The organism is Pseudomonas sp. CAU 1711, assembly GCF_039888625.1.
GTDB lineage: Bacteria > Pseudomonadota > Gammaproteobacteria > Pseudomonadales > Pseudomonadaceae > Aquipseudomonas.
On sequence record NZ_JBDQQT010000001.1, the window covers coordinates 390,890 to 441,699 of the forward strand.

Consider the following 50,810-nt stretch of genomic DNA (forward strand, 5'->3'; position numbering starts at 1 on the left):
CTCACCCCGGAGCAGGGGCAGCGCATCCTCGATCTCAAGGTGCCCGGCGTATACGGCCTGGAAGAGTTCCGCCGCTTCTATCCGGCCGGCGAGGTCACCGCCCATGTGGTCGGCTTCACCGACATCGACGACCGCGGCCGCGAGGGCGTCGAGCTGGCCTTCGAGGAATGGCTGGCCGGCGTGCCGGGCAAGCGCCAGGTGCTCAAGGATCGCCGCGGCCGCCTGATCAAGGACGTGCAGGTGGCGCAGAACGCCAAGGCCGGCAAGACCCTGGCCCTGTCCATCGACCTGCGCCTGCAGTACCTGGCCCACCGCGAGCTGCGCAACGCGCTGATCGAGCAGGGTGCCAAGGCCGGCAGCCTGGTGATGATCGACGTCAAGACCGGCGAGGTGCTGGCCATGGTCAACCAGCCTTCCTACAACCCGAACAATCGCCGCAGCTTGCAGCCGGCGGCCATGCGCAACCGCGCCATGATCGACGTGTTCGAGCCCGGCTCGACCATGAAGCCGATCTCCATGGCCGCCGCCCTGCAGAGCGGGCGCTGGAAGCCGGAGGACAAGGTCGAGGTCTGGCCGGGCTCGCTGCAGATCGGCCGCTACACCATCAAGGACGTGTCCAAGACCCAGGGCCCGGTCCTCGACCTGACCGGCATCCTGATCAACTCGTCCAACGTCGGCATGAGCAAGATCGCCTTCGATATCGGCGGCGAGTCGATCCACGAGATGATGAGCAAGCTCGGCTTCGGCCAGGACACCGGCCTCGGCTTCCCCGGCGAGCGGGTCGGCGAACTGCCCAGCTACCGCGAATGGCGCAAGGCCGAGACCGCCACCCTGTCCTACGGCTATGGCGTGTCGGTGACCGCCGTCCAGCTGGCCCATGCCTACGCCACCCTGGCCAACAACGGCCAGGTGCTGCCGCTGTCCATGACCCGCGTCGACCGCCAGCCGGTCGGCGCCCAGGTGGTGCCGGAGAACGTGGCCAAGACCCTGCAGGGCATGCTGCAGCAGGTGATCGAGGCGCCGCGCGGGGTGTTCCGCGCCCAGGTGCCGGGCTATCACGTGTCCGGCAAGAGCGGCACTGCGCGCAAGGCCAGCGTCGGCACCAAGGGCTACCGCGAGAACGCCTACCGCTCGATGTTCGCCGGCTTCGCGCCGAGCTCCAACCCGCGCATCGCCATGATGGTGGTGATCGACGAACCGAGCAAAGGCGGCTACTTCGGCGGCCTGGTCTCCGCGCCCGTTTTCAGCAAGGTGATGGCCGGCTCCCTGCGCCTGATGAACATCACTCCCGACAACCTGCCGCCGCCGGTCGATCCGGCCGTGGCGCAGCCGCAGACCGCCGCTGCCACTACCGGCCAGGGAGGGCGAATCTGATGCCCATGCCCCTCAATCAATTGTTGCCGCAGGCGAACAGCGCCGTGCTGATTCGCGAACTGACCCTGGACAGCCGCAAGGTACGCCCGGGCGACCTGTTCCTCGCCGTGCCGGGCCTGGCCCAGGACGGCCGCGCCCATATCGCCGACGCCATCGGTCGTGGCGCCGCCGCCATCGCCTTCGAGGCCGAGGGCGCCGCCGTGGTCAGCGCCAAAGGCGCCGAGCTGGTGCCGATCAGGAACCTGGTCGGCCAGCTGTCGGCCATCGCCGGGCGCTTCTACGGCGAGCCGAGTCGCGCCCTGCGCCTGGTCGGCGTCACCGGCACCAACGGCAAGACCAGTGTCAGCCAGCTGCTGGCCCAGGCCCTGGACCTGCTCGGCGAGCGCTGCGGCATCGTCGGCACCCTCGGCACCGGCTTCTACGAGGCGCTGCAGAGCGGTCGCCACACCACCCCGGACCCGGTCGCCGTGCAGGCCACCCTGGCCGACCTCAAGCAGGCCGGCGCCCGCGCCGTGGCCATGGAGGTCTCCTCCCACGGCCTGGACCAGGGCCGCGTGGCGGCGCTGGACTTCGACCTGGCGGTGTTCACCAACCTGTCGCGCGATCATCTGGACTACCACGGCAGCATGGAGGCCTACGGTGCGGCCAAGGCCAGGCTGTTCGCCTGGGCGGACCTGAAATGCCGGGTGATCAACCTGGACGACGACTTCGGCCGCCGGCTCGCCGCGCAGAAGGGCGAGTCGCGCCTGATCGGCTATAGCCTGAGCGACGCCTCGGCCTATCTGTACTGCCGCGAGGCGCAGTTCGACGACCACGGAGTGCGCGCGCGTCTGGTCACCCCGCAGGGCGAAGGCCTGCTGCGCAGCCCGCTGCTCGGCCGTTTCAACCTGAGCAACCTGCTGGCCGTGGTCGGCGCGCTGCTCGGCCTGGGCTATCCGCTGGACGAGGTGCTGCAGGCGCTGCCCAGGCTGCAGGGCCCGGTCGGGCGCATGCAGCGCTTCGGTGGCGAGCGCCTGCCGCTGGTGGTGGTCGACTATGCGCACACCCCGGATGCCCTGGAGAAGGTGCTGGAGGCCCTGCGCCCGCATGTCGGCGGCCGCCTGCTGTGCCTGTTCGGCTGCGGCGGCGACCGCGATCGCGGCAAGCGCCCGCTGATGGCGCAGGTGGCCGAGCGCCTGGCCGATGCCGTGCTGGTCACCGACGACAACCCGCGCAGCGAAGACCCGGTGCAGATCGTCGCCGACATTCGCGCCGGCTTCGCCAAGCCCGAGGCTGTCGACTTCGTGCATGGCCGTGGCGATGCCATCGCCCGGCTGATCGCCACGGCTCGGGTGGGCGATGTGGTGGTGCTGGCCGGCAAGGGCCACGAGGACTACCAGGAGATCGCCGGCGTGCGCCAGCCGTTCTCCGATCTGGAAGAAACCCAGAAGGCCCTGCAGGCCTGGGAGGTCGCCCATGCTTAAGCCGCTGCTGCTCAGCGAAGTGGCCCAGGCCCTGGAGGCCCGTGTGCTGGGCGCCGACGTGGCGTTCTCCGCCGTGTCCACCGACAGCCGCAAGATCGAGGCCGGCCAGCTGTTCATCGCCCTGGTCGGGCCGAAGTTCGACGGTCACGACTATCTGGCCGATGTCGCCGCCAAGGGGGCCGTCGCCGCCCTGGTCCAGCGCGAGGTGCCGGGTGCGCCGCTGCCGCAGCTGCTGGTGGGCGACACCCGCATCGCCTTGGGCCGGCTCGGCGCGCTCAATCGTTCTGCCTTCGACAAGCCGCTGGCCGCCGTCACCGGTTCCAGCGGCAAGACCACGGTCAAGGAGATGCTCGCCAGCATCCTGCGCGCCGGCCTGGGCGGCCCGGTGCTGGCCACCCGGGGCAACCTGAACAACGACCTCGGCGCGCCGCTGACCCTGCTGGAGCTGGCGCCCGAACATGTCGGTGCGGTGATCGAGCTGGGCGCCAACCATGTCGGCGAGATCGCCTACACGGTCGGCCTGACCCGCCCGCAGGTGGCCATCATCACCAATGCCGGTCTGGCCCACGTCGGCGAGTTCGGCGGGCCGGACAAGATAGTCGAGGCCAAGGGCGAGATTCTCGAGGGCCTGGGCGACGACGGAATCGCCGTGCTCAACCGCGACGACAAGGCCTTCGCCACCTGGCAGGCCCGCGCCAAGGGGCGCCGGGTGCTGAGCTTCGCCCTCCACGAGCAGTCCGCCGACCTGCGCGCCGCCGAACTGTGGCGCGATGCCCGCGGCTGCGCCGGTTTCGCCCTGGCCGGCGTGGCGGGGGAGGCGCGCATCCAGCTCAACCTGCTCGGCGAACACAGCGTGGCCAATGCCCTGGCCGCCGCCGCCGCGGCCCATGCCCTCGGCGTGCCGCTGGTCGGGATCAAGGCCGGGCTGGAGAGCCTGCAGCCGGTCAAGGGCCGCGCCGTAGCGAGCCTGGCGCCGAACGGCCTGCGCGTGATCGACGACAGCTACAACGCCAACCCGCTGTCCATGTGCGCGGCAGTGGATATACTCGCCGCCTTCTCCGGCCGCACCGTCCTGGTGCTGGGAGACATGGGCGAACTGGGCGAGTGGGCCGAACAGGGCCATCGCGACGTCGGCGCCCATGCCGCAGGCAAGGTCGACGCACTCTATGCCGTGGGCCCGCTGATGGCGCATGCCGTCGCGGCTTTCGGTGCCGATGGCCGTCATTTCGCCGATCAAGCCAGTCTGATCGAGGCACTTCGCCACGAATCGGGCGGCACCACCATTCTAGTTAAAGGCTCGCGCAGCGCGGCGATGGACAAGGTCGTCGACGCACTGCTGGATCGGGCATCGGGGGAGGCTCACTAATCATGCTGCTGCTGCTGGCCGAGTACCTGCAACAGTTCCACACCGGCTTCGGGGTGTTCCAGTACCTGACGTTGCGCGGGATTCTCGGCGTGCTCACCGCCCTGGCTCTGTCGCTGTGGCTCGGGCCCTGGATGATCCGCACCCTGCAGATCCGCCAGATCGGCCAGGCCGTGCGCAACGACGGTCCGCAGTCGCACCTGTCGAAGAAGGGCACGCCGACCATGGGTGGCGCGCTGATCCTCACCGCCATCGCCGTCAGCACCCTGCTCTGGGCCGACCTGTCCAACCGCTACGTGTGGACCGTGCTGGCCGTCACCCTGCTGTTCGGCGCCATCGGCTGGGTCGACGACTACCGCAAGGTGATCGAGAAGAACTCGCGCGGCCTGCCCAGCCGCTGGAAGTATTTCTGGCAGTCGGTGTTCGGCCTGGCCGCCGCCGTGTTCCTCTATATGACCGCGCAGAGCCCGGTGGAGACCACCCTGATCGTGCCGCTGCTCAAGGACGTGGCGCTGCCGCTGGGCGTCGGCTTCGTGGTGCTGACCTACTTCGTCATAGTCGGCACCAGCAACGCGGTGAACCTGACCGACGGCCTCGACGGCCTGGCCATCCTGCCCACCGTGATGGTGGCCGGCGCGCTGGCGATCTTCTGCTACCTGTCGGGCAACATTAAATTCGCCGAATACCTGCTGATCCCCTACGTGCCGGGCGCCGGCGAGCTGATCGTGTTCTGCGCCGCGCTGGTCGGCGCCGGTCTCGGCTTCCTGTGGTTCAACACCTATCCAGCTCAGGTCTTCATGGGCGACGTCGGCGCGCTGGCGCTGGGCGCCGCGCTGGGCACCATCGCCGTGATCGTGCGCCAGGAGATCGTGCTGTTCATCATGGGCGGGGTGTTCGTCATGGAGACACTGTCGGTGATGATCCAGGTCGCCAGCTTCAAGCTGACCGGCAAGCGCGTGTTCCGCATGGCGCCGATCCACCACCACTTCGAACTCAAGGGCTGGCCGGAGCCGCGCGTGATCGTGCGCTTCTGGATCATCACCGTGATCCTGGTGCTGGTCGGCCTGGCCACCCTGAAACTGAGGTAATAGAGCGTGCCTTTGATCGCTTCCGACCAGTTCCGCATCGTTGTCGGCCTCGGCAAGAGCGGCATGTCCCTGGTGCGCTTCCTGGCGCGCCAGGGCGTGCGCTTCGCCGTGGCCGATACGCGCGCGAACCCGCCGGAGCTGGCGACCCTGCGGCGCGACTATCCCGAAGTGGAAGTGCGCTGCGGCGAACTGGACGTCGACTTCCTCTGCCGCGCCACGGAGCTCTACGTGAGCCCCGGCCTGGCCCTGGCCACCCCGGCGCTGCGCGAGGTGGCCGCCCGTGGGGTGCGGATGTCCGGCGATATCGACCTGTTCAGCCGCCACGCCAAGGCGCCGATCGTCGCCATCACCGGCTCCAACGCCAAGAGCACCGTCACCACCCTGGTGGGCGAGATGGCAGCGGCGGCCGGCAGGAAGGTCGCGGTCGGCGGCAATATCGGCACCCCGGCGCTTGACCTGCTCAGCGACGACGTCGAGCTCTATGTGCTGGAGCTGTCCAGCTTCCAGCTGGAGACCACCGAGCGCCTGAGTGCCGAGGTAGCCACCTGCCTGAACATCAGCGAAGACCATATGGATCGCTACGACGGCATGGCCCAGTACCACCTGGCCAAGCACCGCATCTTCCGCGGCGCCAGGCAGGTGGTGGTCAACCGTGACGACGCCCTGTCCCGCCCGCTGATCGCCGACCAGGTGCCGTGCTGGAGCTTCGGCCTGGGCAAGCCCGACTTCAAGCGCTTCGGCCTGATCGAGGAGGGTGGGCGCAAGCACCTGGCCTTCCAGTTCGAGACCCTGATGCCCACCGCCGAGCTGAAGATTCGCGGCGCGCACAACCAGTCCAACGCCCTGGCCGCCCTGGCCCTGGGCCATGCCGTGGGCCTGCCGTTCGCCGCCATGCTCGACACCCTGCGCCAGTTCGCCGGCCTGCCGCACCGCTGCCAGTGGGTGCGCGAGCATCGCGGCGTGGGCTACTACGACGACTCCAAGGCCACCAACGTCGGCGCCGCCCTGGCCGCCATCGAAGGCCTGGGTGCCGATATCGCCGGCAAGCTGGTGCTGATCGCCGGTGGCGACGGCAAGGGTGCCGACTTCTCCGCACTCAAGGCGCCGGTGGCCAGGTTCTGTCGCGCCGTGGTGCTGCTCGGCCGCGATGCCGAGCAGCTTGCCGCCGCCCTGGGCGACGCGGCACAGCTGGTACGGGTGAAGACCCTGGACGAGGCCGTGCAGCGTGCCGCCTCCCTGGCGCAGAGCGGCGATGCCGTGCTGCTGTCGCCGGCCTGCGCCAGCCTGGACATGTTCAAGAACTTCGAAGAACGCGGGCGCCTGTTCGCCCAGGCGACGGAGGCCCTGTCATGAGCCTGCTCGCCCGACTGCTTGCCGCCCCATCGCCGCTGCGCACCCGCCGCGGCATCGACCTCGACTTCCCGCTGTTGGCCGGTTGCCTGGCCCTGCTCGGCCTGGGCCTGGTGATGATCACCTCGGCCAGTTCGGAAGTCGCCGCGGCCCTGTCGGGCAACCCGCTCTATCACATGACCCGCCACCTGATCTATCTGGCCATCGGCATCGCCGCGGCGCTGGTCACCCTGCTGATTCCCATGGCGTTCTGGCAGCGCCATGGCGCCAGCCTGCTGCTGATCGCCTTCGCCCTGCTGGTGCTGGTGCTGATCCCCGGCATCGGCCGCGAGGTCAACGGCGCCAAGCGCTGGATCGGCTTCGGCCTGTTCAACCTGCAGCCGTCCGAGCTGGCCAAGCTGTTCACCGTGCTGTTCGTCGCCGGCTATCTGGTGCGCCGCCAGGAAGAGGTGCGCGAGCAACTCTCCGGCTTCCTCAAGCCGATGCTGGTACTCGGCCCGATGGCCGCGCTGCTGCTGGCCGAGCCGGACTTCGGCGCCACAGTGGTTTTGGTCGGCTCGTGCATCGTCATGCTGTTCCTCGGCGGCATCAACCTGCTGCGCTTCATTCCTCTGGCCGCCGTGGTGCTGGCCGCCGGCGTGCTGGTGATGGTGAGCCAGGCCTACCGCCTGGAGCGCCTGACCAACTTCGTCGACCCCTGGGCCGACCAGTACGGCGCCGGTTACCAGCTGAGCCAGGCGCTGATCGCCTTCGGCCGTGGCGAGTGGCTGGGCGTGGGCCTGGGCAACAGCATCCAGAAGCAGTTCTACCTGCCGGAGGCGCACACCGACTTCGTCTTCGCCGTGCTGGCCGAGGAGCTGGGCATGGTCGGCGCCCTGATCACCGTCGGCCTGTTCGTCTTCGTCGCCGTGCGCGCCCTGTACATCGGCCTGTGGGCGGAGAAGGCCAAGCAGCTGTTCGCCGCCTACGTGGCCTATGGCATCGCCATCCAGTGGATCGGCCAGGTGCTGATCAATATCGGCGTGAACGTCGGCCTGCTGCCGACCAAGGGCCTGACCCTGCCGTTCCTCAGCTACGGCGGCAGTTCGCTGATCGTCTGCTGCATCGGCCTGGCCATGCTCCTGCGCATCGAGTGGGAGCGCCGCACCTCGCTGGGCAGCGAGGAAATCGAATTCAGCGAGTCGGACTTCTTCGACACGGAGGAGCCCCAGCATGCGCGGTAATGTCCTGATCATGGCCGGCGGAACCGGCGGCCACGTGTTCCCGGCCCTGGCCTGTGCCCGCGAGTTCCAGGCGCGCGGCTATGCCGTGCACTGGCTGGGCACCCCGCGCGGCATCGAGAACGAACTGGTGCCGGCGGCCGAGCTGCCGCTGCACCTGATCCAGGTTTCCGGCCTGCGCGGCAAGGGCAAGCTGGCCCTGCTCAAGGCACCGCTGCAGCTGGTGCGGGCGCTGTGGCAGGCGCGCCGGGTGATGCGCCAGCTGCAGCCGGTGTGCGTGCTCGGCATGGGTGGTTTTGTCACCGGCCCCGGCGGCCTGGCCGCACGCCTGAACGGTGCGCCGCTGGTGATCCACGAGCAGAACGCTGTGGCCGGCACCGCCAACCGCAGCCTGGCGCCCTTCGCCAAGCGCGTGTGCGAGGCCTTCCCCAATACCTTCGGCAAGGCCGACAAGCTGCGCACCACCGGCAACCCGGTGCGCGAGGAGCTGTTCCTCGAGACCCCGCGCGACAGCCTGGTCGGGCGCAAGCCGCGCCTGCTGGTGCTGGGCGGCAGCCTGGGCGCCGAGCCGCTGAACAAGCTGATTCCCGCCGCCCTGGCCAAGCTTCCGGCCGAGCTGCGGCCCAAGGTGTTCCACCAGGCCGGCAAGCAGCACGATCAGGTCACCGCGGAGCGTTATCGGCAAGTCGCGGTCGAAGCCGAGGTCGCGCCCTTCATCCGCGACATGGCGCAGGCCTACGCCTGGGCCGATCTGGTGATCTGCCGCGCCGGCGCGCTGACCGTCAGCGAGCTGGCCGCCGCCGGCCTGCCGTCGCTGCTCGTGCCGCTGCCGCACGCGATCGACGACCACCAGACCCGCAATGCCGAATATCTGGCGAAGGAGGGCGCCGCCATCCTTCTCCCGCAACATGCGACCGACGCGGACAAGCTCGCCGCGCAGTTGACCGAGGTTCTGATGCACCCAGACAAACTCAAGACCATGGGCCGCACCGCGCGCACCCTGGCCAAGCCCGACGCCACCCGCACGGTGGTCGATATCTGCCTGGAGGTGGCCCGTGGCTAAGTCTCCCGCCGCCGCGCGTTCGGAAATCCGCCGCATGCGTCGCATCCGCCGCATCCACTTCGTCGGCATCGGCGGCGCCGGCATGTGCGGCATCGCCGAGGTGCTACTCAACCTCGGCTACGAAGTCTCCGGCTCCGACCTCAAGGCCTCGGCCGTGACCGAGCGCCTGGAAAGCTTCGGCGCCACCATCTTCATCGGCCACCGCGCGGAAAACGCCGAGCAGGCCGACGTGCTGGTGGTGTCCAGCGCCATCAACACCGCCAACCCGGAAGTGGCCACCGCCCTGGATCGGCGCATCCCGGTGGTACCGCGCGCCGAGATGCTCGCCGAGCTGATGCGCTACCGCCACGGCGTGGCCGTGGCCGGCACCCACGGCAAGACCACCACCACCAGCCTGCTGGCCTCGGTGTTCGCCGCCGGCGGCCTGGACCCGACCTTCGTCATCGGTGGCCGCCTGAATGCCGCCGGCACCAACGCCCAGCTCGGCAGCAGCCGCTACCTGATCGCCGAGGCCGACGAGAGCGACGCCAGCTTCCTGCACCTGCAGCCGATGGTCTCGGTGGTCACCAATATCGACGCCGACCACATGAGCACCTACGGCGGCGACTTCAACGTGCTGAAGAAGACCTTCGTCGAGTTCCTCCACAACCTGCCGTTCTACGGCCTGGCCGTGCTCTGCGTGGACGATCCGGTGGTGCGCGAGCTGCTGCCGCAGGTGGCCCGCCCGACCGTGACCTACGGCTTCGCCGAGGACGCCGACGTGCGTGCCATCAACGTGCGCCAGGAAGGCATGCGCACCTTCTTCACCGCCCTGCGCCCAGGCCGCGAGCCGCTGGACGTGTCGGTCAACATGCCGGGCAACCACAATGTGCTCAACGCCCTGGCGACCATCGCCATCGCCACCGACGAGGGCATCGAGGATACCGCCATCGTTCAGGGCCTGTCGGGCTTCCAGGGCGTCGGTCGGCGCTTCCAGGTCTACGGCGAATTACCGGTCGAAGGCGGCAACGTGATGCTGGTCGACGACTACGGCCACCATCCGCGCGAAGTCGCCGCGGTGATCAAGGCCGTGCGCGGCGGCTGGCCGGAGCGCCGCCTGGTGATCCTCTACCAGCCGCACCGTTTCAGCCGTACCCGCGACCTGTACGACGACTTCGTCCAGGTGCTCGGCGACGCCAACGTGCTGCTGCTGATGGAGGTCTACCCGGCCGGCGAGGAGCCGATTCCCGGCGCCGACAGCCGCCAGCTGGCCCACAGCATCCGCCAGCGCGGCCAGCTCGACCCGATCTACGTCGAGCGTGGCGCCGACCTGGCGCCGATCATCAAGCCGTTGCTGCGGCCGAACGACATCCTGCTGTGCCAGGGCGCCGGCGACATCGGCGGCGTGGCCCCGCAACTGATCAAGCACCCGCTGTTCCAGGGGGAGACGAAATGAGCCTGCACTCCACCCTCGATCCCAAGGCCTTCGGCCGCGTCGCCGTGCTGTTCGGCGGCAAGAGCGCCGAGCGCGAGGTGTCGCTGAAATCCGGCAACGCCGTGCTGCAGGCCCTGCAGGCCGCCGGCGTGGATGCCTTCGGCATCGACGTCGGCGACGACTTCCTGCAGCGTCTGAGCGCCGAGAAGATCGATCGCGCCTTTATCGTGCTGCACGGCCGCGGCGGCGAGGACGGCTCCATGCAGGGCCTGCTCGAGTGCGCCGGCATCCCCTACACCGGCAGCGGCATCCTCGCCTCGGCGCTGGCCATGGACAAGCTGCGCACCAAGCGCGTGTGGCTGAGCCTGGGCCTGCCGACGCCCAACCACGCGGTGCTGGCCAGCGAGGCGGATTGCCGCGCCGCCGCCGCCGAACTGGGCTTCCCGCTGATCGTCAAGCCGGCCCACGAGGGCTCCAGCATCGGCATGGCCAAGGTCGCCGACGTCGACGCGCTGATTGCCGCCTGGCGCGACGCCGCCCGCTACGATGCCCAGGTGCTGGTCGAGCAGTGGATCGCCGGGCCCGAGTTCACCATCGCCATGCTGCGCGGCCAGGTGCTGCCGCCGATCGGCCTGGGTACGCCGCATACCTTCTACGACTACGACGCCAAGTACCTGGCCAGCGATACCCAGTACCGCATCCCCTGCGGCCTGTCGGCCGACAAGGAAGCCGAACTGAAGGAACTGACCGCGCGCGCCTGCGAGGCGGTCGGCACCCAGGGTTGGGCCCGTGCCGACGTGATGCAGGACGCCGACGGCAAGTTCTGGCTGCTGGAAGTGAACACCGTGCCGGGCATGACCGATCACAGCCTGGTGCCGATGGCCGCGCGCGCCGCCGGCCTGGATTTCCAACAGCTGGTGCTGGCCATCCTGGCCGACAGCGTCGAGGCGAGGGGCTGAGTCATGGTCGCCACCGTCCGTCACCATGCGCAGCCGATCGGGGGTGCCAGCCGGCGCCAGCCCATCGCTGCGCGTGGCGCCAGCCGGATGGTGGCCAAGGAACCGCTGGCCGCGCGCCTGCCCAAGCCGGATTTCGGCGGCCTGGCCAGCGGGGTCAAGCGCCTGGGCTGGCCGTTGCTGCTGCTGGCCCTGGGCGTCGGCACCTACGAGGGCGCCCAGCGCTTGCTGCCCTACGCCGACCGGCCGATCGCCAAGGTCAGCGTGCAGGGCGAGCTCAGCTACATCAGCCAGCAGGCGGTGCAGGAGCGCATCGCGCCCTATGTGTCGGCCAGCTTCTTCACCGTCGACCTGACCGGCCTGCGCACCGATCTGGAGCGGATGCCCTGGATCGCCCGCGCCGAAGTGCGGCGGGTGTGGCCGGACCAGGTGGCCATCACCCTGGAAGAGCAGCTGCCCATAGCCCGCTGGGGCGACGGCGCGCTGCTCAACAACCAGGGCCGCGCCTTCGCCCCGCGCGAGGCGGCCAATTACGAGCACCTGCCGCTGCTGTCCGGGCCGCAGCGCGCCCAGCAGCAGGTGATGCAGCAGTACCAGGTGCTCAGCCAGCTGCTACGGCCGCTGGGCTTCAGCATCGGCAGCCTGGAGCTGCGCGAGCACGGCAGCTGGTTTATCAGCACCGCCCAGGGCGTGGACATCCTCCTGGGTCGGGATCACCTGGTCGACAAGATGCGCCGCCTGGCCAGCATCCACGACAAGGTGCTCAAGCAGCAGATCGCGAATATCGCGCGCATCGACCTGCGCTACGCCAACGGCCTGGCCGTGGCCTGGCGCGAGCCGGTGGCGCCGGAGGCGGCGGGCAAAGCGCTCGCCGCCCCAGTGAATCGAGGAGAACAGTAGAGATCATGGCAAGCGTGCAGAGCGGCAAGATGATCGTCGGCCTGGACATCGGCACCTCCAAGGTGGTGGCGCTGGTGGGCGAGGTGACGGCCGACGGCGAGCTGGACATAGTCGGCATCGGCACCAGCCCGTCGCGCGGCCTGAAGAAGGGCGTGGTGGTCAATATCGAGTCCACCGTGCAGTCGATCCAGCGCGCCGTCGAGGAGGCGCAGCTGATGGCCGGCTGCCGCATCCACTCGGCCTTCGTCGGCATCGCCGGCAACCATATCCGCAGCCTGAACAGCCACGGCATAGTCGCCATCCGCGACCGCGAGGTGAGCCCGGCCGACCTCGAGCGCGTGCTCGACGCCGCCCAGGCGGTGGCCATTCCCGCCGACCAGCGGGTGCTGCACACCCTGGCGCAGGACTATGTGATCGACAATCAGGAGGGCGTGCGCGAGCCGCTCGGCATGTCCGGCGTGCGCCTGGAGGCCAAGGTGCACGTGGTCACCTGCGCCACCAACGCCGCGCAGAACGTCGAGAAGTGCGTGCGCCGCTGCGGCCTGGAAGTGGACGACATCATTCTGGAACAGCTGGCTTCCGCCTACTCGGTGCTGACCGAGGACGAGAAGGAGCTGGGCGTGTGCCTGGTCGACATCGGTGGCGGTACCACCGACATCGCCATCTTCACCGAAGGTGCGATACGTCACACGGCGGTGATTCCGATCGCCGGCGACCAGGTCACCAACGATATTGCAATGGCATTACGCACCCCGACCCAGTATGCCGAGGAAATCAAGATTCGGTATGCTTGCGCCCTCGCCAAACTGGCCGGTGCAGGGGAGACCATCAAGGTCCCCAGCGTGGGAGACCGGCCACCGCGGGAGCTGTCCCGCCAGGCTCTGGCCGAGGTTGTCGAGCCCCGTTACGACGAGCTCTTCACCCTGATTCAGGCCGAACTGCGGCGCAGTGGCTACGAGGACATGATCCCGGCCGGGATAGTCCTCACCGGCGGTACCGCCAAGATGGAAGGCGCCGTCGAACTGGCCGAGGAAATCTTCCACATGCCGGTGCGCCTGGGCGTACCCCACAGCGTCAAGGGACTGACCGACGTCGTGCGTAATCCGATTTATTCCACAGGCGTGGGCCTGCTGATGTACGGGCTGCAGAAGCAGTCCGACGGCTTCCACGCGCCTGGGATTCAGTATGGCGACGAGCCCAAGACACCGGTACTGGAGCGGCTGAAACGCTGGGTCCAGGGCAATTTCTGATGTGAAACGCGGTAGCTGTAGGCGATAACTAAAAAGGAAGGAGAGGGGAAATGTTCGAACTAGTAGATAACGCACCACAAAGTGCAGTGATCAAGGTGATCGGCGTGGGTGGCGGCGGCGGTAATGCCGTGAACCACATGATCAAGAACAACATCGAAGGCGTGGAGTTCATCTGCGCCAACACCGACGCGCAGGCGCTGAAGAACGTCGGCGCGCGCAGCGTGCTGCAACTCGGCCCGGGCGTGACCAAGGGCCTGGGTGCCGGCACCAACCCGGAGATCGGCCGTCAGGCCGCCATGGAGGATCGCGACCGCATCGCCGAAGTGCTGCAGGGCGCCGACATGGTCTTCATCACCACCGGCATGGGTGGCGGCACCGGTACCGGTGCGGCGCCGATCATCGCCGAAGTGGCCAAGGAAATGGGCATCCTCACCGTCGCGGTGGTGACCCGTCCGTTCCCCTTCGAGGGGCGCAAGCGCATGCAGGTCGCCGACGAGGGCATCCGTGCCCTGTCCGAGTGCGTCGACTCGCTGATCACCATCCCCAACGAGAAACTGCTGACCATCCTCGGCAAGGACGCCAGCCTGCTGTCCGCCTTCGCCAAGGCCGACGACGTGCTGTCCGGCGCCGTGCGCGGCATCTCCGACATCATGCAGCGTCCGGGTCTGATGAACGTCGACTTCGCCGACGTGAAAACGGTGATGGGCGAGATGGGCATGGCCATGATGGGCACCGGCGCGGCCAGCGGCCCGAACCGTGCACGCGAGGCCACCGAGGCGGCGATCCGCAACCCGCTGCTGGAAGACGTCAACCTGCAGGGCGCGCGCGGCATCCTGGTCAACATCACCGCCGGTCTGGATCTGTCTCTCGGCGAATACGCCGCGGTGGGCGAGATCATCGAGGCCTTCGCCTCCGAGCACGCCACCGTCAAGGTCGGCGCGGTGATCGATCCGGACATGCGCGACGAGCTGCACGTGACCGTGGTCGCCACCGGCCTGGGCGCGCGCATCGAGAAGCCGGTCAAGGTGATCGACAACACCATCGCGACCGCCACCGTGGCCACCCCGGCCGCCAGCGCCAGCGCGGCACCGCGTGCCGCCGAGCAGTCGAGCGTCAACTACAAGGACTACGAGCGCCCGACCGTTCAGCGCCAGAGCCTCGCCGGCAGTGCCGCCGCGGCCAAGCTGAACACGCAGGATGACCTGGACTATCTGGATATCCCGGCCTTCCTGCGGCGTCAGGCTGATTGATGTTGTCTATCAGGAGTATATCGGTGATTGGTGTTCAGCAAAGGGCGGTTCTGCTATCATCGCCGCCCATTGTTGAAAACAGTTCGCAACACGCGTGCAAGCAGCCAAAACCATGATCAGACAACGCACCCTGAAGAACATCATCCGTGCCACCGGTGTTGGCCTGCATTCTGGGGAGAAGGTTTACCTGACCCTCAAGCCGGCCCCGGTGGATACCGGTATCGTGTTCCGTCGCACCGATCTGGACCCGGTCGTGGAAATCCCCGCCCGAGCGGAGAATGTCGGTGAGACCACCATGTCGACCACCCTGGTCAATGGTGAGGTCAAGGTGGATACCGTCGAGCACCTGCTTTCGGCCATGGCAGGCCTGGGCATCGACAACGCCTACGTCGAGCTCTCGGCATCCGAAGTGCCGATCATGGACGGCAGCGCCGGTCCCTTTGTATTCCTGATTCAATCGGCGGGCCTGGAAGAGCAGGAAGCGCCGAAGAAGTTCATCCGCGTGCTGCGCGAAGTGACGGTGGAGGAGGGCGACAAGCGCGCCACCTTCCTGCCCTTCGACGGCTTCAAGGTGAGCTTCGAGATCGACTTCGATCACCCGGTGTTCCGCGGTCGTACCCAGACCGCCAGCGTCGATTTCTCCAGCACCTCCTTCGTCAAGGAAGTCAGTCGCGCGCGCACCTTCGGCTTCATGCGCGACATCGAGTTCCTGCGTTCGCAGAACCTGGCGCTCGGCGGCAGCGTGGACAATGCCATCGTGGTGGACGAGTTCCGCGTGCTCAACGAAGACGGCCTGCGTTACGAGGACGAGTTCGTCAAGCACAAGATCCTCGATGCCATTGGCGACCTCTACCTGCTGGGCAACAGCCTGATCGGCGAGTTCAAGGGCTACAAGTCCGGCCACGCGCTGAACAACCGCCTGCTGCGCACCCTGATCGAGCAGACCGATGCCTGGGAAGTGGTGATCTTCGACGACGCCAGCACCGCACCGATCTCCTATATGCGCCCGGTCGCGGCCGTGTAAGCAATACCCCCTCCCTTCTGTTGTATTCAGGCCACCTTCGGGTGGCCTGTTTTTTTCTGCTGCGCTTTTGCGGGCGCGGCAGTGCTCAGTCGCGCCTGGCATTGCGCGCCAGGCGCTCCAGGGCGGCGCGCAGCCTGGGGTCGGCGATCCCTTCGGCGGCGCTGTGGAGGCTCTCGGCGGCGGCCCCCGACAGCTCGACCCGGTTCGCCTGGTAGGCCACCTGGGGGCTCGGCGGGCGCACCTTGACCTGGATCTTCTGCAGCCCGGCGAACTCCGGCAATGCCAGCAGGGCGCGCTGCAGGCGGCGCTGCTGGTAGTGCAGGCGGGTGGCCCAGTGGCCGTTGCTGGTCAGCAGGAGCAGGCAGCCGTCGTGCCAGCTGGCCACCTGACAGTGCTCGCGCGCGGCCGGCTCCAGTTGTGCCTGCACCAAGGTCTGCAGCCTGTCCAGGCGCTGGGCGGCGCTGAACAGCGCCTGCAGCGGCTTGTGTTCGCGCAGCAGGGCGGTAGGGGACTTGGCGGCGGGCGGGCGCAGGCTCATGGCGAAAGTTTCGTGGGCTGGTGTGCCCATCTTAGCAAAGGCCCTTGCAGCTGTCGGTGGCCGTCCCCATATAGGTGGGAGGGCACGCTTGGCATATCCGGCCGGCTCGTGGGCGTTCGCCCTTTTCTCGCCGACTTTTCCGAGTAGAATGCCCCCTTTGCATGCGGCCGAGCAGGTCGCCGGGCAGTCCTCTCGGGGCGCCCTCCATCCCCTTGCGTGGAAGAATCCGTCGATATGTTTGCGCCACTGTTGAAGAAACTCTTTGGAAGCAAGAACGAGCGTGAAGTCAAACGCATGCTCAAGACAGTGGCCGCGATCAACGCCCTCGAAGAGCAGATGCTGGGGCTGTCCGACGAGCAGCTGAAGGCCAAGACCGAGGAGTTCAAGGCGCGCCTGGGCAAGGGCGAGAGCCTCGACCAGATACTCCCGGAAGCCTTCGCCGTGGCCCGCGAGGCCGGCAAGCGGGTGATGGGCATGCGCCACTTCGACGTGCAGCTGATCGGCGGCATGACCCTGCACGAGGGCAAGATCGCCGAAATGCGTACCGGCGAGGGCAAGACCCTGGTGGGCACCCTGGCGGTGTATCTCAACGCGCTGTCCGGCAAGGGCGTGCACGTGGTTACGGTGAACGACTACCTGGCCCGTCGCGACGCCAACTGGATGCGTCCCCTCTATGAGTTCCTCGGCCTGACGGTCGGCGTGGTCACCCCCTTCCAGGCGCCGGAAGAGAAGCGTGCCGCCTACGCCTGCGACATCACCTACGGCACCAACAACGAGTTCGGTTTCGATTACCTGCGCGACAACATGGCCTTCAGCCTGGAAGACAAGTTCCAGCGCGAGCTGAACTTCGCCGTGGTCGACGAAGTGGACTCCATCCTCATCGACGAGGCGCGTACCCCGCTGATCATCTCCGGCCAGGCCGAGGACAGCTCCAAGCTGTACATGCAGATCAACCAGCTGATTCCGCGCCTCAAGCAGCATATCGAGGAAGAGGAGGGCGTGGTCACCCAGGAGGGCCACTACAAGGTCGACGAGAAGAGCCGCCAGGTCGAGCTCAACGAGGCCGGCCACCAGTACGTCGAGGAAATGCTCACCGCCGCCGGCCTGCTGGCCGAGGGCGAGAGCCTGTACTCCGCGCACAACCTCAGCCTGCTGACCCACGTTTACGCCGGCCTGCGCGCGCACAAGCTGTTCCATCGCAACGTCGAATACATAGTGCAGAACGGCCAGGTCATCCTGATCGACGAGCACACCGGCCGCACCATGCCCGGCCGTCGCCTGTCCGAAGGCCTGCATCAGGCCATCGAGGCCAAGGAAGGGGTGAACATCCAGGCCGAGAGTCAGACCCTGGCCTCGACCACCTTCCAGAACTACTTCCGCCTGTACAAGAAGCTCTCCGGCATGACCGGCACCGCCGACACCGAGGCCTTCGAGTTCCGCCAGATCTACGGCCTCGACGTGGTGGTGATTCCGACCCACCGGCCGGTCGCGCGCAAGGACTACAACGACCTGGTCTACCTGACTCAGGAAGAGAAATACCAGGCGATCATCGCCGACATCAAGGAAAGCCAGGCCCAGGGCCGGCCGATCCTGGTCGGCACCGCCTCGATCGAGACCTCCGAATACGTCTCCAAGCTGCTCGAGGCGGCCGGCATCGAGCACAAGGTGCTCAACGCCAAGTACCACGAGAAGGAGGCCGAGATCATCGCCCAGGCCGGTCGCCCCGGAGCGGTCACGTTGGCCACCAATATGGCCGGTCGTGGTACCGACATCCTTCTGGGCGGCAACTGGGAGGCCGAAGTGGCCACCCTGGAAGCGCCGAGCGAGGAGCAGATCGCGCAGATCAAGGCCGACTGGCAGAAGCGCCACCAGCAGGTGATCGAGGCCGGCGGCCTGCACGTGATCGCCTCCGAACGCCACGAGTCGCGGCGCATCGACAACCAGCTGCGCGGCCGTGCCGGTCGCCAGGGCGACCCCGGCTCCAGCCGCTTCTACCTGTCGCTGGAAGACAACCTGATGCGCATCTTCGCCTCCGACCGGGTGAAGAACTTCATGAAGGCCCTGGGCATGCAGTCCGGCGAGGCCATCGAGCACCGCATGGTGACCAACGCCATCGAGAAGGCGCAGCGCAAGGTCGAGGGGCGCAACTTCGACATGCGCAAGCAGCTGCTGGAATACGACGACGTGGCCAACGAGCAGCGCAAGGTGATCTACCACATGCGCAACAGCCTGCTGGCCGCCGACAACATCGGCGAGACCATCGCCGAGTTCCGCCAGGAAGTGCTGGGCGCCACCATCGACAGCCATCTGCCGCCGCAGTCGCTGCCCGAGCAGTGGGACATCGCCGGCCTGGAGGCCGCGCTGCACAGCGACTTCGGCATCAAGCTGCCGCTGCAGCAGTGGCTGGACGAGGACGACAAGCTGTATGAGGAGACCCTGCGCGAGCGGATCCTCGCCGAGCTGGTCGCCGCCTACAACGAGAAGGAAGAGCTGGCCGGCGCCGAGGCGCTGCGCACCTTCGAGAAGCAGATGCTGCTGCGCGTGCTGGACGACCTGTGGAAGGAGCACCTGGCCACCATGGACCATCTGCGCCACGGCATCCACCTGCGCGGCTACGCACAGAAGAACCCCAAGCAGGAATACAAGCGCGAGTCCTTCGCCCTGTTCCAGGACCTGCTCGACTCGATCAGGCGCGACACCATCCGCGTGCTGTCGCATGTGCAGGTGCGTCGCGAGGACCCGGCCGAGGAGGAGGCGCGTCTGCGTCGCGAGGCCGAGGCCCTGGCCAGCCGCATGCAGTTCCAGCACGCCGAGGCCTCGGCCATGCCTGTTGCCTCCGCGGAACAGGGCGAAGAAGGGGAGCTGGCGGTGGCCACCCCGGTGCGCAGCGAGCAGAAGATCGGCCGCAACGAGCCCTGCCCCTGCGGCTCCGGCAAGAAGTACAAGCATTGCCATGGCCAGGTGAGCTGATCGGCTCACGGCCTGCTATATAGACAACGCCGCGACCGGCTCTGCCGCTCGCGGCGTTTTTCCAATCCGCCTATCAAGGAGCGTTCCCCCATGGCCGTCGGTCTCGGTCCCCTGCCCAAGCTGCACCCGGTTCCCGGTTTCCAACTCGGCATCGCCTCAGCCGGCATCAAGCGCCCGGGGCGCAAGGACGTGGTGGTGATGCGCTGCGCCGAGGGCTCGCGGGTGGCCGGCGTGACCACCACCAACGCCTTCTGCGCGGCCCCCGTGCTGGTCACCCGCGAGCGCATGGACGGCGAGGTGCGCTACCTGCTGACCAACACCGGCAACGCCAACGCCGGCACCGGCCCGGATGGCCTGGCCAATGCCCGTCGCACCTGCGCCGCCCTGGCCGCGCTGACCGGCGTGGCCGAGAGCGCGGTGCTGCCGTTCTCCACCGGGGTGATCGGCGAACCGCTGCCGGTGGCCAAGATCGAGGGCGCGCTGCAGGCCGCCCTGGACGATCTGCACGAGGATCACTGGGCCGAGGCCGCCACCGGCATCATGACCACCGACACCCTGCCCAAGGGCGCCAGCCGTCAGTTCCAGCACGACGGTGTGACCGTGACCGTCACCGGTATCAGCAAGGGCGCCGGCATGATTCGCCCGAACATGGCGACCATGCTCGGCTACATCGCCACCGATGCCAAGGTGGCGCGCGATGTGCTGCATGCCCTGGTGCGCGACGCCGCCAACAAGTCGTTCAACCGCATCACCATCGACGGCGACACCTCGACCAACGACTGCTGCATGCTGATCGCCACCGGTCAGGCGGCCCTGCCGGAAATCACCTCCGCCGACGGCGAGCTGTTCGCCAAGCTCAAGCAGGCGGTGCTGGAAGTGTTCATGGAAGTGGCCCAGGCCATCGTCCGCGACGGCGAGGGCGCGACCAAGTTCGTCACCGTCCAGGTCAACGGCGGCGGCAACCACCAGGAGTGCCTGGACGTGGCCTACGCCGTGGCCCACTCGCCGCTGATCAAGACCGCGCTGTTCGCCTCCGACCCCAACTGGGGGCGCATCCTCGCCGCCGTCGGCTATGCCGGCGTGCCGGACCTGGATGTGAGCCTGATCGACGTGTTTCTCGGCGATTCGCGTCAGGGTGAGGTGTGCATCGCCAGCCAGGGTTGCCGCGCCGCGACCTATACCGAGGACCAGGGCGCGGCGGTGATGGCCCGCGAGGAGATCGGCATCCGCATCGAGCTGGGCCGTGGCGATTGCCGCGAAACCATCTGGACCACCGACCTGTCCCACGAGTACGTGAAGATCAACGCGGAATACCGCACCTGAGCCGCGCAGCGCTCCGAGTCGTACCTGGATTCCCGGTATTCATGGGCCTATGAATACCGGGAATTTGCTATTGGCGGGTGGCGCTCTTAAGGTCGGATCACCCACTCGCTCTGGAGAGCCCCCATGTCCTTGATCCTGGTAATCGGCAACAAGAACTACTCGTCCTGGTCGTTGCGCGGCTGGCTGGCGCTGGAGCTGGCCGGGGTTCCCTATGAGGAAGTCCTGGTTTCGCTCTATGGCCCGGAGAGTCGGCAGCGTCTGTTGCAGCACTCGCCGAGCGGCAAGGTGCCGGTGCTGAAGTGTGAGGATGGGGTGATCTGGGATTCGCTGGCCATCGCCGAATACCTGGCCGAGCGCTTCCCCGAGGCCCATCTGTGGCCGCGTGGCCAGGCCGCCCGCGCCTTGGCGCGCAGCGTCTGCGCCGAGATGCACAGCGGCTTCGTCGCCCTGCGCAGCCACATGCCGATGGACCTGCGCCGCGACCAGGCCCTGGCGCGGGTGCCGGCCGAGGTCGAGGCGGATATCGCGCGCATCTGCGCCCTGTGGCAGGAGTGCCGCGAGCGCTTCGCTCAGGACGGCGACTTCCTGTTCGGCCACGCCAGCATCGCCGATGCCTTCTTCGCGCCGGTGGCGGCGCGTCTGCGCAGCTATCGGGTCGCCCTGCCGGCGGAGGCCGCCGCCTATGTCGAGACCATCTATCGCTGGCCGGCCTTCCAGCGCTGGTACCAGGCCGGCCTGCAGGAAACGGAGGTCCTTGGATGAAGCGTGTGCATGTGGCGGCCGCGGTGATTCGCGGCGCCGATGGCCGCGTGCTGATCGCCAAGCGTGCCGCGGACCGGCATCAGGGCGGGCTGTGGGAGTTCCCCGGCGGCAAGGTGGAAGCCGGCGAGCAGGTGCGCGATGCCCTGGCTCGCGAGTTGAACGAGGAATTGGGCATCCGCGTCGAGGCGGCGCGGCCGCTGATCCAGGTGCATCACGACTACCCGGACAAGCAGGTGCTGCTGGATGTCTGGGAGGTCGGCGCCTTCGCCGGCGAGCCGCACGGCGCCGAGGGCCAGCCGCTGGCCTGGGCCGGCGCGCAGGAACTGCTCGATTACGAGTTTCCCGCCGCCAATCAGCCGATAGTGGCGGCGGCGCGCCTGCCCGACAGCTACCTGATCACGCCGGACGACCTGGCGCCGGCCGAGCTGCTGCGCGGCGTGCGCACCGCCCTGGCCGGCGGCACGCGGCTGATCCAGCTGCGCGCGCCGAACATGTTCGACCCGCAGTACCGCGACCTGGCGGTGGATATCCAGGGCCTGTGCGCCGGCAAGGCGCAGCTGATGCTCAAGGGCCCGCTGGAGTGGCTGGGCGATTTCCCCGCCGCCGGCTGGCACCTGACCGCCGAGCAGCTGCGCAAGTACGCCCCCCACGGCCGCCCCTTCCCCGGCCAGCGCTGGCTGGCCGCCTCCTGCCACAGCGCCGAGGAATTGGCCCTGGCCGCGCGCATGGGCGTGGATTTCGTGACGCTGTCGCCGCTGCAGCCCACCCAGAGCCATCCCGAGGCCACACCGCTGGGCTGGGAGCGGGCCGCCGAACTGCTGCGCGGCAGCAATATTCCGGCCTTCCTGCTCGGCGGCGTCGGCCCGGACGACCGCGAGCGCGCCTGGCAGATCGGTGCCCAGGGCGTGGCCGGCATCCGCGCCTTCTGGCCGTGAAGACAGCGCGCTAGCTGCAAGCGACAAGCTTCAAGGAAAGCTCGACAGGACTGAGCCACGCACTGGCAATCTGATCATGCTTGCAGCTTGCAGCTTGCAGCTTGCAGCTTGCAGCTTGCAGCTTATGGCTTGGCCACCGCCTGCCAGAGCACCTCGCCGACCTGTGTGCGGCGGGCGATCAGGCGCGCGGCGACGAACAGCAGGTCGGACAGGCGATTGACGTAGGCCATGCCCACCGGGCGCAGCGGCTCCACCGCGTTGAGCTGCTGGCAGCGGCGCTCGGCGGTGCGCGCCAGGCTGCGGCAGACATGGGCCTGGGCGATCAAGCGGGAACCACCGGGGAGGATAAAGTTCTGCAGCGGCCCCAGTTCCTCGTTCCATAGGTCGATGGCCGCCTCCAGGCGCTGCACTTCGTGCTTCTGCAGGGCCTGGTAGTCCGGCATCGCCAGTTCGCCGCCAAGGTCGAACAGGCGGTGCTGGCAGGGCGCCAGAACCTCGATGATCTCGCTCAGGCCCGGGCTCTTCGGCGCTTCGAGGGCCAGCTCGGCCAGCAGCAGGCCGAGCTGGCTGTTGAGGCTGTCCAGTTCGCCCATGGCCTCCACCCGCGGGTGGTCCTTGGCCACCCGGCGGCCGTCGGCCAGGCCGGTCTCGCCCTTGTCGCCGGTCCTGGTGTAGATCTTGCTCAGTCGGTTGCCCATGGTTCGTTGCTGCCTTCGCTTGGGTTGGCCAGGGGCAGGCGCAGGGTGAAGCAGGTGCCCTTGCCCTGGGTGGATTGCACTTCCAGCTGGCCCTTGTGGTTGTTGGTGACGATGAAGTAAGACACGGACAGGCCCAGGCCGGTGCCCTGGCCCACCTCCTTGGTGGTGAAGAAGGGCTCGAAGATGCGCTTGCGCACCGCCTCGGGCATGCCGATGCCGTTGTCCTCCACCTGGATCTCCGCCCAGGGCGGGCTGAGGCGGGTGCGCAGGAGGATGCGCCCGGGCTCGTCCTCGTCGTCGCGCTGATGGATGGCCTGGGCGGCGTTCTTCAGCAGGTTGAGCAGCACCTGTTCCAGCTCGTTGGCGATGGCTGGCACCTGGCCCAGTCGCGGGTCGAAGTCGCGCTCGATGGCCAGGCCCTTGAAGTCGAAGCTCTCGGTCAGGTCGAAGTCGTTGCCGGCGATCTCCACGGCCTGGTCGATCAGTTGCGGTAGCCGGCAGGGGCTCAGCTGGCGGTTGCTGCGGCGGCTGAAGGCGAGCATGTGGCTGACGATCTTGGCCGCCCGCGAGCCGGCCTGGGCGATGCCGTCGAGCAGCTGGGGAATCTCGCGGGCCTGCAGATAGGCGGTGACATCGTCCAGAGCGATGCCCACCTCCACCGCCTGCTCCTGGTTCTTCACCAGTTCCGGCGACAGGCGCCGGCGGATGTTCTGCACGTTGTGCAGGATGGCGCCCAGCGGGTTGTTGATCTCGTGGGCCATGCCGGCGGCCAGGCCGCCGACCGAGAGCATCTTCTCCGACTGCACCATCATCTCCTCCAGCGACAGGCGCTGGGTGATGTCGTCGATGCGGATCACCGCGCCACGGCCGCCGACGCCCATCAGCGGATAGAAGGTCAGGGCGTAGTGGCGGATGTCCTCGCCCCTGCGCCAGGTGACCCGCTCGACCTTCTGTACCTTGTGCTTCTCCGCCGTGTGCTTGAGCTGCGGTAGGAACGGCTTGAGCGAGGGGAAGGCGAGGAACAGTGGCTGGTTCAGCGCCTCGTCCAGCGGCGTGCCGGAGAGGGCGCTGGCCTCCTGGTTCCACTGGGTGACGTAGAGCTGGTCGTCGAGGGCGATCAGCGCCGAGGGCATGGAGTCGATGATGCTGTTCAGGTAGTTCTGGAAGCCGGTGAGCTTCTTCTCGATCTTGCTGCGCACCTGCACCTCCAGCTCCAGCTTGCGGTTGGAGTGGCGAGTCTCCTCGGCCAGGCTCTGGGCCTGGGCGAAAGCGCTTTCGGCGTCGTCGCGGGCTCGCTTGAGCTGCTGCTCGCGCGCCTCCATGCGGCCGAGCATGGTGTTGAAGGCATCGGCCAGGCTGCCGATCTCGTCGCGGTTGCCACGCGCGGCGCGTAGCGAGTAGTTCTCCTCGCGGGTGACCTGGCGCGACAGCTCTTCCAGCTTGCGGATCGGCCGGGTGATCAGGCGGCGGATCTGCCGCGCGATCAGCGCCCAGAGCAGCACGCTGAAGGCCAGGATCGCCGCGCTGGCGGTGACGGTGCCGGTGTAGAAGGCGCCCGGCAGCTCGCTGGAGGCCACCAGCAGCAGCTGGCCGGGGCGCACGCCGGCATGCGGCAGGTCGATCACTAGGGTGGTGCGGAATTCGCCCTTGCGCCAGAGCTCCAGTTCGTCGCTGTGCGCCGGCAGTCGCAGCGGAGCGCCCAGCTGCAGCTCGGCCAGGCGCTTGCCGCTGCTGTCGTAGAGCGCGGCGGCGCGCAGCGGTGAATAGGGATCGAGGCGTGCCAGCAGCTCGCGGGCGGCACTCGGCGAGGCCAGGGCCGGACCGCTCAGCTCCGGGCTGGCGATCAGCCGGCCGAGGGTGTGCAGGGCCTGGGGGGCCACGCTCTGCTGGGAGATCCAGTAGGCGGCGCTGATGAAGGCCAGGTTGGCCACCAGCAGCACGGTGGCCAGCAGCACCAGCAGGGCGGCGAGCAGTTTGCGGCCGACCGGCAGGTTGTCGAGGCGCTGGCGCAGGGTGGTCAAGGCGCGGTTTCCAGTCCGGGGCGAGCGGCCAGGGTACGCCCGGCTCAGGTCTCGGGCAATCCGCGCGCGGCCAGGTACAGGCGCAGGCGCAGGTGCAGGGCCTGCAGTTGCGCTAGCTCCAGGCCCAGGGCCTGCGCCTCGCGGCAGGCGTGGCCGAGCAGGTAGGCGATCTCGGTGCGCCGGCCGTGGGCCACGTCCTGGTGCATGGAGGAGTAGTTGGCGGCGGTGCCTTCTATCACCCGCAGCACCTCCTGGTGCAGGTCGTCGGCGGCCTCGGCCTGGCCGGCCGCGCGCAGCAGCAGGGCCAGTTCCTCGCAGAGCCCGGCGACCTCCTGTGGCCAGTCGCGCAGGCCGCCGTTGCGGCAGTCGTGCAGCACGGTCAGCGGGTTGATCGCGCAGTTCAGCGCCAGCTTGCGCCAGAGCCGGCCGAGAATGGCGGCTGTCCACTGGTGGGGAATGCCGGCGGCCTGCAGCTCGGCCAGCCACTGCGGCGGCGGTGTGACGCCCTCCTGGCCCAGCCAGGTATGGCCGCGGCCGGCATACACCACACGGAAGTCGCTTTCGCGAAAGGCGCCCTCGGTGCTCGAGGCGAAGATGCAGCGTGCCCGCGGCAGGCTGGCGGCCACCGCCTGCTGGCTGCCCAGGCCGTTCTGCAGCAGGATCAGCTCGGCGTCGGGGCGTAGGCGCGGGGCCAGCTCGGCGACGGCCGCCTCGGCGTCATAGGCCTTGCAGGCCAGCAGCAGGCGCTGGATCGGCGCCTCGCCCTGCGCGGTTTCCGCGGCGATGGCGTGCAGGCTGGCGACGCCGTCCTCGACCAGGGTCAGGCCGCCGGCGGCCTGGTAGCGGGCGAGGGCGGAGCGGTCGCGCAGGATCAGCCGCACCGGCAGGCCGGCGCGGGCCAGGCGCGTCGCCCACAGACCGCCCAGGCTGCCGGCGCCGAGGATGTGCCAGGTCACGGCCGGCGGATCATTGCGGCAGCGGCAGGCGTATCGCGCTGACCCGACCGCTGGCGTAGGAGTCCGGCAGCAGGCGGCCGGCCTCGGCGAACAAATGGGCGGGCTCGATCGGCAGGGACTTGGCATCCAGGCCGACCAGGGCGATGCCGGCCTTCAGGCCGATGAAACCCTCGCTGGTCTTGAAGGCCTTGAGGTTGAGCCCTTCGTACAGGCGCTTGAAGCTGCTCGGCGAGCATTCCTGCAGGTCGTCGAGCATGGCGATCATGCCGAAGTGGGTGTCGTTCACCCGGCCCAGCACGTCCAGCGGCCGCACCAGTTGCTGCAGGCGCCGGGCCACGCCGTGCAGCACCTCGTTCCAGAAGCCGCCGCCGTACTGCTGGCGCAGCTGCTCGCCCTCCTGCAGGCCGATCAGCAGGTAGCACAGGGCGCCACCGCGCGATTCCACCTGGCGCAGGCAGTCCTGCAGCTTCTGCTGCAGGTAGCGCGGGTTGCCCAGGCCGGTCAGCGAGTCGACCAGGTTGCGTTGCTCCAGGCTGGCGACGTTCAGGGTCAGCATGCGGTTTTCGTTGAGCAGGCGTTGCAGGGTGTTGCACAGCCGGTCGGCGGCGTAGACGCGCGGCACCAGCTGCTCGTTCATCGCCGCCTTGCTGATGAAGTCGTCGACGCCGCGGTCGAAGGCCTCCACCAGCACGTTGTCGCCTTCCTTGCCGGTGAGCAGTATCACATAGGTGTAGTGCTCGGCGGTTTCGTCCAGCTGGCGCACGCGCCCGGTCAGCTCCAGGCCGTCCATTTCCGGCATCAGCCAGTCGGCCAGCAGCACGCTGGCGGGGCGCTTCTCCAGCTGGCGCAGGGCTTCGGCGGCGCTGTTGGCGAAGCGCACGTCCTGATAACCGGCCTGGCTCAGGGCGCGGCCGATCATGGCACTGGAGAACTTGGCATCGTCCACCACCAGAATGCTGAGATGGGGGTTGGGCATCGAATGGCTCGCAAGCAGGAGGAAAGGTTGCCGTCGGTGGGCCGAACGGCCTGTATCAGTCTGGTTATAATGGGCCCGTCACAAATATCGTCAAGTCAGGCGCCTTCACTCCGTGAGGAGGGTCGCGCCTTCCATCAGGAGCATGCCCATGCCTTCGTTCGACGTGGTGTCCGAACTGGACAAGCACGAACTCACCAATGCGGTCGACAACGCCATCAAGGAGCTCGACCGGCGCTTCGATCTGCGCGGCAAGTGCAGCATCGAGAGCAAGGACAAGACCCTCACCCTGACCGCCGAGGCCGAGTTCATGCTCGAGCAGGTGCTCGACATCGTTCGCGCCAGCCTGATCAAGCGCAAGATCGACTGTCAGTGCATGGAGGCCAAGGACGCCTACGCCTCCGGCAAGGTGATGAAGCAGGAGGTGACCTTCCGCGAGGGCATCGACAAGGAGTTGGCGAAGAAGATAGTCGCCCAGATCAAGGACGCCAAGCTCAAGGTGCAGGCCGCCATCCAGGGCGAGCAGGTGCGGGTCACCGGCAAGAAGCGCGACGACCTGCAGGAGGCCATCGCCCTGCTGCGCGGCAAGGACCTGGGCATGCCGCTGCAGTACACCAATTTCCGCGACTGAGGGAACCCCCGCGCTCGGGGGACGTCCCACAGCTACACCCTTCGCCGCCATGGTTCGCCATGGCGGTGGCGTTTTTGTAGTCCGAAAAAAGGAGCGACACCATGCAGCTAGAGTTCGAGCAGCTCGTCAAACTGTCCGAGACCTGGGCGCCCGTCCTGCTGGAGTACAGCGGCAAGCTGACCCTGGCCCTGCTGACCCTGACGCTGGGCTGGTGGCTGATCAACCGCATCAGTCGGCGCCTGCAGCGCCTGATGGGCGGCCGTCAGGTGGATCGTGCCCTGACCAGCTTCATCGGCAGCCTGAGCAGCATCCTGCTCAAGGTGCTGCTGCTGGTCAGCGTGGCCTCCATGGTCGGCATTTCCACCACCTCCTTCATCGCCGCCATAGGTGCCGCCGGCCTGGCCATCGGCCTGGCCCTGCAGGGCAGTCTGGCGAACTTCGCCGGCGGCGTGCTGATCCTGCTGTTCCGTCCGTTCCGCATCGGCGACTGGATCGAGGCGCAGGGCGTGTCCGGCAGCGTCGACAGCATCCAGATCTTCCACACCACGCTGAAGACGGCGGACAACAAGGTGGTGGTGGTGCCCAACGGCAGTCTGTCCAACGGCAATATCGTCAACTACTCGCGCGAGGCGGTGCGCCGGGTCGACATCAGCCTGGGCATCGATTACGCCAGCGACATCCGCCGTGCCCGCGAGGTGCTGCTGGAGATCGCCCAGGACCCGCGCGTGCGCAGCGAGCCGGCCGCGCCGCAGGTGGTGGTCACCGGTCTGGGCGACAACGCGGTGAATCTGTCGCTGCGCGTCTGGGTGGCCACGGGCGACTTCTGGCCGGTCAGCTTCGACTTCATCGAGCAGGCCAAGGAGCGGCTGGAGCGGGTCGGCATCGGCATCCCCTTCCCGCAGCGGGTGGTGCACCTGGTGCAGCAGCAGTGAGACAAGGCCGGCGCGATGCCGTAATACTGTTCACTTAGCGACATCGCGCCCGGCCGAACTTTGATTAAGTCGGCACCGCGGCTGTTGTTCTCCTTCTGGGAGAGGGTCGGGGTGAGGGCCAGGCAACGAGTAGGCGATAGTCCCTCACCCCCCAGCCCCTCTCCCGGAGGGAGAGGGGAGCGCTTTTCATGGTTTGGGCGCTTCGATCGGCTGGCCGTTGGCGCGCTCGCGATGCTCGCGACCCCACTGCAGGAGGATCAGCAACAGGGTGGGAATGCCGAGCAGGGCGGTGGCGAGGAAGAACTGGCCGTAACCGTACTTCTCCACCATGACTCCCGAGTAGCCGCCGACCAGGCGCGGCAGCAGCAGCATGATGGAGCTGAGCAGGGCGTACTGGGTGGCGGAGAACTTGAGGTTGGTCAGGCTCGACAGGTAGGCGACGAAGGCCGCCGTGGCCAGGCCCGCGCTGAGGTTGTCGAGGGTGATGGTCAGCACCAGCATCAGCATGTGCGGGTCGAGCGCCAGCAGCAGGTCGCTCACCGCCTGCTCGGCATAGGTCGCCGGCGCGCTGACCGCGCCGAAGCCGGACAGGGTGGCGAACAGCAGATTGGTGGCGGCCGAGGCGGCGCCCCCCAGCAACAGGATCGGCAGTATGCCGAAGCGGGCGATCAGCAAGCCGCCGAGGGCGGCGCCGAACAGGGTCATGAACAGGCCGAACAGCTTGCTGACACTGGCGATCTGGCTCTTGGCGAAGCCCATGTCGATGTAGAAGACGTTGGCCATCACCCCCATCACCGTGTCGGACATGCGATAGGTGGCGATCAGCCCTAGCAGCAGCAGGGCCTGCCAGCGATAGCGCAGGATGAAGTCGTTGACCGGCGTCAGCACCGGCGCCAGGCCGCGGCGGCCCATGCGCGACAGGCACAGGGCGGTGAGGATGAGGTAGAGCAGGAAGCGCAGGAAGGCGCGATCCTCGCCGATCAGCTCGACCAGGCTCATCTCGCCCTGCAGGGCCAGCAGCACGTCGCTCTTGAAGAACTGAGTGAACATGGCCGGCACCGACACCAGCAGCACGATCAGCACCAGCACCGAGGCCAACTGGCGGTACAGGCCGTAGCGCGCCGCGGCCATCTGCGTCTGCATCGGCACCGGCGGTTCGCGCATCCACAGGGTGGTGATCACCCCCGGTAGCATCAGCAAGGCGAACAGCAGGTAGGTGCTGGCCCAGGCGCCGTGCTGGTAGCCGGCCCCGGGCGTGCCGAACCAGCCGGCGAAGTACAGCGCGCCGGCGGTGGCCAGCAGCGCGGCGACCCGATAGCCGGCCATGTAGCTGGCGGCCAGGGCGGCCTGGCGGGTGTCGTCGACTATCTCCAGGCGATAGGCGTCTATCGCGATATCCTGGGTGGCCGAGGCGAAGGCCACCACCACCGCCACGGCGATCAGCAAGGACAGGTGCTGTTGCGGGTCGCACAGGGCCATGCCGATCAGGCCGCAGGCCACCAGGCCCTGGGCCAGCACCAGCCAGGAGCGACGCCGGCCGAGGCGGCCGAGCAGCGGCAGGCGCCACTGGTCGAGCATCGGCGCCCAGACCCACTTGAAGGCATAGGCCAGGCCGATCAGGCTGGCGTAGCCGATGGTCTGGTGCGCCACGCCGGCCTCGCGCAACCACACCGAGAGGGTGGAGAACACCAGCATGTACGGCAGGCCGGCGGCGAAGCCCAGCAGCAGCAGGGCCAGGGCGGCCGGGTGGGCATAGGTGGCGAGCGCGGCGCGCCAGGTTCTACGAGGCATGGGGCTGATCGGGTGCTCGGGCAAAGGGCGCACTCTAACCCTTTGCTTCCATCGGGCGCCAGCCGTGGCGGCGCATGTCGACGCGTTCGTTGCGGATGCTCAGTCCCTCGGCGCGCAGGCGCGCGCGCTGCTCGTCGCCGGACGGGCTGCCGGCCGGCAGGCTGAGGCGGCCGCCGGCGCCCAGCACGCGGTGCCAGGGCAGGCGGGTATCCTCGGGCAGCTGGCTGAGAGTGCGGCCGACCCAGCGTGCGGCGCGACCGAGGCCGGCCAGGGCGGCCAGCTCGCCGTAGCTGATCACCTTGCCCTCGGGCACCTCGGCCAGCACCTGGTAGAGCGCGGCGCGACGCGCCTGCGGGCTTGTCGTCGGCTCCAGGGCTGGGGCATGTTCTGCGGCATCGCTTTTTCGTGGTGGTCTGGCCATGTCGTTACGCGCGCTGCTTTCCCTGATGGTGCTGATTCCGGCCCTGCCGGCCCGGGCCGATACTGTGTGGCTGAACAACGGCGACCGCCTGAGCGGCGAGGTGTTGCTGCTCGATGGCGGCAAGCTGGCCCTGCGCACGCCCTATGCCGGACGAGTGCTGATCGATTGGAAGGATATCGACACGCTGGCCACGGGCAAGCCCCTGATGCTGCGCCGCAGCGGTTTGGACAGCGAAGGCGCGCGCACATTGCAGGCTGTCGGGCAGGGCATGGTGCGCCTGGTTGACGGCGGCAGCGAGACGGTGGCGCTGAGCAGCATCGAGCGCCTGGTGCCGCCGCGGCCACTGCTCAAGGATCGGGTCTGGGAGGGCAACCTGGACGCCAAGCTGGACATGCAGCGCAACCAGGACAGCAGCGACGAGTGGAAGCTCAAGGGCGATACCCGCATCGAACACGGGCGCTGGCGCCATGTGCTGCGCGGCGAACTGGAGCATGAGCAGGAGAACGGCGAGAAGACCGAGGACAACTGGTCGCTGGAGTATGATCTCGACCGTTTTCTCGACGATCACTGGTTCTGGCGCGCCGGCTACGAGCAGAGCGTGGATCAGTTCGAGGCGCTCAGTCGGCTGCGCATTATCGGCACCGGCCCCGGCTATCGCTTCTGGGACAACGAGCTGGGGCGTCTGGACCTGGTCACCCAGTTCAACCGCGTCGAGCTGGATAGCGCGCTCGGCGACGCCCGTTTCGACAGCTGGTCGCTGGAGTGGGACTACAAGCGCCTGCTCTGGGGCACTCGCCTGGAGTTCTACAGCACCGCCGAGGTTCATCTGCCGCAGGCCGCCCAGATCGACTACGTGTTCGATGGTGAGGCCGGGCTGCGTTACCGGCTCAACGACTGGGCGCGCCTGTCGCTGCTGTATGAGCTGAACCAGCTGCGCGGGTTGGGTACCACCTTATCCGACCGCCATTATCTGATCGGTCTCGGCGTCGGCTGGTAGGACGGAACTCGGTGCGGCTCGGCGGGTCTGTGGTTGCCCGGTTGTCGCGCATCCGGATAATGCGCGCTTTCTTCGCTCAGGCCCATTACTCGCTCATGTCGTTCTCTCGTTCCCTGCTCTGTGTGGCGCTCGCCGCCTGTTCCACGCCCCTGCTGGCCGACACCGTCTGGTTGAAGAATGGCGACAAGCTCAGCGGCAGCATCCTGCTGCTGAGCGGTGGCAAGCTGATGCTGCAGACCGACTATGCCGGCAGCGTCACCCTGGACGTGCGGAAGATCGCCACTTTGGAGAGCGACCAGGCGCTGCTGGTGAAGCAGGACGACTTCATCGGCGAGCACGCCAAGTCGCTCAGGCCCGCCGGTCAGGGCCTGGTCGAGCTGGTCAACGGTGAGACGCCCAGGGTGGTCGAGTTGGCCTCGATCAGCCAGATGCTGCCGCCCAAGCCGCTGGTGCAGGACCTGGTCTGGAGCGGCAATCTGGACTTCTCCGCCGATTACAAGCGCGCCGAGAACGATATCGAGAACTACGCCATCGACCTCGACACCGAGGCCCGCCACGGCGCCTGGCGCCATGGCATAGTCGCCGAGTTCGACCACGAGACCAAGAACGACGAGCGCAAGAGCGAGCGGGTCGAACTGGGCTACGATCTCGACCGCTTCCTCACCGAGCGCTTCTTCTGGCAGGGCCAGCTGAAATACAGCCACGACCGGATCGAGGAGCTGAAAATCCAGCGCACGGTCGGTACCGGACCGGGCTACCAGTTCTGGGACGACGCGCTGGGCGCCTTCTCCCTGGCGGGACTGTTCAATCGCAACGACTTCGTCTTCGCCGATGGCGGCAGCGAGCACTTCAACTCGGCGGCCATGGAGTGGGACTACCGCCGCTACCTGAGCGGCAAGACCCTGGAGCTCTACACCCAGGGCGAACTGGGCGCGCCCTTCGTCGACGAGATCGACTACATCATCGATGCCGAGGCGGGCCTGCGCTACAAGCTCAACAGCTGGGCGGCGCTGAGCCTCAAGGCCGAGTGGGACAAGGTGGCCAGCCAGCATGGCGACACCAACGAACGGCGCTATCTGATCGGCCTGGGCGTCGGCTGGTAAGCGCCTCAGTCGTATTCGGCGGGCGCGTGATCGCCCAGCAGCCGGCGCTGGCGCGGCGTGCAGGCGGCCAGCACCCGCGGCGCGAAGCGGAACTGCAGGTAGGGCGAGAACTTCTGCGCCACCATCCGCCGGCCGTAGTGGATCTGCAGCAGGTAGCGGCTGCGCTGGCTAAGGTTGCGGCTGCCGGCGTGCCATAGCTCGCTGCGGAAGAACAGCAGGTCGCCGGCCCGGCATAGCACGGGTTCGGCTTCTCGTCCGTTCCAGTCTGCCTCGCCGGGGTGCGGCGGCCGTCCGGCGCGGTGGCTGCCGGCTATCACCAGGGTCGGACAGAGGTCGGCATCGATGTCGTCCAGGTACAGCTGGGCCGTGCAGATCTGCATCGGCAGCAGGAAGGACGGATCGTTCAGCAGTGCGCTCGGCAGCCGCATTGGCAGATGGTCCAGATGCAGTTCGGCGCCGATGAAGCCGGGATGGCAGCGCCAGGCGGTCTGGCCTATCACATGGCAGTCCTCGCCAAGCGCGGCCTCCGCCAGCTCGATCACGCCCGGCAGGTCGAGGTAGGGCAGCCACAGCGGATCGCGGTTGAACACGCACTTGTAGTGGTCGACCAGGCCCGTGTAGTCCCAGTGCTGTGGGCGCAGCGCGTCGATGGCCGTGCGCAGCTCGCCGATCTGCGCCGGGCTCACGGCGCCGCGCAGCAGGGCGAAGCCATGCTGGTGCAGGGCGTCCAGACGCTCGGCGGTGGGCTTGTCCATGCGTGTGCTCCAGGGCATGTCTCTGCTGCCATGCTGGCATGGCGGGCAGACATTGAGAATCGCGGGCAAAGAAGGCCTCCGCAGGCCCTGCCTCAGGCACGGCGCGATAACCCCTGGGGCATGAGGGCGTCGGGCGGCGACGGCTACCGGGCAGGGTTATGGCGCGGTTGGCCCGGATGCGCCCTGCGGTTGCAGCAGGGCATCCCATAGCTCATCGAAACGACCGCTGGCCTTCAGCTCGGTCAGGCCTGCCTCGAAGGCGGCATGCAGCGCCTCGGCATCGGGCACCTTGCGTGAAATCAGCAGGTGGCCGGTCATCTCCACCACGGGGCGCGGGTGATAGTCCAGCAGGTGCGCCGTGCCGGGGGCAAAGCGCCTCGCCAGCAGGTCATAGGCCACCATGGGCTCCAGCAATAGGATGTCGATGCGTCCGCGCAGCAGCTTGGCAATGTTCTGCTCATCCTCTTGCACCAGCTCCACCTGCAGCAGGCCCGCATTGGCGGCCTGCCAAAATGCCGCAGAGTAGGAGTAGCCCGCCGTGGCGCCTATGCGGTAGGGCCGCAAATCCTCGAGCGTTTGCCAGTCAGGCAGGGGCTTGGACTTGTGATAGAAGAAAACGTACTGCTCATGCTTGAGTGGCGAACTGCAGAGGAAATCCCGCGCATTCTGTTCATTGCACTGCCAATACGACGAGGCCACGACACGCCCGGAACGCGCCTCCTGTTTGGCGCGCCGCCACGGCATGTAATGAAGCTCCACCGAGTAGCCTTGAGAGGCGAAGACCTCCCCTACCAACTGGTTGACCACTCCGCCGTGCGGCAAATGTGCCGAGGTAAATGGCGGAAACTCCCCGCTGCTGATGGTGACCGTCTTCTGTTCGGCTTGCCCCTGGGACAACAGCAGAATGCTTGCCAGTCCCAGCCAATGCGCGCGCATGTATTGCCTCCACTAAGCAATCCGCCGCCATTGGGTATAGCAGGGATCTCGTGTGCGGAGGCCACGCCTAGCCTGGTGGTCCGACCTCTACATTCTGGCAGGCACAAAAAAAGACCCGGCAAGAGCCGGGTCAATAACCGTGATTAGCCTGATGAGGAGATAATCTGAAGAGTCCGACTGCTGTGGCCTCCCAGCTTACCGGCTGATCTCGCGACCAGTTGTGGTAATAATAACAATTCTCATTTTTCAGTCAACGGCTGGATGAGAATTATTTTCGACTGCTTGGCAAAAGCACAAAAACGAAGCCCCGGCAGCGACCGGGGCTTCGTCGGGCGGGGCTTCGTCAGGCGGGCTGCAGCTGGCTGCGCAGCTGGGTGACTTCCTTGTTCATCAGGTCGATGCGCCGCGCCATGCTCTCGATCAGGCTGTGGGCGATGCGCGGGTTGCTCTGCATCAGGCTGAGGAACTGATCCTTGGGGATGACCATCACGGTGCAGGGCTCGCTGGCGGTCACCGTGGCGCTGCGTTTCTCGCGGGTGAACACGGCCATGGCGCCGAAGATCTCGTCCTTCTGCACGTCGCCGACCTTCTGCCCGTCGACGAAGGCCTCGGCATGGCCCTCGATGATCACGAACACGTGGTCGGCGTCGTCGCCCTGGTGAATCAGCTCCTCGCCGGCGGCGAAGTGCTGGAAGCCGGTGGCCGGGCGGATCTCCGGCTGCTTGATGCGGGCCAGGGCGTCCGACAGCAGGGCGGTGTGGCCGATCAGGTACTGGATGAACAGCTCCTGGCGCTGCTCGCTGGCGTAGATGTGCTGGAATACCTCGCTGCGCGAGTAGGGCACCAGGGTCAGTTGCTCCTCGCTGCTGTAGCGGCAGCTGGGCAGGTCGATGCCCTGGCGCAGGCCGACCAGGTCGCCCTCCTGCAGGTAGAACAGCGGGCGCTCGTCGACCAGGGCGTGCAGCAGGCCGTTCTCGATGATGTACAGCTGGTTGCCGGGCAGCAGCTTGGCGAGATCCTCGACCTGCTCCAGGCGCAGGGATGCACCACTGGGTTGCAGCCCGTCGAGCAGCTTCGCGGGCAGGCTCTGCAGGCGCTGGATCAGTTGGTCGGCGTAGGCCGGTTGCTCCCCGAGTAGGTACATGTCGGTAATTCCTTGAACTGGCTGGGCTGACGATAAGGCACGCGGCTCGTGGCAACAATAGGCGGCGGCTTGGCGCAGGTAAATCCCGCCGCGCGGAGGTTGTGAGCTAGCTCTTGTTGGCCGGTCCCAGCTCGTCGAGTTGCCCCTTGAGCCTGTCTTTCAGGCCCGGTGGCAGGTCGTTCCAGTGCACGTCCAGCAGGGCGCCTTCGATGGCGTAGAGCAGCACCTTGGAGGCTCGGAAGCCGCGGGCGCGCACCGCGCGGTAGGCATCCACCGCGCCCAGGCGGCGCAGGTCGTTGGCGCTGTGGATGCCCACCGCGTGCAGCCACTGCGCCGAGGTCTTGCCCAGGTTCTTCATGTGTTGCAGTTCATCGTTCATTGCGCCTCCCGACAGTGCTGCGCAGTAACGTGGCCGGACTGCTCGACCGGTTGCCAAGGCCTAGCTTGGGTGGCCTGCTACAAAGTGTAGCGGCCAGCGTATAAAACGCTTCTGCTGCCCGTCGCCCCACAGGGCGGCGAGTCTGGGCTGCAGCTCGTCCAGAGGGTTGCGGCCGCTGGCCTGCTGCAGCTTCTGCACCGCCGACCAGGTGCTCAGGTAGCCCAAGAGCTGCTGCAGGTCCCACTCCAGCTCGATGGCGAAGTCCGGCACGGCGATGCGCGCGAAGGGCGGACGGATGTCGGCGTAGCCGGCATCGATGCTGGCTCGCCCGCTTGGCCAGTAGCCGCCCAGGGTGTGCCAGTAGAAGTGGTCGAGCGCTTCGTCCAGCCCAGGCTCGATACGCAGCAGGCCATAGCACCAGGCGCAGAACAGGCCGCCGGGGCGCAGCAGGCGGCGGGTCTCGGCGAAGAAGGTGGGCGTGGCGAACCAGTGCAGGGCCTGGGCGACGACGATCAGGTCGAGGCTGGCCTCGCCCAGGGGCAGGGCCTCGGCGTCGGCGGCGAAGCAGTCGATGCCGGCGAGGTCGGCCGCCGCGCGCAGCTGCTCCAGGCTGCCGTCGCAGGCCAGCACCTGGTGGAAGCGCCCCAGCAGCGGGCGGCTGGCCTGGCCATTGCCGCAGGCGATGTCCAGTGCCCGTTCCTGGCCGGGACTGTTCGCGGCCAGCCAGTCGAACAGGGCGCTGGGGTATTGCGGGCGGAAGCTGGCGTAGGCGGCGGCACGGTTGCCGAACAGGCGGGCGATTTCGCGCATGGTTATCCGGGTCAGCTAGGGCGATAGCGCATGCGGGTGCCGAACTGCATCGACAGCAGAATCTCGTCGGCGCCCAGGGCGTCGGGGAAGTAGGCGCCGGAAATCTGTGCGTGGGCGATGCTGGCGCCTTCCAGCCTGGCCTCGCGCAGGTCGAGGCCGCGCAGGTCGGCGCCGCGGAAGTAGGCGTCGGTGAAGTCGATGCGCGCCGCGTCCAGCAGGCGTAGGTCGAGGCCACGCAGGTCGGCACCGCGCAGATCGATGGCACCCTCCTTGGGCTTCTGCTTGTTGAACTCGGCGACTTTTTCGTCGTGCAGCAGGCGGTACAGCGGGGTGTCGAGTTGGCGGGGCTGGCTCATGGGTGCCTCCATTCAGGGCCTGTCGCCAGTATAGACAGGCCCTGGGGCGCTTCAGAGACCGGGCAGGCGCTGGCGGATGCTTTCGACCAGGCCGTCCAGGCTGGCCGCCTGATGGGTGTCGACGCGCCGGCTGTGGGCCTGCTCGTCGGCGCTCAGCGCGTCGCGGCTGGCCTGCTGGGCCTGGATCACTTCCAGGGTGGCGTCGGAGGGGTCGCTGCCCTCGGCCTCGCGCTGTTGCAGCCAGGTGGCGATGAAGCTCTCCGGGGCCTGGCAGTCGAGGATCAGGAAGGGCGCGCCATTGTGCTCGGCGACCTGCCAGGCGGCGGCGCGCTGCTCCTGCTTGAGGTAGGTGGCGTCCAGCACCACAGGGAAGCCGGCGTGCAGGGCGCTCTCCGCCAGCTGGTGCAGGCGCTGGTAGGTGGCGGCGCTGGCCTCGGCGTTGTAGATGCCTTCGCTCAGGTTGCCCCTGGTCGCTGCCGGCTGTTCGCCGAACAGGCGCTTGCGTTCTACGTCCGAGCGCAGGCGGATGGCGCCCAGGGCCTCGACCAGGCGCAGGGCCACGTGGCTCTTGCCGACGGCTGAGACGCCGCTGGTGATGGCCAGGAAGGGCGAGGGGATGGCGCTGTAGCTTTCCGCCAGGTTGGCGTAGTTGCGGTACTGGCGCAGGGTGGCGGCCTTCTGCACGGCGTCGCTCTGGTGCGCCAGGCTGAACAGCGCGACCTTGGCCCGCACCAGGGCGCGGTAGGCCTTGTAGAAGTTGAGCAGCTCCAGCGCCGCGTAGTCGCCGCTGTGTTCCAGCCAGGCGCTGACGAAGCGCCGCGACAGGGCCTTGAGGCCGCGGTCTTCCAGGTCCATGGCGAGGAAGGCGGCGTCCGAGGCGATATCGATCAGGCGGAACGGTTCGTTGAATTCGATGCAGTCGAACAGCACCACCTGGCCGTCGAGCAGGGTGGCGTTGCCCAGGTGGATGTCGCCGTGGCACTCGCGGATCGAGCCGCTGGCGGCGCGCCGGGCCAGCAGCGGCTCCAGGCGGCTGATGGTGGCCTCGGTCCAGGCCTCCAGGGCCTCGAGCTGCTGCAGGTCGGCGGCGCTGTCGAGCAGCGGGCGGATCTGCTCGAAGTTCTGCCGCATCGGCGCGACTATGGCCTGCGCCGAGCACAGCGGATGGTTTTCGGCCACGGCCGGAGTGCGGCCGTGGAAATCGGCGATCTGCCGGGCCAGCGCGTCGATATGCGCCGTGGTCAGCTCGCCGCGCGCCTGCACGGCGCTGAGCAGCTGGCTCTGCGGGAACTGGCGCATCTTCAGCGCATACTCGATGGCCGGACCCTCACCGCCCAGCTGCGGCGCGCTTTCGCTGCCGGTGATCGGCAGCACGTCGAGGTACAGGCCCTCGGTGAGGCGCTGGTTCAGGCGCAGCTCCTCGCCGCAGAAGTGCTGGCGCCGCTCCAGGCTGGTGAAGTCGAGGAAGCCGAAGTTCATCGGCTTCTTGATCTTGTAGGCGAAGGGGCCGGTGAGCAGCACCCAGGAGATGTGCGTCTCGATCACCTGGAAGCCTTCCACCGGGTGGGGGTAGAGGGCCGGGTTCTGCAGCGCGGCAATCAGGGCTTGGCTCACGGTCTTTCCTTGCATTCTGGAGTCGGTAAGAGGCGGCATTATGGCCGCTGTGAGGCGCTCTGCAAACCGCCCGGGCGCGCCTGTTGGGGCGGCACAAAGTGCGTATAATCCCGCGCCATGACTCGATCCCGTACCCCCCGCAAAGGCGCCAAGCGCCGCGCCGGCAGCCGTTCCTGGCTGGGCTGGCTGTTCAAGCTGTCGCTGGTCGGCCTGGTGTTGCTGGCCGCGTTCGCCGTGTACCTGGATGCCGTGGTGCAGGAGAAGTTCTCCGGCAAGCGCTGGACGGTGCCGGCCAAGGTCTATGCCCGGCCGCTGGAGCTGTTCGTCGGGCAGAAGCTGAGCCGGGAGGACTTCCTCACCGAACTGGATGCCCTCGGCTACCGCCGCGAAGGCGCGGCCAACGGCCCGGGCGCGGCGGCGGTGAACGGCAATCTGGTCGATCTGCATACCCGCGGCTTCCAGTTCTACGAGGGCAGCGAGCCGGCCCAGCGGGTGCGGGTGAAGTTCTCCGGCGATTACGTGGCCGGCCTGACCCAGGGCAGCGGCGCCAACCTGGCGGTGGCGCGCCTGGAGCCGCTGCTGATCGGCGGGCTGTACCCGGCGCACAACGAGGATCGCATCCTGATCAAGCTGGATCAGGCGCCGCCCTATCTGGTCGAGACCCTGGTGGCGGTGGAGGATCGCGAGTTCTTCAACCATTTCGGCGTATCGCCCAAGGGCATCGCCCGCGCCGTGTGGATCAATGCCACCGCCGGCGAGCTGCGCCAGGGCGGCAGCACCCTGACCCAGCAGTTGGTGAAGAACTTCTACCTGACCAGCGAGCGCAGCCTCAGCCGCAAGCTCACCGAGGCCATGATGGCGGTGCTGCTGGAGCTGCACTACGACAAGAAGGAGATTCTCGAGGCCTACCTCAACGAGGTGTTCCTCGGCCAGGACGGCCAGCGCGCCGTGCATGGCTTCGGTCTGGCCAGCCAGTACTTCTTCGGCCAGCCGCTCAACGAACTCAAGCTGGATCAGGTGGCGCTGCTGGTCGGCATGGTCAAGGGGCCGACCTTCTATAACCCGCGGCGCAATCCGGAAAGGGCCCTGGAACGGCGCAATCTGGTGCTCGACCTGCTGGTGCAGCAGGGCGTGGTCAGCGCCGAGGTGGCCGAAGCGGCCAAGCGCAAGCCGCTCGGCGTGACCAAGCGCGGCAGCCTGGCCGACAGCTCCTTCCCGGCCTTCCTCGACTTGGTCAAGCGTCAGCTGCGCCAGGACTATCGCGAGGAAGACCTGACCGAGGAGGGGCTGCGCATCTTCACCAGCTTCGACCCGATCCTGCAGCTCAAGGCCGAGGCGGCCATGGTCGAGACCTTCAAGCGCCTGTCCGGGCGCCAGGGGCTGGACGAAGTCGAGACGGCCATGGTGGTGACCAACCCGGAGACCGGCGAGGTACAGGCCCTGCTGGGCAGCCGCCAGCCGCGCTTCGCCGGCTTCAACCGGGCGTTGGACGCCAACCGGCCGATCGGCTCGCTGATCAAGCCGGCGGTCTATCTCACCGCGCTGGAGCGGCCCAGCCAATACACCCTGACCAGCTGGCTGGAGGACACGCCGTTCTCGGTGAAGGGCCAGGATGGCCAGGTCTGGCGCCCGCAGAACTACGATCGCAAGGCCCACGGCACCATCTACCTCTATCAGGGCCTGGCCAACTCCTACAACCTGTCCACCGCCAAGCTCGGCCTGGAACTGGGCGTGCCCACTGTGCTCAAAACCCTTGAGCGTCTGGGCGTGCAGCGCGAGTGGCCGGCCTATCCCTCGATGCTGCTGGGCGCGGGTGCGCTCAGCCCGCTGGAAGTGGCCGGCATGTACCAGACCCTGGCCAATGGCGGTTTCAATACCCCGCTACGCGGCATCCGCAGCGTGCTGGGGGCGGACGGGGAGCCGCTGGGACGCTACCCCTTCCAGATCCAGCAGCGCTTCGATCCGGGGGCCATCTACCTGGTGCAGAATGCCATGCAGCGGGTGATGCGCGAGGGCACCGGGCGCTCGGTGTACAGCCAGCTGCCGTCCAATCTGACCCTGGCCGGCAAGACCGGGACCAGCAACGACTCGCGTGACAGCTGGTTCGCCGGCTTCAGCCAGGATTTGCTGGCGGTGGTATGGATGGGCCGCGACGATAACGGCAAGACGCCGCTGACCGGCGCCACCGGCGCCCTGCAGTTGTGGACCGGCTTCATGAAGAAGGCCGATCCGCTGCCGCTGAACATGCCGATGCCGGACAACGTCACCGCCGCCTGGATAGATGCTGGCAGCGGTCAGGGCTCGGCCGCAGGCTGTCCAAATGCGGTGCAGATGCCCTATATCCGCGGCAGCGAGCCCGCTCCGGGGCAGGCCTGCGGGATGCTGGAGGCACCGGTGGAGAACGTGATGGACTGGGTGCGCGGTTGGCTCAACTGAATCGGTTCGAGAGAGGCAGTGAATGACTAAGTGGTGGGTGTGTGTGGCGCTGGGTTCCATGGTCCTGTCCGGCTGTGCCAGCGTGCCGCGGGGCGCGATTCCGGTGGTGGACTCCAGCGGCCGGCTGATCGACGACGAGCAGGGCGCCTACGGCGCGCGGGCGGCGCAGCCGCAGGCGCCGAGCCAGGCCCAGAGCCTGCCGCAGGACTCGGGCGTGGTGGTCATGGTGCCGAGCGGGGTGTCCTCCGCGCCGCTGGAAACCTATCCCGACGGCAGCAACGCCGCGCCGCTCAGCTACGAGCCGGCGCCCATGAGCTCGGCGCCTCAGGCGCCCCTGGCCGGCTACCAGCCGAGCATGCCGAGCGGTATTCCCAGTGGCGGTGCCCTGGCCGCCGACGAGCAGCTGGACGGCCCGGTGCTGGCGCTGCTGACCACCGCCCAGCAGCAGCAGGGCGGCGGCGACCTGAATGGCGCGGCCTCCAGCCTGGAGCGGGCACAGCGTATCGCTCCGCGCGAGCCGCAGGTGCTCTATCGGCTGGCCGAGGTGCGCCTGGCCCAGGGCGATGCGGCCCAGGCCGAGCAGTTGGCACGGCGTGGTCTGACCTACGCCGGCGGGCGCCCGGCCCTGCAGGCCAGCCTGTGGAACCTGATCGCCCAGGCGCGCGAGCGGCAGGGCGATCCGGCGGGCGCGGCGCAGGCGCGTGAACGGGCACGGGTGAGCCTGTGATGGATGCGCGAGTGCCGGCCATTGCCGAGCAACTGCTGCTGATTGAGCGCGAGCTGCGCCTGCTGGGCTGGTGGTCGGAGCAGGCGCCTTCGGCCGAGGCGCTGGCCAGTCGCGAGCCCTTCTGCGTCGATACCCTGGCTTTCGAGCAGTGGCTGCAGTGGGTGTTTCTGCCGCGGGTGAAGGCGTTGCTGGAATCGTCCGCGCTGCTGCCGCTGGCATCCGGCATCCGCGAGATGGCGGAGGAGAGCTATCGTGGGCAGGAGCCCGGGGTGGCGGCGCTGCTGGCGGCGCTGGGGGAGTTCGATCGGTTGATCGCGGGCGCCGAATAGGCGCCCGTGTCTCTTATCGGCAGTTATCGGCTATGGCCTTCTCGCTCTCGGCGATACGGGCCTGACGCTCTTCCTCGGTCAGGCGGCGTCTCTCGCCTTTCTCTTCGACCCGCACCCTGGGGTTGTTCTTCAGCTGGGCCAGGTTCTCACGCACCGTTTCGCAGTACTTCTTGAGTTCGGCTTCCTGCTTGGCGACATCCTGCCTGACCTTCTGGTCGAGCTTCTCCTGCTCGCTATCGCCTCCCAGATTCTCGGTTGGCGGCTTGGGCGCAGGAGTCAGTTTGGGCTGGGTGATATTGGGGTTCACCTCGGCGGCCTCCTGCCCCTCCGGCGGTTGCGAGCCGAAGTGCACATTGCCCTGGGCGTCCACCCATTTGTAGATCTGTCCGGCTGTGGCTCCGGTGCTCAGGGCGAGCAGCACACTGCACGCGAGAATCATGCGACGCATGTCGTTTCCTTTTGTCGGCAGTAAAAACCTGCCGGTTACTATAACCAAAACCCGCGAATCTTCATCCTGCGCCAGATCACAAGCCGTCGCGGAATTAACTGTGACGGATGACTTGACTTGGCGTTCAGTAATCCGAACAATCGACGCTTCCTGCTGTAGTGGGGTCCGCCGCAAGCGTCCCCCAGCTCAGTGGAAAAAGGCGCTACCCGTGCCGACCCCCGTTACACCCGCAACGCGTTACCTCGCGCTGGGAAGGAAGGGCTCCGCAAGATTGGGCACTTCCGCTACTCGTCAAGCAGACCCCTGCACTGCCCGCGACCACAGTCGCGCTCGTCTGCCGGCCAGTAAGACCTACTCAAAGGACCACTCGTTGTCGGGTGGTGATCTGGCGTTCTAGAGGTGAACAACGTGGAGCTTTTATCCGGCGCTGAAATGGTCGTCCGCTCGTTGCGTGACGAAGGCGTTAAGTACATCTACGGGTACCCGGGCGGTGCCCTCCTGCACATCTACGATGCCCTGTTCAAAGAGCCGGAAGTGACCCATATCCTGGTTCGCCACGAGCAGGCTGCCACTCACATGGCCGACGGCTATGCCCGCGCCACCGGCAAGGCCGGCGTGGTGCTGGTGACTTCCGGCCCGGGGGCGACCAATGCCATCACCGGCATTGCCACCGCCTACATGGATTCCATTCCGATGGTGGTGCTGTCCGGCCAGGTGCCGAGCCGCATGGTCGGCACCGATGCCTTCCAGGAGACCGACATGGTCGGCATCTCCCGCCCCATCGTGAAGCACAGCTTCATCATCAAGCATCCCTCGGAGATCCCCGAGGTGATGAAGAAGGCGTTCTACATCGCCCAGTCCGGTCGTCCCGGGCCCGTGGTCGTGGATATTCCCAAGGACATGACCAGCCCGGCCGAGAAGTACGAGTACAGCTACCCGAAGAAGGCCAAGCTGCGCTCCTACAATCCGGCGACCCGCGGTCACTCCGGACAGATCCGCAAGGCCGTGGAGATGCTCCTCGCCGCCAAGCGACCGATCCTCTATTCCGGCGGCGGCGTGATCATGGGCGGCGCCTCGGCGCAGCTCACCGAACTGGCCAAGCTGCTCAACCTGCCGGTGACCAACACCCTGATGGGTCTCGGCGCCTTCCCGGGTAGCGACCGCCAGTTCGTCGGCATGCTCGGCATGCACGGCAGCTACACCGCCAACCTGGCGATGCACCACTCCGACGTGATCCTGGCCGTCGGCGCGCGTTTCGACGACCGGGTGATCAATGGCGAGACCGCGGCCAAGTTCTGCCCGAACGCCAAGGTCATCCACATCGACATCGACCCGGCGTCGATCTCCAAGACGGTCAAGGCCGACATCCCGATCGTCGGGCCGGTCGACAGCGTGCTGACCGAGATGGTCGCCATCCTCAAGGAGACCGGCGAGACCCCGAACAAGGAGACCGTCGCCAGCTGGTGGAAGCAGATCGACGAGTGGCGTGGCGAAGGCCGCCTGTTCCCCTACAACGAGGGCGACGGCAGCATCATCAAGCCACAGACCGTGATCGAGGCCCTCTGGGAAGTGACCAAGGGCGACGCCTTCGTCAGCTCCGACGTCGGCCAGCACCAGATGTTCGCGGCGCAGTACTACCGCTTCAACAAGCCCAATCGCTGGATCAACTCCGGCGGCCTGGGCACCATGGGCTTCGGCCTGCCGGCGGCCATGGGCGTCAAGCTGAGCTTCCCGGACGATGACGTGGCCTGCGTCACCGGCGAGGGCAGCATCCAGATGAACATTCAGGAACTGTCGACCTGCCTGCAGTACGACCTACCGGTGAAGATCATCAACCTGAACAACGGCGCGCTGGGCATGGTCCGCCAGTGGCAGGACATGCAGTACAACAGCCGCTACTCGCACTCCTACATGGAATCGCTGCCGGACTTCGTCAAGCTGGCCGAATCCTACGGTCACGTGGGCATGCGCATCACCGACCTCAAGGATCTCAAGCCGAAGATGGAAGAGGCCTTCGCCCTGAAGAACCGCCTGGTATTCCTCGACATCGCCGTGGACACCAGCGAGCACGTGTACCCGATGCAGATTCGCGAAGGTGCCATGCGCGACATGTGGCTGAGCAAGACGGAGCGGACCTGACCATGCGCCATATCATCTCCCTGCTGCTGGAAAACGAACCGGGCGCCCTGTCGCGCATCGTCGGCCTGTTCTCTCAGCGCAACTACAACATCGAAAGCCTGACCGTGGCGCCGACCGAGGACCCGACCCTGTCGCGTCTGACGCTGACCACCGTCGGTCACGACGACGTGATCGAGCAGATCACCAAGAACCTCAACAAGCTGATCGAAGTGGTCAAGCTGGTGAACCTGTCGGAGAGCGCCCATATCGAGCGCGAACTGATGCTGGTGAAAGTGAAGGCCACCGGCGCCCAGCGCGCCGAGGTCAAGCGCACCACCGACATCTTCCGCGGGCAGATCGTCGACGTGACTAGCAGCGTGTACACCATCCAGTTGGCCGGAACCAGCGACAAGCTGGACAGCTTCATCCAGGCCATCGGCACCGCGTCGATACTGGAGACCGTGCGCAGCGGCGTCACCGGCATCGCGCGTGGCGACAAGGTGTTGAGCATCTGATTGCGCCGTTATGGAAAGCCCCGCCTGGTGCGGGGCTTTTTATTTCTGGCGGTTCCAGAAGGCGGCGATCAGCGGGTCCTTGAGCCGCTTGTGCAGGGCGAACAGGCCGATGTCGTAGGCGGTGAGCGGCGGCTGAATATCGTAGATGCGGATGCGCGCGGTCAGCGGGCTGTTGTCCAGCACGATCTGCGGTACCACGCCTATGCCGAAGCCCAGGCTGACCATGCTGACGATGGCCTCGTTGCCGCTGACCTGGGCGTAGATGCGCGGCTTGATGTTGTGGCTCTTCAGCCAGCGGTCGGTACGGGTACGTGCCAGCCCCTCTTCCGAGAGGATCATCGGTACGTCCCGCCAGCTCTCGGCGGTGGGTTGCCTGAGCTGCTCCTCGCTCAGTAGCTGCGACGATTGTGGGCCGATAAAGCGCAACTCGGAGCGGGCTATGGGTTGGAATTCGATGTCGGCCGGCAGGCTGTCCGGGCGGGCGCCGATGGCCAGGTCTTCCAGTCCCTGCTGCACGCGTTCGACGGCCTTTTCCGGGTCTCCGGTGTGCAGCTTCATTTCGATGCGCGGGTAGTTCTGGCGGAAGCTGCTGAGGATGTCGTAGAGAAAGCTGTAGCTAGCCGTGACCGAGCAATACAGGGAGAGTTCGCCGTGCAGGATCAGCTGATCCTGCTTGAATGTCTGGCGGATGGCCTGCCAACCGTTCATCACTTCCTGGGCGTATTCGCGAAACTGCTGGCCCTCGCGGGTCAGGCGCACCGAGCGGTTGTCGCGCAGGAACAGCGGGGCGCCGAGTTCGTCTTCGAGTTGCTTGATGCTGCGGCTGAGCGCCGAAGGGCTGACATGCTGTTCGCGGCTGGTCTTGCCGAAGTGCAGGTTGTCTGCCAGAGAAAGGAAGAGCCTGAGTGCGTGACTGTCCATTGGTGTTTCATATATCGGCACGTTGTGTTGCAAATATATCATTTTACGCAATGGATGGGATGACTTAAGGTGACTCCGTAGCGGTGCTGCGCACCCCCCATTCGATCCAGAAGAGCCAAGAACATGAAAGTTTATTACGACAAAGACTGCGACCTCTCCATCATCCAGGGCAAGAAAGTCGCCGTGATCGGCTACGGCTCCCAGGGCCACGCGCAGGCGTGCAACCTGAAGGACTCCGGCGTCGATGTCACCATCGGTCTGCGCAAGGGCTCCGCTACCGTCGCCAAGGCCGAGGCCCATGGCCTGAAAGTCACCGACGTGGCCACCGCCGTCGCCAACGCCGACCTGGTCATGATCCTGACCCCGGACGAGTTCCAGGGCCGTCTGTACAAGGACGAGATCGAGCCGAACATCAAGCAGGGCGCCACCCTGGCCTTCTCCCACGGCTTCTCCATCCACTACAACCAGGTCGTTCCGCGTGCCGACCTCGACGTGATCATGATCGCGCCGAAGGCCCCGGGCCACACCGTGCGTTCCGAGTTCGTCAAGGGCGGCGGCATCCCCGACCTGATCGCCGTCTACCAGGACGCTTCCGGCAATGCCAAGAACGTCGCCCTGTCCTACGCCGCGGGCGTCGGCGGTGGCCGTACCGGCATCATCGAAACCACCTTCAAGGACGAGACCGAAACCGACCTGTTCGGCGAGCAGGCCGTTCTCTGCGGCGGTTGCGTCGAACTGGTCAAGGCCGGTTTCGACACCCTGGTCGAAGCTGGCTACGCGCCGGAAATGGCCTACTTCGAGTGCCTGCACGAGCTGAAGCTGATCGTCGACCTGATGTTCGAAGGCGGCATCGCCAACATGAACTACTCGATCTCCAACAACGCCGAGTACGGCGAGTACGTGACCGGCCCGGAAGTGATCAACGCCGAATCCCGTCAGGCCATGCGCAACGCCCTGAAGCGCATCCAGGACGGCGAATACGCCAAGATGTTCATCAGCGAAGGCGCCGCCAACTACCCGTCGATGACCGCCTACCGCCGCAACAATGCCGCTCACGGCATCGAAGTGGTCGGCGAGAAGCTGCGCGCCATGATGCCGTGGATCGCCGCCAACAAGATCGTCGACAAGACCAAGAACTAAGGTCTATCGATGTTCGAAAAGAACGCGGCTTAGGCCGCGTTTTTTTATGCGTCGAGTGGCTTCTGGTATAAAGCCTTCTCGCTGAACGGCGTTGCCAGCGAACCTCGAGTGCTGGCGCCGGTCGTAGTCCTATTCAACCGCTGCAAGGTATTGCTCATGAACGAACGCCCCGAGGACTCTGCCAAGAGCTCCGAAGAAGAAAGCCTGCTGCCCATCGATGAGCATGTCGAAGAAGGGCATGACGACGAAGGGCGCAAGGTGCGCCACCGGGGTGTCTACCTGCTACCCAACCTGTTCACGACGGGCAATCTGTTCGCAGGTTTCTTCGCCATCGTGAGCGCCATGAACGGCAAGTTCGAATATGCGGCGGTCGCCATCTTCATCGCCATGGTGCTCGATGGTCTGGATGGTCGTGTCGCGCGCCTGACCAACACCCAGAGCGCTTTTGGTGCGGAATACGACTCCCTTTCCGACATGGTTGCCTTTGGCCTGGCTCCATCGCTGCTGGCCTATCAATGGGCCCTGTCCGAGCTGGGGAACGTGGGTCTGACCGTTGCCTTTATCTATGCGGCGTGCGCCGCGCTGCGCCTGGCCCGCTTCAATACCCAGATCGGCAAGGTCGACAAGAAGTGGTTCGTGGGCCTGGCCAGTCCTGCGGCGGCTGGCGTGGTCGCGGGTATGGTCTGGGCGCTGAAGGACTTCGGTGTCGACGGTGTGGATATGCCGGTGCCGGTGGTGATGCTCTACGCCCTGCTGGTGGCCATGGCTGGCGTGCTGATGGTCAGTAACATCAAGTTCTACAGTTTCAAGGATCTCGACTTCAAGGGGCGTGTGCCTTTTGTGGCGATCCTCATCGTGGTGCTGGTGTTCGCCGTGGTGTTCAGCGACCCGCCGCGCATCCTGCTGCTGATCTTCCTCGCCTACGCGGCTTCCGGTCCCGTGCAATACTTGTTGCAACTGCGCCGGCGCAAGGCAGTCGACTGATGTAATTTCCTCGCGGTTCCGCAGTCTACTGGCGCATCGATGCCCTGGCTGCGGAGCCCGCCATGCTGATCAAGACTCCCCGCGCATCCGCCGCGCGCGAATGCGAAATCACCCCCGAAGCTGTCTATCTGTCTCGTCGCCGTTTTATCTCGGCCGCAGGCGGTGCCCTTGCGTTGGGTGCCTTACCCGTGAGAGCGGCGAGCGAGCGCTATGCCGATGTCGAGCCGGGGGCGATGCCGGGCTGGTTCGCCGAGAAGCTTGCGGCTGTGCGCTGGCAGGCGGTCACCGCCGGAGAGGAGGCGCTGACTCCATACAAGGATGTCACCCGCTACAACAACTTCTACGAGTTCGGTACAGGCAAAGGCGACCCGGCCCGCTATGCCGGCAAGCTCGAGGTCGAACCCTGGTCGGTGATGATCGACGGTGAGGTGGCCAAGCCCGGTCCCGTCTCCCTGGAGCGGTTGGTGCAGCCGCATCGGCTCGAGGAGCGCATCTACCGCCTGCGCTGCGTCGAGGCTTGGTCCATGGTTATCCCCTGGCTCGGTTTTCCCCTGGCCGACCTGCTCAAGCGCGCCGAGCCGACGGCGAATGCCAGGTACGTGCGTTTCGAGACCAAGGTGGCGCCGGAGCAGATGGCCGGAGTGCGTTCCGGTTTCTCCCTGATCGACTGGCCCTATGTGGAAGGGCTGCGTCTGGACGAGGCCATGCACCCTTTGACCATCATGGCGGTCGGCCTCTACGGGCGGGTGCTGCCCAACCAGAATGGCGCGCCGCTGCGTCTGGTGGTGCCCTGGAAGTACGGCTTCAAGAGCATCAAGTCGATCGTGCGCATCAGCCTGGTCGCAGACCAGCCGCGCACGACCTGGGAGAGCCTGGCGCCGAACGAGTACGGCTTCTATGCCAACGTCAATCCGCAGGTCGATCATCCGCGTTGGAGCCAGGCCACCGAGCGGCGTCTGCCGAACAGCCTGTTCAATCCCAACGTGATCGATACCCGACTGTTCAACGGTTATGACGAGGTGGCCGGCCTCTACGCCGGCCTCGATCTGCGGAAGAACTACTGATGCCTTATCCGCGCTGGCGCAGCGCTACTTTCCTGACAGCGCTGTCCTTTCCGATCTACTGGCTGTATCTGGCGCTGATGCAGCTCACGGGGCCCGACCCGGGCAAGGTCCTGGTGGACAGCCTGGGACAGGGGGCGCTGATCCTGCTGTTGTGCACGCTGAGCATGACGCCCCTGCGGCGGGTCACGGGGTGGGGCGGGTGGCTGGCCGTACGCCGTCAGCTCGGCCTGTGGTGCTTCTCATATGTCGTGCTGCACCTGAGCGGCTACCTGCTGTTCATTCTCGGCCTGCGTTTCGATCGTTTCTTCGACGATCTGACCGAACGCCCCTACATCATCGTCGGTGCCCTGGCGTTTCTGCTGCTGCTGCCCCTGGCCCTGACCTCCAACCGCTACAGTCAACGCCGCCTCGGTGTGCGCTGGCGGCGGCTACATAAGCTGGTCTACCCGGTGCTCGGCCTGGCGCTTTTGCATATGCTCTGGGTAGTGCGCTCCGACGTCGGCGAATGGGTGTTCTATGCCGTGATAGGTGCGGGTCTGATGCTGCTGCGCCTGCCCGGGCTGGCCGACCGCCTGACAGGTCTGCGGGCAAGGATGACGAAATCTTTGCACAAAGGAGTTGACGGCGCGGATTAGATCCTTAGAATGCGCACCACTTCCGGCGCGGTCCTCTCGGAAAACTCCTTGAAAATCAAAGAGTTGATCCGAATGAAGGGTTGCGCCGGCGGCGGATTCGAGTAGAATGCGCCGGCCTGGCAGGGTGCTGGTTTGGTTCTGTCGGGCGCTTCGGTCGAATGGATCGAAAGCGGAGGTTGACAGCGGTTTTGATCGCTGTAGAATGCGCCTCCCGCTGACGAGAAGAAGTTCTGATCGAAAGCGCAAGCGGTTGAGAAGAAACGAAAAATTCTTCGAAAACAGCTTGACAGGTTGAAAGGCTGCTGTAGAATGCGCGGCCTCGGTTGAGACGAAAGACTTCGCCGAAACGCTCTTTAACAACTGAATCAAGCAATTCGTGTGGGTGCTTGTGGAGTAAGACTGATAGTCAACTGATTATCAGCAACGCAAGTAACACTCGTGAATTCGAGAGTTTTAGCTCTTTAACTAGAGCATGCGATTGCTGAGCCAAGTTTAGGGTTTTCGCAAAACCCAAGCAGTATTGAACTGAAGAGTTTGATCATGGCTCAGATTGAACGCTGGCGGCAGGCCTAACACATGCAAGTCGAGCGGATGAGTGGAGCTTGCTCCATGATTCAGCGGCGGACGGGTGAGTAATGCCTAGGAATCTGCCTGGTAGTGGGGGACAACGTTTCGAAAGGAACGCTAATACCGCATACGTCCTACGGGAGAAAGCAGGGGACCTTCGGGCCTT

46 protein-coding genes and 1 rRNA gene (1 of these 47 cut by a window edge) are annotated in these 50,810 nt (G+C 66.8%); 31 read left to right on the top strand and 16 right to left on the bottom strand.

Translation table 11 applies throughout. The features are described 5' to 3' along the window. The 13 genes from AAFN46_RS01740 to lpxC all read left to right on the top strand — a co-directional run. A protein-coding gene (locus tag AAFN46_RS01740; protein WP_347806953.1) for a penicillin-binding transpeptidase domain-containing protein crosses the window boundary here: on the top strand, positions 1-1,374 show its 3' portion. The gene continues 378 nt to the left of window position 1, outside the view; the window shows 1,374 of its 1,752 coding nt (coding positions 379-1,752); its start codon lies beyond the left edge, outside the window; it ends in the stop codon at positions 1,372-1,374. Next, positions 1,374-2,837: a UDP-N-acetylmuramoyl-L-alanyl-D-glutamate--2,6-diaminopimelate ligase gene (gene murE, locus AAFN46_RS01745; RefSeq protein ID WP_347806954.1), complete on the top strand. Its 1,464-nt coding sequence runs from the start codon at positions 1,374-1,376 to the stop codon at positions 2,835-2,837. The genes AAFN46_RS01740 and murE overlap by 1 nt, the downstream gene beginning before the upstream one ends. Further along, a complete protein-coding gene (gene murF / locus AAFN46_RS01750; RefSeq protein ID WP_347806955.1) occupies positions 2,830-4,203 on the top strand; it encodes a UDP-N-acetylmuramoyl-tripeptide--D-alanyl-D-alanine ligase in 1,374 nt (457 codons plus the stop codon). Before murE ends, murF begins: the two co-directional genes overlap by 8 nt. Positions 4,204-4,205: 2 nt before the next feature. Next, positions 4,206-5,288 (top strand): phospho-N-acetylmuramoyl-pentapeptide-transferase, encoded by a 1,083-nt coding sequence (gene mraY, locus AAFN46_RS01755; protein ID WP_347806956.1) that lies wholly within the window; start codon positions 4,206-4,208, stop codon positions 5,286-5,288. A 6-nt stretch (positions 5,289-5,294) separates the two neighbouring features. Then, positions 5,295-6,641, top strand: coding sequence for a UDP-N-acetylmuramoyl-L-alanine--D-glutamate ligase (gene murD, locus AAFN46_RS01760; protein WP_347806957.1), 1,347 nt, complete (start codon positions 5,295-5,297; stop codon positions 6,639-6,641). After that, positions 6,638-7,861, top strand: coding sequence for a putative lipid II flippase FtsW (ftsW, locus tag AAFN46_RS01765; protein ID WP_347806958.1), 1,224 nt, complete (start codon positions 6,638-6,640; stop codon positions 7,859-7,861). Before murD ends, ftsW begins: the two co-directional genes overlap by 4 nt. Next, on the top strand, positions 7,851-8,921 hold the full coding sequence (gene murG, locus AAFN46_RS01770; protein ID WP_347806959.1) for an undecaprenyldiphospho-muramoylpentapeptide beta-N-acetylglucosaminyltransferase: 1,071 nt from the start codon (positions 7,851-7,853) through the stop codon (positions 8,919-8,921). Before ftsW ends, murG begins: the two co-directional genes overlap by 11 nt. A 34-nt stretch (positions 8,922-8,955) precedes the next feature. Next, a complete protein-coding gene (gene murC / locus AAFN46_RS01775) occupies positions 8,956-10,356 on the top strand; it encodes a UDP-N-acetylmuramate--L-alanine ligase (RefSeq protein WP_347807011.1) in 1,401 nt (466 codons plus the stop codon). Continuing rightward, entirely contained in the window at positions 10,353-11,294 is a 942-nt protein-coding gene (locus AAFN46_RS01780) for a D-alanine--D-alanine ligase (protein ID WP_347806960.1), read from the top strand. Before murC ends, AAFN46_RS01780 begins: the two co-directional genes overlap by 4 nt. A gap of 3 nt (positions 11,295-11,297) precedes the next feature. After that, positions 11,298-12,191 (top strand): cell division protein FtsQ/DivIB, encoded by an 894-nt coding sequence (locus tag AAFN46_RS01785; protein ID WP_347806961.1) that lies wholly within the window; start codon positions 11,298-11,300, stop codon positions 12,189-12,191. Positions 12,192-12,196: 5 nt separating this feature from the next. After that, positions 12,197-13,441, top strand: coding sequence for a cell division protein FtsA (gene ftsA / locus AAFN46_RS01790; protein WP_347806962.1), 1,245 nt, complete (start codon positions 12,197-12,199; stop codon positions 13,439-13,441). 50 nt (positions 13,442-13,491) lie between these two features. Further along, positions 13,492-14,691, top strand: coding sequence for a cell division protein FtsZ (ftsZ, locus tag AAFN46_RS01795; RefSeq protein ID WP_347806963.1), 1,200 nt, complete (start codon positions 13,492-13,494; stop codon positions 14,689-14,691). A 112-nt stretch (positions 14,692-14,803) separates the two neighbouring features. Beyond that, a complete protein-coding gene (gene lpxC / locus AAFN46_RS01800; protein WP_347806964.1) occupies positions 14,804-15,715 on the top strand; it encodes a UDP-3-O-acyl-N-acetylglucosamine deacetylase in 912 nt (303 codons plus the stop codon). An 85-nt stretch (positions 15,716-15,800) separates the two neighbouring features. On the opposite strand, the gene AAFN46_RS01805 is transcribed toward lpxC, so the two are convergent. After that, entirely contained in the window at positions 15,801-16,253 is a 453-nt protein-coding gene (locus AAFN46_RS01805; protein WP_347806965.1) for a DciA family protein, read from the bottom strand. Between the two features lie 234 nt (positions 16,254-16,487). Here AAFN46_RS01805 and secA point away from each other — a divergent pair, with 234 nt between their 5' ends. From secA to AAFN46_RS01825, 4 genes are all read left to right on the top strand, one after another. Beyond that, a complete protein-coding gene (gene secA / locus AAFN46_RS01810; RefSeq protein WP_347806966.1) occupies positions 16,488-19,223 on the top strand; it encodes a preprotein translocase subunit SecA in 2,736 nt (911 codons plus the stop codon). A 90-nt stretch (positions 19,224-19,313) separates the two neighbouring features. Beyond that, on the top strand, positions 19,314-20,546 hold the full coding sequence (argJ, locus tag AAFN46_RS01815; protein WP_347806967.1) for a bifunctional glutamate N-acetyltransferase/amino-acid acetyltransferase ArgJ: 1,233 nt from the start codon (positions 19,314-19,316) through the stop codon (positions 20,544-20,546). Between the two features lie 123 nt (positions 20,547-20,669). After that, on the top strand, positions 20,670-21,308 hold the full coding sequence (locus tag AAFN46_RS01820) for a glutathione S-transferase family protein (protein WP_347806968.1): 639 nt from the start codon (positions 20,670-20,672) through the stop codon (positions 21,306-21,308). Further along, the gene (locus tag AAFN46_RS01825; protein WP_347806969.1) at positions 21,305-22,243 is read left to right on the top strand and encodes a Nudix family hydrolase; all 939 of its coding nucleotides are present in this window, start codon (positions 21,305-21,307) and stop codon (positions 22,241-22,243) included. The genes AAFN46_RS01820 and AAFN46_RS01825 overlap by 4 nt, the downstream gene beginning before the upstream one ends. Before the next feature lie 122 nt (positions 22,244-22,365). On the opposite strand, the gene AAFN46_RS01830 is transcribed toward AAFN46_RS01825, so the two are convergent. From AAFN46_RS01830 to AAFN46_RS01845, 4 genes are read right to left on the bottom strand one after another with little or no spacing between them, the layout of a single operon-like run. After that, positions 22,366-22,941: a cob(I)yrinic acid a,c-diamide adenosyltransferase gene (locus AAFN46_RS01830; protein ID WP_347806970.1), complete on the bottom strand. Its 576-nt coding sequence runs from the start codon at positions 22,939-22,941 to the stop codon at positions 22,366-22,368. Next, positions 22,926-24,962, bottom strand: coding sequence for an ATP-binding protein (locus tag AAFN46_RS01835; protein WP_347806971.1), 2,037 nt, complete (start codon positions 24,960-24,962; stop codon positions 22,926-22,928). Before AAFN46_RS01835 ends, AAFN46_RS01830 begins: the two co-directional genes overlap by 16 nt. Before the next feature lie 44 nt (positions 24,963-25,006). Next, on the bottom strand, positions 25,007-25,918 hold the full coding sequence (locus tag AAFN46_RS01840; protein ID WP_347806972.1) for a putative 2-dehydropantoate 2-reductase: 912 nt from the start codon (positions 25,916-25,918) through the stop codon (positions 25,007-25,009). Positions 25,919-25,928: 10 nt separating this feature from the next. Beyond that, positions 25,929-26,894 (bottom strand): response regulator, encoded by a 966-nt coding sequence (locus AAFN46_RS01845; protein ID WP_347806973.1) that lies wholly within the window; start codon positions 26,892-26,894, stop codon positions 25,929-25,931. 148 nt (positions 26,895-27,042) lie between these two features. Here AAFN46_RS01845 and AAFN46_RS01850 point away from each other — a divergent pair, with 148 nt between their 5' ends. Both AAFN46_RS01850 and AAFN46_RS01855 read left to right on the top strand, forming a co-directional pair. After that, complete coding sequence (locus AAFN46_RS01850) at positions 27,043-27,522, top strand: YajQ family cyclic di-GMP-binding protein (protein ID WP_347806974.1); 480 nt, start codon at positions 27,043-27,045, stop codon at positions 27,520-27,522. Positions 27,523-27,623: 101 nt separating this feature from the next. After that, a complete protein-coding gene (locus AAFN46_RS01855) occupies positions 27,624-28,454 on the top strand; it encodes a mechanosensitive ion channel domain-containing protein (RefSeq protein WP_347806975.1) in 831 nt (276 codons plus the stop codon). A gap of 186 nt (positions 28,455-28,640) precedes the next feature. Here AAFN46_RS01855 and AAFN46_RS01860 read toward each other — a convergent pair whose 3' ends face one another. Together AAFN46_RS01860 and AAFN46_RS01865 are read right to left on the bottom strand one after the other, a co-directional pair. Then, on the bottom strand, positions 28,641-30,245 hold the full coding sequence (locus AAFN46_RS01860; protein ID WP_347806976.1) for an AmpG family muropeptide MFS transporter: 1,605 nt from the start codon (positions 30,243-30,245) through the stop codon (positions 28,641-28,643). A gap of 34 nt (positions 30,246-30,279) precedes the next feature. Beyond that, positions 30,280-30,666: an MGMT family protein gene (locus AAFN46_RS01865; protein ID WP_347806977.1), complete on the bottom strand. Its 387-nt coding sequence runs from the start codon at positions 30,664-30,666 to the stop codon at positions 30,280-30,282. On the opposite strand from AAFN46_RS01865, the gene AAFN46_RS01870 reads away from it, so the two are divergent. Next, positions 30,665-31,663 carry a DUF481 domain-containing protein gene (locus AAFN46_RS01870; protein ID WP_347806978.1) on the top strand — a complete coding sequence of 333 codons (999 nt, stop codon included), beginning with the start codon at positions 30,665-30,667 and terminating at the stop codon, positions 31,661-31,663. The genes AAFN46_RS01865 and AAFN46_RS01870 overlap by 2 nt on opposite strands. Before the next feature lie 95 nt (positions 31,664-31,758). After that, the gene (locus AAFN46_RS01875; RefSeq protein ID WP_347806979.1) at positions 31,759-32,766 is read left to right on the top strand and encodes a DUF481 domain-containing protein; all 1,008 of its coding nucleotides are present in this window, start codon (positions 31,759-31,761) and stop codon (positions 32,764-32,766) included. Between the two features lie 5 nt (positions 32,767-32,771). Here AAFN46_RS01875 and AAFN46_RS01880 read toward each other — a convergent pair whose 3' ends face one another. The 7 genes from AAFN46_RS01880 to AAFN46_RS01910 all read right to left on the bottom strand — a co-directional run bounded on the left by AAFN46_RS01880 (position 32,772) and on the right by AAFN46_RS01910 (position 38,760). Beyond that, a complete protein-coding gene (locus AAFN46_RS01880) occupies positions 32,772-33,539 on the bottom strand; it encodes a phytanoyl-CoA dioxygenase family protein (protein WP_347806980.1) in 768 nt (255 codons plus the stop codon). Between the two features lie 138 nt (positions 33,540-33,677). Continuing rightward, entirely contained in the window at positions 33,678-34,457 is a 780-nt protein-coding gene (locus AAFN46_RS01885) for a transporter substrate-binding domain-containing protein (protein ID WP_347806981.1), read from the bottom strand. A gap of 343 nt (positions 34,458-34,800) precedes the next feature. Next, the gene (locus AAFN46_RS01890) at positions 34,801-35,601 is read right to left on the bottom strand and encodes a cyclic nucleotide-binding domain-containing protein (protein WP_347806982.1); all 801 of its coding nucleotides are present in this window, start codon (positions 35,599-35,601) and stop codon (positions 34,801-34,803) included. Positions 35,602-35,707: 106 nt separating this feature from the next. After that, positions 35,708-35,980 (bottom strand): TfoX/Sxy family protein, encoded by a 273-nt coding sequence (locus AAFN46_RS01895; protein ID WP_347806983.1) that lies wholly within the window; start codon positions 35,978-35,980, stop codon positions 35,708-35,710. Positions 35,981-36,040: 60 nt separating this feature from the next. Beyond that, positions 36,041-36,790, bottom strand: coding sequence for a class I SAM-dependent methyltransferase (locus tag AAFN46_RS01900; RefSeq protein ID WP_347806984.1), 750 nt, complete (start codon positions 36,788-36,790; stop codon positions 36,041-36,043). An 11-nt stretch (positions 36,791-36,801) separates the two neighbouring features. Then, a complete protein-coding gene (locus AAFN46_RS01905) occupies positions 36,802-37,146 on the bottom strand; it encodes a pentapeptide repeat-containing protein (protein WP_347806985.1) in 345 nt (114 codons plus the stop codon). Between the two features lie 51 nt (positions 37,147-37,197). After that, positions 37,198-38,760 carry an AAA family ATPase gene (locus tag AAFN46_RS01910; RefSeq protein ID WP_347806986.1) on the bottom strand — a complete coding sequence of 521 codons (1,563 nt, stop codon included), beginning with the start codon at positions 38,758-38,760 and terminating at the stop codon, positions 37,198-37,200. 117 nt (positions 38,761-38,877) lie between these two features. Between AAFN46_RS01910 and mrcB the strand changes: the two genes are divergently transcribed. The 3 genes from mrcB to AAFN46_RS01925 are packed head-to-tail and all read left to right on the top strand — an operon-like array spanning position 38,878 to position 42,252. Continuing rightward, positions 38,878-41,196 (top strand): penicillin-binding protein 1B, encoded by a 2,319-nt coding sequence (gene mrcB, locus AAFN46_RS01915; RefSeq protein ID WP_347806987.1) that lies wholly within the window; start codon positions 38,878-38,880, stop codon positions 41,194-41,196. A gap of 22 nt (positions 41,197-41,218) precedes the next feature. After that, the gene (locus tag AAFN46_RS01920) at positions 41,219-41,923 is read left to right on the top strand and encodes a tetratricopeptide repeat protein (protein WP_347806988.1); all 705 of its coding nucleotides are present in this window, start codon (positions 41,219-41,221) and stop codon (positions 41,921-41,923) included. After that, entirely contained in the window at positions 41,923-42,252 is a 330-nt protein-coding gene (locus AAFN46_RS01925) for a YqcC family protein (RefSeq protein ID WP_347806989.1), read from the top strand. Before AAFN46_RS01920 ends, AAFN46_RS01925 begins: the two co-directional genes overlap by 1 nt. Positions 42,253-42,265: 13 nt before the next feature. Here the strand turns inward: AAFN46_RS01925 and AAFN46_RS01930 are convergent, their stop codons facing one another. Then, a complete protein-coding gene (locus tag AAFN46_RS01930) occupies positions 42,266-42,700 on the bottom strand; it encodes a DUF4124 domain-containing protein (protein WP_347806990.1) in 435 nt (144 codons plus the stop codon). A 408-nt stretch (positions 42,701-43,108) separates the two neighbouring features. Here AAFN46_RS01930 and AAFN46_RS01935 point away from each other — a divergent pair, with 408 nt between their 5' ends. Both AAFN46_RS01935 and ilvN read left to right on the top strand, forming a co-directional pair. Further along, positions 43,109-44,839 (top strand): acetolactate synthase 3 large subunit, encoded by a 1,731-nt coding sequence (locus AAFN46_RS01935; protein WP_347806991.1) that lies wholly within the window; start codon positions 43,109-43,111, stop codon positions 44,837-44,839. A 2-nt stretch (positions 44,840-44,841) separates the two neighbouring features. Continuing rightward, on the top strand, positions 44,842-45,333 hold the full coding sequence (ilvN, locus tag AAFN46_RS01940; protein WP_068829612.1) for an acetolactate synthase small subunit: 492 nt from the start codon (positions 44,842-44,844) through the stop codon (positions 45,331-45,333). A gap of 39 nt (positions 45,334-45,372) precedes the next feature. Here the strand turns inward: ilvN and ilvY are convergent, their stop codons facing one another. After that, a complete protein-coding gene (ilvY, locus tag AAFN46_RS01945; RefSeq protein WP_347806992.1) occupies positions 45,373-46,254 on the bottom strand; it encodes an HTH-type transcriptional activator IlvY in 882 nt (293 codons plus the stop codon). Positions 46,255-46,377: 123 nt separating this feature from the next. Between ilvY and ilvC the strand changes: the two genes are divergently transcribed. The 5 genes from ilvC to AAFN46_RS01970 all read left to right on the top strand — a co-directional run. Beyond that, positions 46,378-47,394 (top strand): ketol-acid reductoisomerase, encoded by a 1,017-nt coding sequence (gene ilvC, locus AAFN46_RS01950; protein ID WP_347806993.1) that lies wholly within the window; start codon positions 46,378-46,380, stop codon positions 47,392-47,394. Between the two features lie 156 nt (positions 47,395-47,550). Beyond that, on the top strand, positions 47,551-48,378 hold the full coding sequence (gene pssA / locus AAFN46_RS01955; protein WP_347806994.1) for a CDP-diacylglycerol--serine O-phosphatidyltransferase: 828 nt from the start codon (positions 47,551-47,553) through the stop codon (positions 48,376-48,378). A 62-nt stretch (positions 48,379-48,440) separates the two neighbouring features. Beyond that, a complete protein-coding gene (gene msrP, locus AAFN46_RS01960) occupies positions 48,441-49,442 on the top strand; it encodes a protein-methionine-sulfoxide reductase catalytic subunit MsrP (RefSeq protein ID WP_347806995.1) in 1,002 nt (333 codons plus the stop codon). Continuing rightward, positions 49,442-50,077 (top strand): protein-methionine-sulfoxide reductase heme-binding subunit MsrQ, encoded by a 636-nt coding sequence (msrQ, locus tag AAFN46_RS01965; RefSeq protein ID WP_347806996.1) that lies wholly within the window; start codon positions 49,442-49,444, stop codon positions 50,075-50,077. Before msrP ends, msrQ begins: the two co-directional genes overlap by 1 nt. Positions 50,078-50,599: 522 nt before the next feature. After that, a 16S ribosomal RNA gene (locus AAFN46_RS01970) occupies positions 50,600-50,810 on the top strand; the annotation flags it as partial.

What these genes read in the sequence shown, in the direction of transcription:
- mraY (WP_347806956.1), top strand. Translation starts at nt 4,206, where the DNA reads ATGCTGCTGCTGCTGGCCGAGTACCTGCAACAGTTCCACACCGGCTTC.
- AAFN46_RS01865 (WP_347806977.1), bottom strand. Translation starts at nt 30,666, where the DNA reads ATGGCCAGACCACCACGAAAAAGCGATGCCGCAGAACATGCCCCAGCC.
- AAFN46_RS01850 (WP_347806974.1), top strand. Translation starts at nt 27,043, where the DNA reads ATGCCTTCGTTCGACGTGGTGTCCGAACTGGACAAGCACGAACTCACC.
- AAFN46_RS01845 (WP_347806973.1), bottom strand. Translation starts at nt 26,894, where the DNA reads ATGCCCAACCCCCATCTCAGCATTCTGGTGGTGGACGATGCCAAGTTC.
- AAFN46_RS01885 (WP_347806981.1), bottom strand. Translation starts at nt 34,457, where the DNA reads ATGCGCGCGCATTGGCTGGGACTGGCAAGCATTCTGCTGTTGTCCCAG.
- murG (WP_347806959.1), top strand. Translation starts at nt 7,851, where the DNA reads ATGCGCGGTAATGTCCTGATCATGGCCGGCGGAACCGGCGGCCACGTG.
- ftsA (WP_347806962.1), top strand. Translation starts at nt 12,197, where the DNA reads ATGGCAAGCGTGCAGAGCGGCAAGATGATCGTCGGCCTGGACATCGGC.
- ilvY (WP_347806992.1), bottom strand. Translation starts at nt 46,254, where the DNA reads ATGGACAGTCACGCACTCAGGCTCTTCCTTTCTCTGGCAGACAACCTG.
- AAFN46_RS01820 (WP_347806968.1), top strand. Translation starts at nt 20,670, where the DNA reads ATGTCCTTGATCCTGGTAATCGGCAACAAGAACTACTCGTCCTGGTCG.
- murE (WP_347806954.1), top strand. Translation starts at nt 1,374, where the DNA reads ATGCCCATGCCCCTCAATCAATTGTTGCCGCAGGCGAACAGCGCCGTG.
- AAFN46_RS01905 (WP_347806985.1), bottom strand. Translation starts at nt 37,146, where the DNA reads ATGAGCCAGCCCCGCCAACTCGACACCCCGCTGTACCGCCTGCTGCAC.
- AAFN46_RS01870 (WP_347806978.1), top strand. Translation starts at nt 30,665, where the DNA reads ATGTCGTTACGCGCGCTGCTTTCCCTGATGGTGCTGATTCCGGCCCTG.
- murC (WP_347807011.1), top strand. Translation starts at nt 8,956, where the DNA reads ATGCGTCGCATCCGCCGCATCCACTTCGTCGGCATCGGCGGCGCCGGC.
- AAFN46_RS01875 (WP_347806979.1), top strand. Translation starts at nt 31,759, where the DNA reads ATGTCGTTCTCTCGTTCCCTGCTCTGTGTGGCGCTCGCCGCCTGTTCC.
- AAFN46_RS01895 (WP_347806983.1), bottom strand. Translation starts at nt 35,980, where the DNA reads ATGAACGATGAACTGCAACACATGAAGAACCTGGGCAAGACCTCGGCG.
- AAFN46_RS01780 (WP_347806960.1), top strand. Translation starts at nt 10,353, where the DNA reads ATGAGCCTGCACTCCACCCTCGATCCCAAGGCCTTCGGCCGCGTCGCC.
- AAFN46_RS01900 (WP_347806984.1), bottom strand. Translation starts at nt 36,790, where the DNA reads ATGCGCGAAATCGCCCGCCTGTTCGGCAACCGTGCCGCCGCCTACGCC.
- msrQ (WP_347806996.1), top strand. Translation starts at nt 49,442, where the DNA reads ATGCCTTATCCGCGCTGGCGCAGCGCTACTTTCCTGACAGCGCTGTCC.
- murF (WP_347806955.1), top strand. Translation starts at nt 2,830, where the DNA reads ATGCTTAAGCCGCTGCTGCTCAGCGAAGTGGCCCAGGCCCTGGAGGCC.
- argJ (WP_347806967.1), top strand. Translation starts at nt 19,314, where the DNA reads ATGGCCGTCGGTCTCGGTCCCCTGCCCAAGCTGCACCCGGTTCCCGGT.
- lpxC (WP_347806964.1), top strand. Translation starts at nt 14,804, where the DNA reads ATGATCAGACAACGCACCCTGAAGAACATCATCCGTGCCACCGGTGTT.
- AAFN46_RS01855 (WP_347806975.1), top strand. Translation starts at nt 27,624, where the DNA reads ATGCAGCTAGAGTTCGAGCAGCTCGTCAAACTGTCCGAGACCTGGGCG.
- AAFN46_RS01825 (WP_347806969.1), top strand. Translation starts at nt 21,305, where the DNA reads ATGAAGCGTGTGCATGTGGCGGCCGCGGTGATTCGCGGCGCCGATGGC.
- ftsZ (WP_347806963.1), top strand. Translation starts at nt 13,492, where the DNA reads ATGTTCGAACTAGTAGATAACGCACCACAAAGTGCAGTGATCAAGGTG.
- msrP (WP_347806995.1), top strand. Translation starts at nt 48,441, where the DNA reads ATGCTGATCAAGACTCCCCGCGCATCCGCCGCGCGCGAATGCGAAATC.
- AAFN46_RS01880 (WP_347806980.1), bottom strand. Translation starts at nt 33,539, where the DNA reads ATGCCCTGGAGCACACGCATGGACAAGCCCACCGCCGAGCGTCTGGAC.
- AAFN46_RS01925 (WP_347806989.1), top strand. Translation starts at nt 41,923, where the DNA reads ATGGATGCGCGAGTGCCGGCCATTGCCGAGCAACTGCTGCTGATTGAG.
- ftsW (WP_347806958.1), top strand. Translation starts at nt 6,638, where the DNA reads ATGAGCCTGCTCGCCCGACTGCTTGCCGCCCCATCGCCGCTGCGCACC.
- AAFN46_RS01785 (WP_347806961.1), top strand. Translation starts at nt 11,298, where the DNA reads ATGGTCGCCACCGTCCGTCACCATGCGCAGCCGATCGGGGGTGCCAGC.
- AAFN46_RS01860 (WP_347806976.1), bottom strand. Translation starts at nt 30,245, where the DNA reads ATGCCTCGTAGAACCTGGCGCGCCGCGCTCGCCACCTATGCCCACCCG.
- pssA (WP_347806994.1), top strand. Translation starts at nt 47,551, where the DNA reads ATGAACGAACGCCCCGAGGACTCTGCCAAGAGCTCCGAAGAAGAAAGC.
- AAFN46_RS01930 (WP_347806990.1), bottom strand. Translation starts at nt 42,700, where the DNA reads ATGCGTCGCATGATTCTCGCGTGCAGTGTGCTGCTCGCCCTGAGCACC.
- secA (WP_347806966.1), top strand. Translation starts at nt 16,488, where the DNA reads ATGTTTGCGCCACTGTTGAAGAAACTCTTTGGAAGCAAGAACGAGCGT.
- AAFN46_RS01805 (WP_347806965.1), bottom strand. Translation starts at nt 16,253, where the DNA reads ATGAGCCTGCGCCCGCCCGCCGCCAAGTCCCCTACCGCCCTGCTGCGC.
- AAFN46_RS01830 (WP_347806970.1), bottom strand. Translation starts at nt 22,941, where the DNA reads ATGGGCAACCGACTGAGCAAGATCTACACCAGGACCGGCGACAAGGGC.
- AAFN46_RS01920 (WP_347806988.1), top strand. Translation starts at nt 41,219, where the DNA reads ATGACTAAGTGGTGGGTGTGTGTGGCGCTGGGTTCCATGGTCCTGTCC.
- ilvN (WP_068829612.1), top strand. Translation starts at nt 44,842, where the DNA reads ATGCGCCATATCATCTCCCTGCTGCTGGAAAACGAACCGGGCGCCCTG.
- mrcB (WP_347806987.1), top strand. Translation starts at nt 38,878, where the DNA reads ATGACTCGATCCCGTACCCCCCGCAAAGGCGCCAAGCGCCGCGCCGGC.
- AAFN46_RS01890 (WP_347806982.1), bottom strand. Translation starts at nt 35,601, where the DNA reads ATGTACCTACTCGGGGAGCAACCGGCCTACGCCGACCAACTGATCCAG.
- ilvC (WP_347806993.1), top strand. Translation starts at nt 46,378, where the DNA reads ATGAAAGTTTATTACGACAAAGACTGCGACCTCTCCATCATCCAGGGC.